Origin of the sequence: Streptomyces sp. NPDC007905, assembly GCF_042959345.1 — a bacterium.
In the GTDB taxonomy this organism is placed as follows: domain Bacteria; phylum Actinomycetota; class Actinomycetes; order Streptomycetales; family Streptomycetaceae; genus Streptomyces.
On sequence record NZ_JBIBKS010000005.1, the window covers coordinates 154,006 to 210,084 of the forward strand.

Consider the following 56,079-nt stretch of genomic DNA (forward strand, 5'->3'; position numbering starts at 1 on the left):
CGGCAGCAAGGGCGACACTGGCACCGGCAGCGGCACGGGCAATGGCGGCAGCAAGGGCGACACTGGCACCGGCCGCGGCACGGGCAATGGCGGCAGCAAGGGCGACACTGGCACCGGCAGCGGCACGGGCAATGGCGGCAGCAAGGGCGACACTGGCACCGGCCGCGGCACGGGCAATGGCGGCAAGGCGGGAAACAAGGCCGCCGGCTCCGAGAAGGCCGGCGCGAAGAAGTGACCCTCGAGCACCCTTGGTCGGGTGTCAGGGCAACGGCCGGGGCCGCCACCCCCCACAGGAGAGGCCCCGGCCGTCGCGCTCACGGACCGCGCGGCGGCCCGTACTCTCTTCAGCGCCATGAGTGCCTTTTCTGTCACACCCCGTCGTCTTCCTGCATGTCACGAGTTAGTTGCATCTTCCACAGACATGGACGAGGAGCGGTTTCACGCCGTAACGTGCCTTTCGCGCCGGACCGAAGACAGGCGAAAAGGGAGTGCGGTGCTGGGGGACGACGCGGAACTGACCGCCGCGGTGCGTGCGGCACAGGACGGGGACGAGACCGCGTTCCGTACGGTGTACCGCGCGGTGCACCCGAGGCTGCTCGGATACGTACGCACGCTGGTCGGCGACCCGGATGCCGAGGACGTGGCGTCCGAGGCCTGGCTGCAGATAGCCCGGGACCTCGACCGGTTCAGCGGCGACGCGGACAGGTTCCGCGGCTGGGCCGCCCGGATCGCCCGCAACCGCGCCGTGGACCACATACGGATGCGCGGCCGCCGCCCCGCGATCGGCGGCGACGAGACGGAACTGACCGGCCGGGCCGCCGAGTCCGACACGGCCGGCGAGGCCATCGAGGCCCTGGCCACCGACAGCACCCTGTCGCTCATCGCGCGACTGCCGCAGGACCAGGCCGAGGCGATCGTGTTGCGCGTGGTGGTGGGCCTGGACGCCAAGTCCGCGGCCGAGACGCTCGGCAAGCGTGCGGGCGCCGTACGCACCGCGGCACACCGTGGCCTGAAGCGGCTCGCCGAGCTGCTCGGCGACGATCCGGAATCGGCCGGCGTGCTCGACGCGCTCCCGCCCCAGCGAGAACCGCGTGGTCGCGCGGTGACGTCCGCAACTGTGACGCATACGCGTGCGCGGACGCAGAAGGACATGTGATGGCCGACGAGCAGTACACGTGGCTTACCGGTGACACGGCGGAACGTCTGCTGCGCGGTGAGTCGCTGGAAGCCGTCGACGCCTCCGCCCGTGACCAGGCCGAACGGCTCGCCAAGGCACTGGGCGCACTCTCCGCCGAGGCGGCCCCCGCGAACGGTGAACTCCCCGGCGAACAGGCCGCGCTAGCCGCGTTCCGCAAGGCCCGCGAGGCGGACGCGGCCGAGCGGACCGCCGCCACGCTCGGCGACGGCAGCCCCGGCAGGCGCTCCGGCCTGCCCGCGCGCGACGCCGACGCGGGCCTGGTCCGGATCGGCGCCCCGGCCCGTACCGGAATCCACTCGCGCCGCCCGCGCTGGGCCCGCCCGGTGCGCCTCGCGCTCGCCGCGGCCGTGGCCGCGGGCACGCTCGGCGGGGTCGCCGTGGCCGCCGGCAGCGGAGTGCTGCCCATTCCGTTCCACGACGATCACCCGGGTCCCGCCGCCTCCGTCTCCGCCCCGCAGACCCCGGGCCGGCCGTCCGCCCCGTCCTCACCGCAGTCCCCCCAGGGCATCGCCCCCGGCACGCCCGAGGGCAGTCCGAGCGGGTCCCCCGGCGGTGACCCCTCCGGCACGGCCACCGGAGGGGACAAGGGCACCGGCAAGAACGCCACGCCCGGGTCCGGCGACCCCTCCGGAACCCCCGGCACCTGGTGGCGGGACGCCGCCGCGGCCTGCCGCGACCTGAGGGACGGCAAGGAGCTGGGCGCCGACCGCAGGCGTGCCCTCGAGGGTCTGGCGGGCGGCTCCACGCGGGTGACCAAGTACTGCAAGTCCGTCCTGGCGGGCCGGACCGTCTCCGGCGAGGGCAAGGGCGACGGCGGTGACACCGACGGCGGCAAGGGCCAGGGCAACGACAAAGGGGACGGCAACGGCCAGGGCAACGACAAAGGGGACGGCAACGGCCAGGGCGGTGACGACGACGGTCACCCGGGCCGGGGTCACGGTCACGGCGGCCGCCACCGGGGCAGCGTCGCCTCTCCCGCGCCCTCGGCCTTCGCACCCCTGATCCCGGGTCGGCGGCCGACCGTGCCGGCGGCCTCGCCGAGTCCGTCGTACAGCGCACTCTGAGCCTCGTTCGCGCCCCTGACCTGCGGTTTTGCAAGCTGCGAAATTTTCTCCGCGAGGGGTGTGACGTTTCTGGCCCCCGCGACGCAGTAATGAGTGAGCCGACTGGTCATCGGCCGTCGCACTGAGCCGGGGTTCCCCCCGTACCCACGGCTCGTGCACCTGGCGCGGGCGGGACACGTTCCCCCGGTCCCGCCCGCGCCCCGCATCCTCACCAGTGGACGACCACCTTGTCGCCCACCCTCACCTGAGCGAACAGCTCCGCGATCGCCGCCTCGTCCCGCACGTTGACGCATCCGTGCGACCCGCCCGCGTACCCGCGCGCCGCGAAGTCGTAGGAGTAGTGCACCGCCTGGCCGCCGCTGAAGAACATCGCGTACGGCATCGGGGAATGGTAGAGCGTCGACACATGGTGCCGTGACTTCCAGTAGACGCGGAACACACCCTCACGGGTCGGTGTGTACTGCGCGCCGAAGCGGACGGACATCGTCTCGACCGTCCGCCCGTCGATCATCCAGCGCAGCGTCCGGCTGGTCTTGTCGATGCACAGCACCCGGCCGGTCAGACAGCGCGGGTCGGGAGCGCCGACCGGCTGACCGCCCATCAGGTACAGCTCCCACGTGCCCGGCCGGTGCGTCATGGCGAGCAGCCGCTGCCAGGTGACCGTGTCCAGCTCGCCGGTCCGCGGCAGCCCGCGCTTGCTCTGGAAGCCCTTGACGGCCTGCTCGGTCAGATCGTCGTACGTCCCCGTCGGCCCGTCGAACAGCCAGTCGACCTGGCGGAGCCGGGCCTGCAGTTCCCGCACGCCCGAGCCGCTGTCCCCGCGCGACCACAGCACCCGGGGCGCGGGCCCGGCGGGCTTGGCGGCGGGCGGGTGCGCGGCCGTCCGGGTGGGTTCGGGAGCGTGACCGGAGGGCAACTGGACGTGCACCGGCGAGCGGTGTTTGCCGTCCGCGCCCGGGGGCTGCACGGTGCAGCCGCAGAGCGCGGCGAACACGGCGGCCGAGGCGAGTACGGCGGCAGGTCTCCCCGGGATCCTCATGCCGGGGATGTTTCCCCGCGTGACCGCCGCCGAACTACAGGGCATGGTGAAAGGGTGACGAAACGTACTTCGGAGGCATCCATGGCGCGTGAGTCGGAGTCGGGGCTGCCGATCGAGCCGGTCTACGGGCCGGCGGACCTGACCGGCTGGAACCCGGCCGAGAAACTGGGCGAACCGGGGGCCTACCCGTACACCCGCGGGGTGTACCCGACGATGTACACCGGCCGCCCCTGGACCATGCGGCAGTACGCCGGCTTCGGCACGGCCGCCGAGTCCAACGCCCGCTACCGGCAGCTGATCGCGCACGGCACCACCGGCCTGTCCGTCGCCTTCGACCTGCCCACCCAGATGGGCCACGACTCCGACGCGCCCCTCGCCCAGGGCGAGGTCGGCAAGGTGGGCGTGGCGATCGACTCGATCGAGGACATGCGGGTGCTGTTCGACGGCATCCCGCTGGACCAGGTCTCCACGTCGATGACGATCAACGCCCCGGCGGCCCTCCTGCTGCTCCTCTACCAGTTGGTGGCGGAGGAACAGGGCGTGCCGGCGGACCGCCTGACCGGCACCATCCAGAACGACGTCCTGAAGGAGTACATCGCGCGGGGGACGTACATCTTCCCGCCCAAGCCCTCCCTGCGCCTGACCGCCGACATCTTCAAGTACTGCACCGCCGAGATCCCGAAGTGGAACACGATCTCGATCTCCGGTTACCACATGGCGGAGGCCGGCGCGTCCCCCGCGCAGGAGATCGCCTTCACGCTCGCCGACGGCATCGAGTACGTCCGTACGGCGATGGCGGCCGGCATGGACGTGGACGATTTCGCCCCCCGCCTGTCCTTCTTCTTCGTGGCGCGTACGACGCTCCTGGAGGAGGTCGCGAAGTTCCGTGCGGCGCGCAGGATCTGGGCGCGGGTGATGAGGGAGGAGTTCGGCGCGAGGAACCCGAAGTCGCTGATGCTGCGCTTCCACACGCAGACGGCGGGGGTTCAGCTGACGGCGCAGCAGCCGGAGGTGAACCTGGTCCGGGTGGCCGTGCAGGCGCTGGGGGCGGTGTTCGGCGGCACCCAGTCCCTGCACACCAACTCCTTCGACGAGGCGATCGCGCTGCCGACGGACAAGAGCGCACGGCTGGCGTTGCGGACGCAGCAGGTGCTGGCGCACGAGACGGACGTGACGGCGACCGTCGATCCCTTCGCGGGCTCGTACGCCGTCGAGCGGATGACGGACGACGTGGAGGCGGCGGCCCTCGACCTGATGCGGAAGGTCGAGGATCTCGGCGGTGCGGAGGCGGCGATCGAGCGCGGCTTCCAGAAGGCCGAGATCGAACGGAACGCGTACCGCATCGCGCTGGAGACGGACTCCGGAGAGCGGGTGGTGGTGGGCGTCAACCGCTTCCGGCTGGACGAGGAGGAGCCGTACGAGCCGCTGCGGGTGGACCCGGCGATCGAGGCCCGGCAGGCCGAGCGGCTGGCCAAGCTGCGGGCCGAGCGGGACCAGGGAGCGGTGGACTCGGCCCTGGACACGCTGAAGAAGGCGGCCGAGGGCGAGGACAACGTGCTGTATCCGATGAAGGAGGCGTTGCGGGCGCGCGCGACCGTGGGGGAGGTGTGCGGGGCGTTGCGGGAGGTGTGGGGCTCATATGTGCCCTCCGACGCCTTCTGAGCACTTGCGGCGCGAGCGGTGCCGGACCCCGTGCGACACTCCTTGCCATGTTCGGCGTCATCGATCTCCCCACCTATCTGGCCGGTCTCGTCCTGATCGTCCTGCTGCCCGGTCCCAACTCCCTCTACGTGCTGTCCGTGGCCGCCCGGCGCGGGGTCCGGGCCGGCTACACGGCCGCCGCCGGGGTCTGGTGCGGCGACACCGTGCTGATGACGTTGTCCGCCGCCGGGGTCGCCTCCCTGCTGCAGGCCAACGCGCTGCTGTTCGGCATCGTGAAGTACGCCGGTGCCGGCTATCTGACCTGGCTGGCGATCGGGATGCTGCGGGCCGCCCGGGAGATGTGGCGGACGCGGCGTCAGAAAGCGCTGGAGAACGCGGGGAGCGCGCAGGACGTGGCGCCCGCCACTGAGCGGCCCCTGCGCCGGGCCTTCGTCGTCAGCCTCTTCAACCCCAAGGCGATCCTGTTCTTCGTCGCCTTCTTCGTTCAGTTCGTGGCCCCGGGATACGCCCACCCGGCCCTGTCCTTCGTCGTGCTCGGCGCCTTCGCCCAGCTCGCCAGCTTCCTCTACCTGAGCGCCTTGATCTTCGGCGGCACCCGCCTCGCCGCCGCCTTCCGCCGCCGCAAGCGGCTGTCGGCGACGGCCACCTCGGCGGCGGGCGCGCTGTTCCTCGGCTTCGCGGTGAAGCTCTCGCTGGCCAGTACGTGACGCCCGGGGCCGGCCGGTCGGCGGCTCATCGCGCGAGCCTTCAGCGGCGGCCGACCCGGGCGAGACAGGCGTCCAGGCCGGTCGTCGTGTCGCCCGCCCAGGCGACGTAGCCGTCCGGGCGGACCAGGAAGATCCCGGGGCCGTACGACGCGGGGGCGGCCGGGAGCGACCGCACGCCCGCGGCGGTCGTCGTCGAGCCCAGCAACGTCCAGTGCGGGCCCCGGAAGGCGTCGAACAGCCGCACGCCGTCCACCACTCCGTCGGGCGCGCGGTCGCCGGCCCGGACACCGGCCGGGGCGGCGCGCCTCTCCTCGCTCAGGGACGACGCGGGGTACCCCAGCCCGAGCTGTACCGTCGCCTTCCCCCGCCGTACCTCGCCGCGGTGCACGCCCGTCGACAGGCCCAGCATGGCCGCGGCGTTCGGGCGGCGCTCCTCCTCGTAGGTGTCGAGGAGGGCCTCGGGGGCCCCGCCCCGCAACACCGCGCCCAGCTTCCAGCCCAGGTTGTACGCGTCCTGAACGCCGGTGTTCAGGCCCTGGCCGCCCGCCGGTGAGTGGACGTGCGCGGCGTCGCCCGCGAGGAACACCCGGCCCACCCGGAACCGGTCCGCCAGCGCGGCCCGCGGGCGGAAGTCCGAGGCCCAGCGCAGCTCGGTGACGTCCTCGGCGTCGAGGTGGGTGTACGCGGCGACCAGTTCGCGGACGCCGTCGAGGGACGGCTCCGGCTCGGTGCCCTCCGGGAGCTTCCCGGAGAACTGGAAGTCGTCCGTGCCGGCGAGCGGGCACAGCATGACACCGGTGCCGTCGGCCCCCGGGAAGGCATGCCAGTACTCCCGGTCGAGGCCCCTCACCCGCACGTCCGCCACCAGGAACGGGCTCGGGTCGACCGTCTCCCCGGTCATGCCGACGCCCACCGCGCGCCGCACCGCCGAGCGCCCGCCGTCGGCCGCCACCACGTACCGTGCGCGGACGGCCGTACCGTCGGCGAACCGGACGCCCACGCCCTCGGAGTCCTGCTCCAGTCCCGTCACCTCGCCCCCGAAGGCGACCCGGCCGCCCAGTTCCAGCAGCCGCGCGTGCAGAATCTCCTGCGTCCGCCACTGCGCGACCATCCACGGCTCGGTGTACGGCGTACCCTCGTCGGCCGCCACGGGCTCGAACATCGGCCGCTCGCCGAGCCGCTCGCCGTCCTTCCAGAGCATCCGCACCGGGTAGGGGCCGCCCGCCGCGCGGATCGCGTCCAGCACGCCGAGGTCCTCGAAGACCTCCTGGGTGCGCGGCTGGATGCCCTTGCCGCGCGATCCGGGGAACAGCTCCTGCGCCCGCTCGACGACCAGCGCGTCCACGCCGCGCCGGGCGAGGTCGATGCCGAGGGTGAGGCCGGTGGGACCGGCCCCCACGATCAGGACATCCATCATGATTCTCCTTAACAATGTTAAGCGCCGTCAGTCATGAGCGTGCCCTTAACGCTGTTAAGCTGTCAAGCGTGAGTACGGAACGACGCGCGCCCCTGGACCGCAACCGGGTCGCGGACACGGCGCTGCGGCTGCTGAACGAGGTCGGCCTGGACGGCCTGACCCTGCGCGCCATCGCCAAGCAGCTGGACGTCAAGGCCCCCGCGCTGTACTGGCACTTCAAGGACAAACAGGCACTGCTGGACGAGATGGCGACGGAGATGTACCGGCGGATGGTCGCCGGTACCGCGCCGGATCCCGCGGACACCTGGCAGGAGCGACTGCTCAGGGTCAACCGCGGCCTGCGCACCGCCCTGCTCGGTTACCGCGACGGCGCCAAGGTCTTCAGCGGCTCACGCTTCACGGGCACGGACCATGCCCGCGAGATGGAGGAACACCTGCGCGTCTTCACGAACGCGGGGTTCAGCCCGGTCCAAGCGGTCAACGCCGCGCGGACCGCGCACATGTTCACCATCGGGTTCGTCACCGAGGAGCAGGGCGTGCAGCCCCTCCCGGGCGAGCGCCGGGAGGGGTACGACATCGAGGAACGCGCCCGGCGCATGGCCGACTTCCCGCTGGCGGCCGAGGCGGGAAAGATGCTCTTCGACGACTACGACCAGCAGTTCGAGGAAGGGCTGGCGCTGATCGTCGCCGGTATCGAGGCGCGGTACGGAACCGGCTGACCGAGCGCTCGGCGCCTGGCCGCGCGCGTTGCATCCCGATGCCCGATGCCCGATGCCCGATGCCCGATGGCCTCCTGCTGGGCCAGGGCACCACGGTGCCTGCCCGGCTTCCGGCCCCTCCGAGGGGTCAGCCGATCCGCTTTCCGTCGTTCGCCAAGGGGAACGGCGCGGAGATTGCCGGTGTGCGGGACCTCTTCAACGCCCTTTTCAGCCGGGGGCCGAAGGGATTCTCCACGCACCGGTGCATCAGCCAGGCGAGCAGCAGCATGGCCGGCACCGTCGCCGCGAGCGTCGGCCACGCGGGCAGGCCGAGGCCCCGGTGCAGCACCCTGATGACGAACCAGCCCAGGTGCTCGTGGACCAGGTAGAACGGGTACGTCAGCGCGCCGGCCGTGGCCAGCCAGGGCCAGTCGGCCCGGCGGGTCCAGCCCAGGGCCACGGCCGCCACGGCGGCGAAGGCCAGGGTGACGATCAGCAGGATGACGTCCGGGTCGCGGACGAAGTCGCCGTGCGCGCCCGCGTGCCACAGCCCGCGCGTGGCGTTGCTCTGCCCGAGCAGCCAGGAGACGGCCACGATGCCCCACAGCGACAGGTCGCTGCCGAAGCGGTGGATCAGGTAGAGGGCGAGACCGCCGACGAAGAACGGGGCGTACTCCGGCATGACCAGCTGGTCCGTCAGTGCGTTGCCGGATGTGCGGCACACCGCCGCCGCCAGCGTCCACACGCAGCAGAACAGCACCACCCGGCGGTAGGTGACCCCGCGCAGGACGACGAACAGGGCGAACAGCGCGTAGAAGCGGACCTCGACCCAGAGCGTCCAGCACACGCCCAGCACGCGCGGCGCGCCCATGGGCTGTTGCAGCATCGTCAGGTTGACCAGGAACTCGTCCGGCCGGACCGGGTGCACGACGGCCGGCAGGGCGAGGGCGGCGCCGGTGACCAGTACCAGGGCGGCCCAGTAGGCGGGGTAGAGGCGGGCGACCCGGGAGCGGAAGAAGTCGCCGAGCGTACGGCCCCAGCTGCTCATGCAGATGACGAAACCGCTGATGACGAAGAAGAACTGGACACCCAGACAGCCGTACGCGGCCACCTGGGACAGGGTCGGGAAGACGCGGGCCGGGCTCTGGTGCCAGGACGCGGAGACCGTGCCGCCGCGTCCGGCGTAGTGGTAGAGGCACACCATCAGCGCGGCCACGAGCCGCAGACCGTCCAGGGCGAGCAGGCGGCCCTGGCGTCCACCGGGGATGGACGAGGCGGGGGCCGTCCCGGGTGTGGGCGGTGCGGGGACGGCGGCGAGGGAGGGGGAGGAAGCAGCCATGGTGCCGGGCGCCTACCCGAGGATGCGCTGATCATCTCGGATTTTTTTATGAAAGTCCCCGGCATGGGGAGCCACTTCACCCGCACCTGGGTGAATCTCGGAAATGAGTGGGCTGACAGCCCAACCATTCGCCCAGCCGTCCGAGTTCGTTAACCCGCAGGTCGTTTTGCCTTCCTGTTTTCTCCAACCACCCCCACGCCATCGGAAGAGCTGATCCCGGGCCGGTGAACAGCGAAAGGGGCGGGCCCGGCACGGGCCCGCCCGCCACCGGGGTGGGGTCAGCGACGGACGACCCGGCGCAGGTTGCGCGCCTTGCGCGCCACCCGGCGCACCGTGGCGTTGCGCGGGATGAACGACAGCTGCGCGGGCACCCCACCGGGCAGCGCCAGCGAGGTCAGGCGCTTGCGCTTGAAGTAGCGCAGGGTCGGCTCGTTCAGGTTCTGGGCGAGGTATCGCTCGCTCTCCCCGCGCAGCCCGGGCAGGATCCTCGGCTGCATCGCGAAGCCCACCGCGCGCACCAGCGCACCGAGCGCCTCGACGTCCAGGCCCCGGCGCTGCCCGGTGACCGCGGCACGGTCGCCCAGCTCCGGCAGCAGCGCGTCGACCACGGTGACCGGAATGCGGTTGCTGTTCTCGTACGGCGTCAGCCGCTCCAGCAGCAGGTCGGTGCCGACCCGGGCGACCGGCAGGCCGTACAGGGCGGAGGCGGTGAGCAGGGCGGTGGAGAAGCAGCCGACGACCAGCGCGGGACGCATCCGCTGGTACAGCACCTCGGCGAGGACCGGCGTGTCGAGGACGGTGAGCTCCACCCCGAGCTTCTCCGCCTCCTGCTCCAGGCTGCGGGTGAAGCGGGCCGGGGCGGTGGGGTGCGGCTTGAACACCACCTTGGTGTGCCCGAGCTGGACGGCCCCCTTGAGCATCCGCACGTGCAGGTTCTCCTCCTCCTCGGCGGTGAGGATGTCCAGCGCGGAGAGGTACTGGCCGAGCAGCAGCGCGGCCTCCTCCACCTCGGGCAGGCCGTCGCCCAGGGGGGCGAGTTCGGCCAGTACCTTGGTGAAGGCCGGCGTCGGCACCATCTCCCCCGGGACACCGAACTCGGTGAGGAGCAGCGGCCTCAGGCCCGGCACCAGGTCGAGGTGGAGCACGCGGTCCACGCGGGTGCCGACCAGCGGGTCGATCTTGTTGCGGGTGGGTCCGTAGCTCATCAGGCCGTCGGCGTAGACGGTGACCGGGGCGCCGGTGAAGATCTGGGCGAGCGCGAGCGAGGGGTTGACCTGGATCGACTCGACGGCCAGCTCCACGTCGTCGTCGCCCAGTTGCCACTCGTGCCGCAGATACCGCTCCCAGAGCGGCATGTCCTCCACCCGGGGCGCCCAGCCGCCGGGGTGGAAGGGGAAGATCGTCTCGTTGTACGACAGCACGTCGTCGAAGCGGTCGCGCAGCCGCTCGAAGCCGGGCATCCCGTCCGGCCCGGGCGTGGTCTCGGGCGTCGCCGCGTTGTTGCAGACCAGCAGGATCCGCCGGTCGGCGGGGCGGAAGCAGCCGGAGTCCAGGGCGGCGGCGAGCGTGGCCGTGCCGTACAGCGTCGACGCCTGGAAGATCTGGGTGGTCACGCGGCGACCCCCGCGGGGGCGGGACGACGGCGCAGCCGGCGCAGCTTGGTGGCGCGCTGGAGGTCCATGGAGTCCAGCGCCTCGTCCAGTACGTCCTGCGGCATGCGCCGCAGCGCGGCGGCACTCAGGGATTTCAGTTTCTTCGCCACCGCGGGCTCGAACCTTTCGATGGATCCCAGATGATGGGAAATGATGGCGCAATACGTGCGGACGGCCTTCGGCAGGAGGGCGTCGGCCTCCCGGTCCTCGGCGGTTTCGGCGATGACCTGGTCGAACGCGCGAATGAAATCGAGTTGCCGGACATCACCGATCTGGGTGAGCGACGAGGCGACTCCGCGCCGGTAGAACACGCCGAGCAGGCTCACTGCGGCGAAGGATTCCGCCTCCCGGTGCAGTTTCCAGATCCACGGCCGGTCCTCGGCGGTGCGCAGCCCGTCCGTGAAGTGCAGCAGCCCCTTGTCCACCAGTCGGCGGTGGTAGATGCCCGCCCAGGCGTAGGCGTAGTCCACGGAGGTGGACCGGTCGGCGGGCAGGATCGCCTCGCGCGGGTTCATCACCACGCCCCGCCGGCCGTGCGGCACCCGGTGCACGGTGCGCGCCCGGGCGGTGCACTGCACATGGTCGGTGCGCAGGAAGTCGCAGCCGAGATCCTCGATGGCGGACACCAGCTCGGCGTAGTAGCCGGGGGCGAGCCAGTCGTCGCCGTCCAGGAAGGTCAGGTACTCGCCGCGCGCCCGCTCGATACCGGTGTTGCGGGCGGTCGCCAGCCCTCCGTTCCGCTCGTGCCGGACGTGGACCGCCCCGGGCAGCTCGCGCTCCGCGCGCGCGAGGATCTCTGGTGTCCCGTCGCGCGAACAGTCGTCGACGAGAATGAATTCGAAGTCCTCACGCGCGTTCGCACTGAGGCTCCTCAGGGTGTCGGGCGCGTATTGCTGCACGTTGTAGAACGGCACGATGACGGAGAGCTTGACCACGTCAGGGACGTTAGGGCGAAGCCCGTCATGTGTCTTGACGCTCTCCTTGATACAAGGTGAACGGCGCATGGCGAAGCTGTGAACCAGGCTCTTTTCCGGTGCGATCTCGGCCCGATTCGCCATTCGGCGGTGTGCTGTTAACCGTTTGTTGCATTCGGGTTGGGCGGAACCTCGGAATGCCTTCCTAGCGTCTTCGGCGTGCCAGCAAGTGCAACGAAGTCCCTGCGGGTCGCCGTCCTCGCGGATTCCGACACCCGGTGGAAGTGGGGCGCGCTCACCGCGCAGCGCGTCACCCCCACGGGCGACGGTATCCGGCTCGACGGCTACCTCCTGCGAGGGCGAGCCACCCCGACCGCCCGCCAGTTGAAGGAAGTCGGCGTCCCCGCGGACTCACTCCGCGAGGTGACCGGCGTCGAGTTCCTGCGCGCCATGGGCGAGGAGTCCTACGACGTGCTCGTCCTCGCGCTGGTCGGCGGCGGCGTGCAGGCGATGCTGCACGGGCTGCGGAACCTGTGGGGCGGCTCGGCGACGCGTCCCGTCGTCGTCACCGGCTACGTCGGTGTCGTCTACGAGAAGCTCGCCGACGGGCTGCTGCTGCGGCACGGGGCGGACCTGGTCCTCGCCAACTCCCGCCACGACGCGGACCGTTTCCGTGCCGTGTACGAAGGGGTGGGCGCCGACGCCTCCGCGGTGACCGAGGTCGCGCTGCCGTTCCTCGGCGGGGACCCGTACACCGGTGAACCCGAGCCGTCCGCGGAGCAAGGGCGCAGGCCCTACACCGTCGTGTTCGCCGCCCAGCCCTCCGTCCCGGACAACCGCAAGGACCGTACGTACCTGCTGAACCGGCTGATCGAGCACGCCCGCAGGCACCCCGAGCGCGAGGTACTGCTGAAGCTGCGCTCCAGGCCCGGCGAACACACCACCCACATCGAGGAGTTGCCGTACCAGAAGCTGGTGCAGGGCACCGACCCGCCCGCCAACTTCCGCCTGGTGTACGGACACATGGGCGAGGTGCTGGACCGCACCGACCTGCTGGTCACGGTCAGCTCCACGGCCGCCCTCGAGGCCCTGCACCGGCGTATCCCGACGGTCGTCCTGACCGACCTGGGCGTGCGCGAGGTGCTCGGCAACCACCACTTCACCGGTTCCGGGTGCCTCGCCTCCTGGGACCAGCTCGACGCCGGGCACCGCCCGGTGCCGGACGAGGAGTGGGTGGCCCGGCAGGGCGTGGCCCCGGTGGATACCTCCCCCGGGGCAGGCTCCTACGCCACCGCCTTCGACGCGGCCCGCGAGCGCATCGCCGAGCTGCTGGACCGGCCAGGGGGGCTGCCGCCCCTCGCCCCCTACTACACACCCGAGACCGCGCCGGGCTACCTGCCCGGCATCCTCGCCCGCCACCACCTCGGCCCCGACGGCGCCCCGCTGCCCGGCGCGCCCGTCGCCGACAAGGAGCCCGGACCCGTCCGCCAGATCGTGCGCCGGGCCGCGCGCGGCGCCTACCGCCACGGTGTGCAGCGCGTGGCCCCCGTGATCCGACGAATGGGAGAGCTGTGAGCGACCGGATCCCACGGCAAGGAGTGGAGTACATGACCGACGCCGACCACGACGCCCCCGCGGTGCGCCGCGTGCTCGCGGTGATCCCCGCGCGCGGCGGTTCCAAGGGCGTCCCCGCCAAGAACCTCGCCCCCGTCGGCGGTATCCCGCTGGTGGCCCGCGCGGTCCGCGAGTGCCGCGCCGCCCGGCTGGTGACCGACGTGGTCGTCTCCACCGACGACCAGGCCATAGCGGCCGCCGCCCGGCAGGCCGGCGCCGAGGTGGTCCTGCGCCCCGCCGTCATCGCCGGCGACACCGCCACCTCCGAGGCCGCCGTCCTGCACGCCATGGACGCCCACGAGGCCCTGCACGGCTCGGCCGTCGACGTGGTCCTGCTCGTGCAGTGCACCAGCCCGTTCCTGGCCCGCGAGGACGTCGACGGGGTCGCGGCGGCCGTCGTGGAGAACGGCGCCGACACCGCCGTCACCGTCGCCCCCTTCCACGGCTTCATCTGGCGGGACGCGGCGGACGACCCGGTGGCGGTCGAGCCGGCCCGTACCGAGCAGCTGGGAGGCGCCGTCCGCGTCGCCAACTCCACTGCGGTCAGCGGCGGTTATGGCGTCAACCACGACAAGTCCTTCCGCCCCCGCCGCCAGGACCGCCCCCAGGACCTGCTGGAGACCGGCGCCGCCTACGCGATGGACGCGGCCGGCTTCCGTAAGCACAACCACCGCTTCTTCGGCCACACCGAGCTGGTCCGCACCGACCCGGCCCGGGTGCTGGAGATCGACGACCCGCACGACCTGGCACGCGCCCGGGCCCTCGCCCCGCTCTTCGACGCGGACCGGCCGGGCGCCCTGCCCACTTACGACGACATCGACGCCGTCGTCCTCGACTTCGACGGCACCCAGACCGACGACCGGGTGCTGATCGACTCCGACGGACGGGAGTTCGTCTCCGTGCACCGCGGAGACGGACTCGGCATCGCCGCCCTGCGCAGAAGCGGGCTGACGATGCTGATCCTGTCCACGGAACAGAACCCGGTGGTCGCCGCCCGCGCCCGGAAGCTGAAGCTCCCGGTGCTGCACGGCATCGACCGCAAGGACCTCGCCCTGAAGCAGTGGTGCGAGGAGCAGGGCATCGCGCCGGAGCGCGTGCTCTACGTCGGCAACGACGTCAACGACCTCCCGTGCTTCGCCCTCGTCGGCTGGCCCGTGGCGGTCGCGAGCGCCCACGACGTCGTACGCGGCGCCGCACGCGCGGTCACCACCGTCCCCGGCGGTGACGGCGCGATCCGAGAGATCGCCAGCTGGATCCTCGGCCCCTCTCTCGATTCCCTCCCCAAGTAAGGACATCTCCCGATGAGCACCAACTCCCGTATCCGCACGTTCGGTTCGCGCGAGGCCGGCCCGGGCCGCCCCGTCTACATCTGCGGCGAGATCGGCATCAACCACAACGGTGAGCTGGAGAACGCGTTCAAGCTGATCGACGTGGCCGCCGAGGCCGGCTGCGACGCCGTGAAGTTCCAGAAGCGCACCCCGGAGATCTGCACCCCGCGCGACCAGTGGGACATCGAGCGCGACACGCCCTGGGGCCGGATGACCTACATCGACTACCGCCACCGGGTGGAGTTCGGCGAGGACGAGTACCGCCAGATCGACGCGTACTGCAAGGAGAAGGGCATCGCCTGGTTCGCCTCCCCGTGGGACACCGAGGCCGTCGCCTTCCTGGAGAAGTTCGACGTCCCCGCCCACAAGGTCGCCTCCGCCTCCCTCACGGACGACGAGTTGCTGCGCGCCCTGCGCGCGACGGGCCGCACGATCATCCTCTCGACGGGCATGTCCACCCCGCGCCAGATCCGCCACGCGGTCGAGGTCCTGGGCAGCGACAACATCCTGCTCTGCCACGCCACCTCCACCTACCCGGCCAAGGCCGAGGAGCTGAACCTCCGCGTGATCAACACGCTGGAGAAGGAGTACCCGAACGTCCCGATCGGTTACTCCGGCCACGAGACCGGCCTGCAGACCACGCTCGCCGCCGTCGCCCTCGGCGCCACCTTCGTCGAGCGCCACATCACCCTCGACCGCGCCATGTGGGGCTCCGACCAGGCCGCCTCCGTGGAGCCGCAGGGCCTCACGCGCCTGGTCCGCGACATCCGCACCATCGAGGCCTCCCTCGGTGACGGCGTCAAGAAGGTCTACGACTCCGAGCTCGGCCCGATGAAGAAGCTGCGCCGCGTCTCCGGCGTCGTCGCCGAGGCGGAGATCGCTGCGGCCGCGGGCGAGCCGGTCGCGGTCTGAGCGCCCTGATCGCCTTACGGATTGCCCTACGACGGGACGGTCGTACGCCGATGAGCCCCCGCGCCGGTCACACCGGCCACCCTGCCCACACGCTCGCCTTCGTGGAGAGCCCGGTACAGCTGCTGAACGTACTGGAATGGGCGCACCTCCACGGCCTGCGCGGCGAGGAGCCGGCCGTGCCGTCGGGCCTGCGCGGCGGAGGGCCGGCCGTCCCGTCCGGCCCTCCGCCGGTCACGCCCTCCGTGCCCCCGCAGACACGGCGCACGCCGGCCGGTGCCGCGCGGCCGGCCGGCACGGAGCTCACCGTCGTCGTCCTGTCCCCGACCGACCCCATGACCCGGGGCCAGCTGCGCCGAATGGCGGACCTGGCCCGGGACGAGGGGTACCGGGTGCGCTGGGAGGAGGCGCGGGGCGGCACGACCGCGCCCTTCCACACCATCGGCGGCCTGGCCGGCCCCCTGCGCCGGGCCGACCGGATCGTCATGGGAGACCCCTTCTCCCGCTACGTGCAGCTTCTGCTGACCATCACCCGCGCCCGCGACCTGGTGGTCGTGGACGACGGCACCGCGACGATGGAGTTCGTCGCCCAGCTGGCCCGGGGCGAGCGCCTGGTCCGCTGGCACCGCAAGGGCGGCCGCCCCGGCGCCCGCGACCTGCTCTTCGCCCCCGTCTCCTCCTCGGCCCGCCGCCGCCTCACCCCGAGCGCCCGCCGCCGTGTCGAGGTCTTCTCCTCCATGCCGGTGACGGAGACCCCGGAGGGCGTGACCGTCACCGCGAACGACTTCGCCTGGACCCGGGCCCGCTTCGGCCCGCCGCGCATCACCCGGAGCGCCGACATGGTCGGCACCTCCCTCGTGGAGACCGGGGTCGTGGACGGCGACCGCTACCTGGAGGCCGTCCGTAACCTGTCGAAGACCCACGGCGCCACTCGCTACTTCGCCCACCGCCGCGAGAGCGCCGACAAACTCCACCGCCTGGCGGCCCAGACCGGCCTGGAAATAGTCCGCCCGGACCTTCCCCTGGAGCTGATCGCCCGCCGAGGCCCCATCGGCCGCACGATCCTCAGCTTCCCCTCCACGGTCGTCCACACCCTCCCACTCGCCCTCGCCGGCACCGGTGTCCGCGTCGCGGTGTGCGACATCGACCCGAGCTGGCTCACGGAGAACGCCTCACCGCGAGCCCAGGGCTTCCTGTCGGGGGTCACGGGGACCGCGCGGGACGTGCACCGGCTGGCGGCGGTGGGGCTGGCCTAGCCGGATGCTTTGAGGGCCTCGGTGAAGACGAGAACAGGGCCTGGCTCTCTCTGCGACGAGAGGCAGCCAGGCCCGTGTCCCGGCGGTTCTCCAGCCCGACTGGTGCCGGTGTCGGCGGGCTGCCGGTCCCGGGTGTGAGCGGGGCTCAACCCGGCACCACCGGGAGCAAGTTGCGGGCGTGAGCTCTTGCGCGTCGCACAGCAAGTTGTCGCCTACGACGTCCTACGGCCGGATCGCAGACACAGGGCCGACCAGGGGGCTGACCCTTCACGTGCGTCGCGCAGGCTCACCGAGGGCGGTAGCCGGCACCGCCTCCAGCGGGGGAGCGATACCCCCAGCGGCCCACCCTCTCGGCGGACCCCGCCCCACCCGGCCTCCGCGCTGCCGTACTGGCGGGGGCACCGGCACCGCCCCGACGCCCGAGGACCGCCCTCCCCGGCGAACGGGCCGCCAGGGGAAGTACCAGACACGACACACGCGGGGACATCGACCAAGTTCCTGGCAATTCTCGGGCGACTGCCCGCACGCCAGCGGGGGTGAACCTCTGCCGATCCAGCTGTCCGAGGCTGCAGGACCGTCCTACACTGCTGGCGTGACCGCTGCATTCGACTACGAGGACATGCACCACCTGGCGGACCGGCTCTCCCCGACCCAGGTGCGACGCCTGCGCCTGCTCGTCTGCCAGGATGAGGAACTGTCCCAGGTTGCCCAGTCGCTGCCGGCAGTCGACGCGAACGAGGAGTCGGTCCCGGCCGGGCTGCTGGCCCTGATCGGCAGTGAATGGCCCAGAGGATCTGGCTGAACGGCACGACGACTACATCCGCGAGCGGATGCGCGAGCGCTTCGGCGACTTGGCGTGATTGTCGACCTGACCCGCATGGCTGAGCTGGTCCTCCAGTACGCCGACTTCCCGCTCGGCGGGGTCGACGCCTCGGTCATCGCGGTGGCCGAGCGCTTCGGCGTGGACCGGGTAGCCACCCTCGACCGGCGGCACTTCAGCGTCGTCAAGCCCGCCCACGTTCCCGCGCTGACACTCCTGCCGTAGCCCGACCAGAGGTCTATACCCCTGACGGCAACAAGCATGCGGAGGTCGTGGAAGCGGATTCGGCGGAGGCCGGCCTTGCGGAGGAGTGTGGCGACACCGTGCCGGCCACCACAGCCGGCCCGCGCGCTCCGGGCTCAGCCGGCTCTCCGGGCCAGCAGGAACGCGCGCGGGCGCGTCTCCTCCCCGTCCGGCTCGCGCAGCACCGTCGCCGTCGGCTCCAGGCCCGCCCCCCTGAGCATCGCCGCCACCTGCTCGGGCGTACGCCAGTAGTAGTCCAGGTCGATCTCGTGGCCGAAGCGTTCTCCCAGATGGAGGTGGCCGGGCTCCGCGCCCGACTGGAAGGAGAGCAGGACATGGCCGCCGGGCACCAGGGTGCGGTGGAAATCGGCGAAGGCGGCCGGCAGGTGGTCGTCGGGGACGTGGATGATCGAGTACAGGGCCGTGATGCCGCCCAGGGTGGCGTCCGGCAGGTCCAGCGACGTCATCGAACCCACATGGAAGCGCAGTTGTGGGTGTGCGTCGCGGGCCAGGGTCACCATGGCGGGGGAGAGGTCCACCCCGAAGGCCGGGACGCCGAGGTCGTGCAGGCGGGCGGTGACGAAGCCGGGGCCGCTGCCGAGGTCGGCCACGGGTGCCGGGCCGTTCGCCGTGACCAGCTCGGCGAAGGCGGTCACGAGCTGCCGGTCCAGGGGGTGGAACAGGCTGTCCGGGAAGCGGGACGCGTAGTCCTTGGCGATCGCGTCGTAGGACGAGCGGGTGGTCTGCAGGAAGTCCGCGGTCGAGTCGCTCACGACGGCGGAGCCTACCGGCCCGGGGCCCGCCGCGGTCCGGTCCGGTCCGTGGACAAGTCGAGCGCTACCATGGGTAGGCATGGTATGCGTGGAAGAGGAAACAAGGGTTTTACCCATCAAAGTCCGCCGCCATGCGTCCGCCGGTCAAATTTTCTTCCCCTAACGGGCTGAAGTTTTGTTGATCGAGGGTTAGTTGACCGTCCGGGCGTCCTACCCTTCAGAGGGTGAACCAAGTGATGTCCCGAGAGTCCGAGGCCGACCTCCCCGGGGACGTGCTCCCCGGCGTGCTCAGCGAGTCCCTGCACGCCGAACTGGTCGCCTTCCGCCGCGACTTGCACATGCACCCCGAACTGGGCAACCAGGAGTTCCGTACGACCGCCGCGATCAAGGAGCGGCTGGAGCGGGCCGGGCTGCGCCCCCGCGTCCTGGCCACCGGAACCGGGCTCATCTGCGACATCGGGCTCCCGGAGGGCAAGCGGCGTCCCCCCGTCCCGGTGCTCGCCCTGCGGGCCGACATCGACGCCCTGCCCATCCCGGACACCAAGACGGACTGCGCGTACCGGTCCACCGTGCCGGACCGCGCCCACGCCTGCGGCCACGACGTGCACACCACGATCGTGCTCGGCGCCGGGCTGGTCCTCGCCGACCTGCACGCCAAGGGGCTGCTGCCCCGCCCGGTGCGGCTGGTCTTCCAGCCCGCCGAGGAGGTGCTGCCCGGCGGCGCGCTCGGCGCCATCGGGGACGGCGCGCTCGACGACGTGGGCCGGATTCTCGCCGTGCACTGCGACCCCAAGGTCGACGCCGGCCGGATCGGGCTGCGGCACGGCGCCATCACCAGCGCCTGCGACCGGCTGGAGGTCGCCCTCGACGGCCCCGGCGGCCACACCGCCCGCCCCCATCTCACCACCGACCTGGTCACCGCGGCCGCCCGTGTCGCCATCGACGTGCCCGCGCTCGTCGCCCGGCGCGTCGACACCCGCGCCGGCCTCGCCCTGACCTGGGGCCGGATCGAGTCGGGCCACGCCCCGAACGTCGTCCCGCAGCACGCGGAGCTGTCCGGCACCATCCGCTGCCTGGACCTCGACGCCTGGCGCGAGGCCCCCGACATCGTGCACGCGGCCATCGACGAGGTCGCCACCCTGCACCGGGCCAAGTCGGAGATCAACTACGTACGGGGCGTGCCGCCGGTCGTGAACGACCGGGAGTCCACCGAGCTGCTGCGCAGGTCCATGGTCGCCCGGCGTGGCATGCGCTCCGTCGAGAGCACCGAGCAGAGCCTCGGTGGCGAGGACTTCTCCTGGTACCTGGAGAACGTGCCCGGCGCCATGGCCCGCCTCGGCGTCCGCACCCCCGGCGACCGCATCGTCCGTGACCTGCACCAGGGCGACTTCGACGCCGACGAGCACGCGATCACGGTCGGCGTGGAATTGTTCACCGCCGCCGCCCTGCTCGACACCCAGTAGGCGGCCCCGGAGGAGGGGCGCCCGGTTGGCGCCCCTTCGTCCCCCTGTGTCACCTCGGCGTAACCGGCGGTGCTCGTCTGTAACCCGGAGTCGGCACGAATCGATAACGGCCCGGACAAACCCCGTGCCCCTTCCCTTCTACGCGCGTTACTGTGCGCCGAAATCGCCACCACTGGCGGCACATTGGGGACAGCGGCCCGTGACGGCGCCGTGGGGATGAAGGGGTGCTTGCTGTGCGTCTGCTCTCTCGGAAGATCTCCCGGAGGACGAGGTTCTCCCAAGCTGCGGTGACCGTCGCGGTCGTCGCCCTCGCGGCCGCGGGGTGCGGCAAGTCCAGCACCGACTCCTCCGGCACGTCCTCCAAGGACGGCAAGTACTCCGCCAAGGGCATCGGCCTCGCCTACGACATCGGCGGCAAGGGCGACCAGTCGTTCAACGACGCGGCCTACTCCGGCTTCAAGAAGGCCCAGGACGAGTTCAAGATCGGCGGCCGGGACATCGAGCCGCAGGCCAACGAGTCCGACGCCGACAAGGTGCAGCGCCTGGAGACCCTGGCGAAGTCCGGCTACAACCCGGTCATCGGCGTCGGCTTCGCCTACGCGCCGGCCGTGAAGCAGGTCGCCGCGAAGTACCCGAAGGTCACCTTCGGCATCATCGACGACAACACCATCCAGGCGAAGAACGTCGCCGACATGGTCTTCCACGAGGAGCAGGCCTCGTACCTGGCGGGCGTGGCCGCGGCCAAGGCCACGAAGAAGAACCACGTCGGCTTCATCGGCGGCGTGGACATCCCGCTGATCCACAAGTTCGAGGCCGGGTTCGACCAGGGTGCCAGGTCCGTCAACCCGAAGATCAAGATCGAGTCGCAGTACCTGACCCAGACGGCCCAGGAGGGTGGCTTCTCCAGCCCGGACAAGGGCGAGAACGCGGCCAACGGCCAGATCGACGCCGGTGCCGACGTCCTCTACCACGCGGCCGGTCTCTCCGGTCAGGGCGTGATCAAGTCCGCCGCCGAGCACAAGGTGTGGGCCATCGGAGTGGACTCCGACCAGTACACGCAGAGCGCGCTCGCCAAGTACAAGGACCACATCCTCGGCTCGGCCCTGAAGAACGTCGGCGGCGCCGTCTACGACCTCGCCAAGTCCGTCTACGAGGGCAAGCCGCTCAGCGGCGAGGTCCGCGGCGACCTGAAGTCCGGCGGCGTCGGCTTCGCCGACTCCAACCCGAAGTACAAGGCGATGACCGACGTGGCCTCGGCCGTGGACAAGGCCAAGCAGGACATCATCGCCGGCAAGATCACGGTCGACACCAAGTGATCTGATCCCCGCTTCCGGGCCCGCCCGGGCGCCGTCGCCCTCGTACGCCCCTTGCCTACCGCAAGGGGCGTACTGCTGTCCGTAACCTTGACAGTGACTGTGGCCACAGCTCGATAACGGACCGGACATTGGGGGTGTTCCGTCCGGTCTACGCGCGTTACGCTGCGGCGGAACCAGCGCCTGGTTTGGGCGCTTGCACAAAGGAGTCACGTTCCATGCGCCGGGTGTCCCGTATCACGATTGCAGGCGTTGCGACCGCAGCGCTGGCCGTCACCGTCTCTGCCTGCGGCAGCTCGTCCTCGTCCTCCTCCACCGAGGGCAAGTCCAAGGGCATCGGCCTGGCGTACGACGTCGGCGGCAAGGGTGACCAGTCCTTCAACGACGCGGCCTACGCGGGCCTGCAGAAGGCCCAGAAGGACTTCGGTGTCGGCGCCCGCGACGTCGAGCCGCAGGACAACGAGACGGACGCGGACAAGGCGCAGCGCCTGGAGACCCTGGCGAAGGCGGGCTACAACCCGGTCATCGGCGTCGGCTTCGCCTACGCGGGGGCCGTGAAGGAGGCCGCCGCGAAGTTCCCGAAGGTCACCTTCGGCATCATCGACGACAACCAGACCCGGGCGAAGAACGTCGCCGACATGGTCTTCCACGAGGAGCAGTCCTCGTACCTCGCCGGTGTCGCGGCCGCCAAGGCGACCAAGAAGAACCACATCGGCTTCATCGGCGGCGTGGACGTCCCGCTGATCCACAAGTTCGAGGCCGGCTACATCCAGGGTGCCAAGTCGGTCAACCCGAAGATCAAGGTCGAGTCGCAGTACCTGACCCAGACGGCCCAGGAGGGTGGCTTCTCCAGCCCGGACAAGGGCGAGAACGCGGCCAACGGCCAGATCGACGCGGGTGCCGACGTCGTCTACGCGGCCGCCGGCCTCTCCGGCCAGGGCGTGATCAAGTCCGCCGCCGAGCACAAGGTGTGGGCCATCGGCGTCGACTCCGACCAGTACAACCAGGCCGCGCTGGCCCAGTACAAGAAGTACATCCTGACCTCGGCCCTGAAGAACGTCGAGGGCGCGGTCTACGAGCTCTCCAAGTCCGTCATCAAGGACAAGAAGCCGCTCTCGGGTGAGATCCGCGGCTCGCTGGCCAACGGTGGTGTCGGTCTGGCCGACTCCAACCCGGCTTTCAAGAGCAACGCCGACATCCAGGTCGCGGTCAAGAAGGCCGAGGCAGGCATCAAGAACGGCACCATCAAGGTGAAGACCTCCTGACGATCTGGGTCAGAAGCCTTGGCCAACAGAACGCTGTAATGACAGCGTTACGGCCACGGAACGGGGTGCGGAGAGGATGACCTGTCTGCACCCCTGCCGTGATCTCCCGCCTGCCGCGCGACGCCTGGCGCGCACGCTCGCCGCGTTGCCGGACCGTCCTCGTGGCGGAGCCACGAGGACGCTTCGGCGCCCTGCGATCGCACGCACCGGACGCCGCGCGGGCCGCCCTCCGGGCGGACGACGGGAGACAACGGCAGGGACGCCCCCGTTCGCGCGGCAGAATGCTCGGAACGGATCGGGTACTTGCACAAGACGGCTGTTCTTGAACAAGGCCGATCAGGTCCGGGCACTATTTAAAGCAGGGGCGCTACGCGCGTAGAGTGGCCCCTTTCCTGAGGAGAGTGCGCCATCGACGCGTCCAGCAGCCCTCCGCTCACCGCTCAGTCGACAGTCGCGGTCGAGCTCGCGGGCATCACCAAGCGATTTCCGGGTGTCGTCGCCAACCACGACATCCACCTGACGGTCCACAAGGGCACCGTCCACGCCCTCGTCGGCGAGAACGGAGCCGGCAAGTCGACCCTGATGAAGATCCTCTACGGCATGCAGAAGCCGGACGAGGGCACCATCGCGGTCGACGGTGAGCAGGTGAGCTTCTCCAGCCCCGCCGACGCCATCGCCCGCGGCATCGGCATGGTCCACCAGCACTTCATGCTGGCCGACAACCTGACCGTGCTGGAGAACGTGGTGCTCGGCAGCGAGAAGCTGCACGGCATCGGCGGCGGCGCCCGCAAGAAGATCAAGGAGATCTCCGACCGCTACGGCCTGGGCATCCGCCCCGACGTCCTGGTCGAGGACCTCGGCGTGGCCGACCGCCAGCGCGTGGAGATCCTCAAGGTCCTCTTCCGCGGCGCGCGCACCCTGATCCTCGACGAGCCGACCGCCGTGCTCGTCCCGCAGGAGGTCGACGCGCTCTTCGACAACCTGCGCGAGCTGAAGTCCGAGGGCCTGTCCGTCATCTTCATCTCCCACAAGCTGGGCGAGGTGCTGTCCGTCGCCGACGACATCACCGTCATCCGGCGCGGTACGACGGTCGGGACCGCGATCCCCTCCGAGACCACCCCGCGCCAGCTCGCCGAGCTGATGGTCGGCAGCGAGCTGCCCACCCCGGAGACCGCCGAGTCCACCGTCACCGACCGGGCGGTGATCGAGGTCCGGAACCTCACCGTCTACGCCCGCGGCGCCGTCTCCCTCGGCACGGAGGACGAGCCCACCGCAGAGGGCCTCACCGAGTTCGCGCCCGCCGGCGAGACCAAGCGGGTCCTGGACGACGTCTCCTTCACCATCCACGCCGGCGAGGTCATGGGCATCGCCGGTGTCGAGGGCAACGGCCAGACCGAGCTGATCGACGCCCTGATCGGCACCAAGCACGCCGACTCCGGCTCGATCACCTTCCTGGGCGAGGACATCACCCCCTGGGCCACCCGCAAGCGCCGCGAGTCCGGCGTCGGCTACATCCCCGAGGACCGCCACCGCCAGGGCCTGCTGCTGGAGGCCCCGCTCTGGGAGAACCGCATCCTCGGTCACGTCACCGAGAAGCCCAACGCCAAGGGCTTCTGGCTGAACCCCAAGGGCGCCCAGGCCGACACCCGCCGGATCGTCGAGGAGTACGACGTCCGCACCCCCGGCATCGACGTCACCGCTGCCTCCCTGTCCGGCGGCAACCAGCAGAAGCTGATCGTCGGCCGCGAGATGAGCCACGACCCGAAGTTCCTGATCGCCGCCCACCCGACCCGTGGTGTGGACGTCGGCGCCCAGGCACAGATCTGGGACCGCATCCGCGAGGCCCGCCGCGAGGGTCTGGCCGTGCTGCTGATCTCCGCCGACCTGGACGAGCTGATCGGCCTGTCGGACACCCTGCGCGTCATCTACGACGGCAGGCTGGTCGCCGACGCCGACCCGGCCACCATCACGCCGGAGGAGCTGGGCTCGGCCATGACAGGTGCCGCGTCCGGTCACCTGGAGCACGAAGAGACCGCCCCCGAGGGCGACGACAACGCCGGTCCGGAGGACGAGGCCCGATGAAGAAGTTCGACAAGGAGCGGGTGCTCGTCGCGGTGGCCGGACCGGTCATCGCGCTCGTCCTGGCGATCGTGCTGACCTCCGTGGTCCTGCTCGCCTCGGGCAAGAACCCGATCGAGCCGTACATCCTGATGCTCCAGCAGCTGCCGTACTCGGACATCCAGGTGCTGATCATCAACCAGGCGTCGCTGTACTACATCGCCGCCATCGCGGTCGCCCTCGGCTTCCGCATGAACCTGTTCAACATCGGCGTCGACGGCCAGTACCGCCTCGCCGCGGTGATGACCGCCGTCGTCGGCGCCCACGTGGCCCTGCCCGGCGTCCTGCAGGTCCCGATGCTGCTGATCGTCGCCATGGCCACCGGTGCCTTCTGGGCCGGAATCGCCGGTGTCCTGAAGGTCACCCGGGGCGTCAGCGAGGTCGTCGCGACGATCATGCTGAACTCGATCGCCACCGCCGTCATCGGCTACGTCACCCTCACCGACGTGTGGGGCGTGCAGGTCGGCGACAACGTGACGACCGGTGTCATGAAGAAGTCCGGCTGGTTCCCGGGCATCAACCTGGGCTCGGACGTCGGCGAGATCTACGGCCTCGTCTTCCTCGCCGTCCTGCTCGGCATCGGCTACTGGATCGTCCTCAACCGCACCCGCTTCGGCTTCGACCTGCGCGCCACCGGCGCCTCCGAGACCGCCGCCGCGGCCTCCGGTGTCGACGCCAAGCGCATGGTGCTGACCGCGATGCTGATCTCCGGCGCCATCTCCGGCCTGGCCGGTCTGCCGCTGCTGCTCGGCGACACCCACACCTACAGCCTGAGCTTCCCCGCGGGCCTCGGCTTCACCGCCATCGGCATCGCCCTGCTCGGCCGCAACAACCCCGGCGGCATCGCGCTCGCCGCCCTGCTGTGGGCCTTCCTCGACAAGGCCTCGCCCGCCCTCGACTACGCGACCCCCGTGGCGTACGACAAGGAGATCGCCACGATCATGCAGGGCCTGATCGTCTTCGCGGTCGTCATCTCGTACGCGGCCGTCCAGCAGTGGGCCCTGCGCCGCCAGCAGCGCCGGGTCGGCGCCGAGCTGGCCGCGGCCGCCGCCCAGAACACCAACAAGGAGGTGGCTGCCTGATGTCCACCGCGACCATCGCCAAGCCGCAGGCGAAGCAGCCCGGCAAGGGCGGCCGCCGCATGTCGCTCCCGGTACTCCTGCTGGTCATCGCGGGTGTGCTGGTGCTGACCTCGATCGTCCGCCTGATCACCGGCGCGGACGGCATCACCTCGGTCGGGCAGATGTCCACCGCGCTGCAGCTCGCGGTGCCGATCGGGCTCGCCGGCCTCGGTGGCCTGTGGTCCGAGCGCGCGGGCGTCGTCAACATCGGTCTCGAGGGCATGATGATCCTCGGCACCTGGTTCGGCGCCTGGGCCGGCTACCAGTGGGGCCCGTGGACCGGTGTCGCCTTCGGCATCATCGGCGGCGCGCTCGGCGCCGTCCTGCACGCCATCGCCACCGTCACCTTCAACGTCAACCACATCGTCTCCGGTGTGGCGCTGAACATCCTCGCCCTCGGCGTGACCCGCTACCTGTCGAAGTTCACCTTCGCCAACGCCCCGCAGGGTTCCACCAAGCAGTCCCCGCCGATCGACTCTCTCGGCGAGTTCAGCATCCCGGGCCTGTCCAACTGGCTGACCACGCTCAACGGGAAGCACTGGTTCCTGGTCTCGGACATCGCGGGCCTGCTCGGCGGTCTGGTCACCGACCTGTCGCCGCTGACCGTCGTCGCGGTCGCCCTCGTCCCGCTGACCTGGTGGGTGCTGTGGCGCACCTCCTTCGGTCTGCGCCTGCGCTCCTGCGGCGAGAACCCGGTGGCGGCGGAGTCCCTCGGCGTCAACGTGTACAAGTACAAGTACATCGCCGTGATCATCTCCGGCGGCTTCGCCGGCCTCGGCGGCGCGTTCCTGTCCATCGTCGCCTCGAACGTGTACCTCGACGGCCAGACGGCCGGCCGCGGCTACATCGGTCTCGCCGCGATGATCTTCGGCAACTGGATGCCGGGCGGCCTCGCCCTCGGCGCCGGCCTGTTCGGCTACACCGACAGCCTCAACCTGCGCGGCGGCACGGTGAACGTCCACGCGCTGATCCTGCTGCTGGCGATCCTGCTGGTGTTCGGCGCCGCCTACCTGGCATGGCGGAAGAAGTACGTCCCCGCCGTCGTCACGGTCGTCATCGCGGCCCTGATGTTCCTCTGGTACACCTCCACCAACGAGGTCCCACGCCAGCTGGTGACAGCGACGCCGTACATCGTCACGCTGCTCGTCCTCTCGCTGTCCGCGCAGAAGCTGCGCATGCCGAAGGCGGACGGCCTGCCGTACCGGAAGGGGCAGGGCAAGTGACGAGCCCCGCCGCCGACTTCGACTGGGAGGCGCTGCGGGCCGAGGCGCGGGAGGCCATGTCCCATGCCTACGCCCCCTACTCGGGCTACCCGGTCGGGGTGGCGGCCCTGGTCGACGACGGGCGCACGGTCACCGGCTGCAACGTCGAGAACGCCTCCTACGGCCTCGGCCTGTGTGCCGAGTGCGGTCTGGTCTCGCAGCTGCAGCGCACCGGGGGCGGCCGCCTCACGCACTTCACCTGCGTGGACGGCACGGGCGCCCTGCTCGTCCCGTGCGGCCGCTGCCGCCAGCTGCTGTACGAGTTCGGCGGCCCCGAGCTGCTCCTCGACACCCCGGCGGGCGTCCTGCCGCTCGCCGAGATGCTGCCCCAGGCCTTCGGCCCGGACCATCTCACCAAGTAACTCCTCTACGGCCCCCCTGACCTGCTCAGGGGGGCCGTGCACTTCGCACTTCCCGGAAGGAAGGCCATGGCCATGGACGCCATCTCCGTCATCCGCACCAAGCGGGACCGCGGTGAGCTGACCGACGAGCAGATCGACTGGGTCATCGACGCGTACACCCGTGGCGAGGTCGCCGACGAGCAGATGTCCGCGCTCGCCATGGCGATCCTGCTCAACGGCATGAACCGCCGTGAGATCGCCCGCTGGACGGCGGCCATGATCGCTTCCGGCGAGCGCATGGACTTCTCCTCGCTGTCCCGCCCGACCGCGGACAAGCACTCGACGGGTGGCGTGGGCGACAAGATCACCCTTCCCCTGGCCCCGCTCGTGGCGGCCTGTGGTGCGGCCGTGCCCCAGCTCTCGGGCCGGGGCCTCGGTCACACGGGCGGCACGCTGGACAAGCTGGAGTCGATCCCGGGCTGGCGGGCCCTCCTCTCCAACGAGGAGATGCTGAACGTCCTGGACACCACGGGCGCGGTGATCTGCGCGGCGGGCGACGGTCTGGCACCGGCCGACAAGAAGCTGTACGCCCTGCGTGACGTGACGGGCACGGTGGAGGCGATCCCCCTGATCGCGTCCTCCATCATGTCGAAGAAGATCGCGGAGGGCACGGGTTCGCTGGTCCTGGACGTGAAGGTCGGCTCCGGCGCGTTCATGAAGACCCTCGAGGACGCCCGTGAGCTGGCGTCCACGATGGTCGGCCTCGGCACGGACCACGGCGTGAAGACGGTCGCGCTCCTCACGGACATGTCCACCCCGCTGGGCCTCACGGCGGGCAACGCCCTGGAGGTCCGCGAGTCGGTCGAGGTCCTCGCGGGCGGCGGCCCCGCGGACGTCGTCGAGCTGACGATCGCCCTGGCCCGCGAGATGCTCGACGCGGCCGGCGTGAAGGACGCGGACCCGGCGAAGGCCCTGGCCGACGGCTCGGCGATGGACGTCTGGCGCCGGATGATCGCGGCCCAGGGCGGCGACCCGGACGCCGAGCTGCCCACGGCGAAGGAACAGCACGTGATCAAGGCGCCGTCCTCGGGCGTCCTGACGCGCCTCGACGCCTACGACATCGGCGTCGCCGCCTGGCGCCTGGGTGCCGGCCGCGCCCGGAAGGAGGACCCGGTGCAGGCCGGGGCGGGCGTGGAGATGCACGCCAAGCCGGGTGACACGGTGACGGCGGGCCAGCCCCTCCTCACCCTCCACACGGACACCCCCGAGCGCTTCGAGTACGCGCTGCAGGCGGTGGAGGGTTCGTACGACATCGCGGCGCCGGGGACGGACTTCACGGCGTCGCCGGTGGTGCTGGAACGTATCGCCTGACCAGGGGATTTATCTTTGGGGTGAACGGGATCGGTGGACCTCCGCCGGTCCCGTTCGGCATGCTGGGATCGGTGACGCACCGAAGGAGACCGCCGTGAGCGCACTCACCGTCAGCCAGGATCCCGACCAGAACTGGGACGATCTCGTCCGGTTCTGGGAGGAGATGGAATGGCCAGAGGGCAGCAAGGTGGAGATCATCGAGGGGATCGTCACCGTGTCGCCTCCTCCCGCCAACCAGCACAACCTGATCGCCGAGGCGGTCCAACGCCGCCTGTACGCGGTGATTCCCGATGACTGGGGGATCTTTCAGACGCTGGCCATCGCGTCCCGTCACGACTGGGTATGTTCATCCCGGATCTCGTGGGGGCGCCCAAGGACGAAGTGGACGGTCCGGGCCACTACATCCCAGCAGCTGCGGCTGAACTCGTCGTAGAGGTCACCTCGAAGTCCAACGCTCGCCACGACCGCGTCAGCAAGCCCGCGGCGTATGCGGCAGCCGGCATCCCTCTCTACCTGCTCATCGATCGCTGGGCACAGGGTGGGCCCACTGTCACGCTGTACGGCGAACCACAGGCCGATGTCTACCGTGTCCTGCGTGCGGGGAAATTCGGCGAGGAGATCTTTTTGCCGCAGCCCTTCGACCTGAAGCTGGGTACAGGCGACTTCCCTGTCGGCTGACGAGATCACCCCAGGACCGCCGCCACCCCCACCAGTACCGGCACCGAAACCACCGTCGACAGCAGTACCGACTCCCGGGCCAGGCCTTCGGCCACCCGGTAACGGTTCGCGTAGGTGAACAGGTTCTGCGCGGCCGGAAGAGCCGACGTCACCACCACGTCCAGCAGTGGCGCGCCGTGCAGCCCGAAGACCCCCCTCGCCAGCACCCACGCCACCAGCGGTTGCCCCACCGACTTCAACGCCACCGACAGCAGGACCGGTTGACGGTCCCGCCCCCGTCCGGGGGCCGCGCTGCCGTGCAGGGACATCCCGAAGACGAGCAGGGCCGCGGGGACGGACATGTTGCCGATCAGCGTGAGGGGATCCATGACCGGGCCGGGTACGTGCAGACCGACGGCCGACACCACCACGCCCGTCAGCGAGCCCACCGCGATCGGATTGCGCAGCGGGGTCAACAGGCGCCGCCACACCGTGCCCTTCTCGCCCATCCCGGACAGGTCCAGGACCGTGAGGGCGACGGGGGTGACGAGGACGACCTGGAACAGCAGGACCGGTGCTACCAGGGACGCGTCGCCCAGAACGTACGCGGCGATCGGGATGCCGAGGTTGCCGGAGTTGACGTAGCCGGAGCACAGGGCGCCGATCGTGGTGCGGCCCACGCCCCAGCGGCGCAGTGCGCCGACCGCGACGAAGACGCCCGAGGCCACTGCCGTGCTCAGGGCCGTCACGAGCAGGCGGCTGGAGAACAGCACCGCGAGGTCGGCCCTGGCCAGGGTCGTGAACAGGAGTGCCGGGCCGGCCACGCTGAACGCCAGCCTCGTCAGTACCTCACCGCCCCGCTCACCGAGCGAGCCGCGCCGCCCGAGCACATAGCCCACCCCGATGACGACCGCGATCACCGCGAACCCGCTCAGCACCCCCTGCACGGGGCCAACCCTCCGGTGGAGCAGGGGCGCGGGTCAATGTGATCTCTGCCGACGGACCGGCCGGCGATGAGTTGTCGCCCACCCGCCGGTCTACCGCACGTGGACGCCAGGACACCGCCCGTGCTCACGCTCGCGGGCCCCGTCACCCGCAACGAGGTGCCGGGGTTGTGCGACGGCGTGCGGGCGCTGCTGGAGGCGACCGGCGCGCGGGTCGTCGTATGCGATGTGGGTGGGCTCGGGCCGCCGGGGCTGGGTGTCGTCGATCTGCTGGCGCGGCTGGAGCTGGCCGCCCGCCGGGCCGGTGGGCGGATACGGCTGCGCGACCCCGACCCGGCGCTGCCCGCCCTACTGGACCTCGTCGGCCTCCGCTTCCAGGTGGAGGGGCAGATCGAAGAGGGGGAACCAGCGCCGGGTGTCGAGGAAGCAGTGGAAACCGGTGATCCGGCCGTCTGAGATCTCCAGCACCTGTACCGCCCAGGGGCTGAAGCCGCCCTTGTCCTCGTCCGGCTTGTAGTGCGCGAAACCGGGCAGGCCGTTGGCCTGGACGGGCAGCAGGCGGGAGCCGGCGCAGGAGGCGCCCAGGGTGGTCATGAAGCCGGTGATGTCGGCCGTGCCGCGCAGCCACAGGTCGAACGGCGGCATCGTCATGACGGCGTCCTCGTGGAGCAGGGCCGTGAGCGCCGTCATGTCGTACCCCTCGAAGGCCTTGACGTAGCGCTCCAGGAGTATTTGCTGCTCCTCGTCCAGCGGGTCGGAGACCGACCCCTCGACGCCGGTGTCCCGGCGCTCGGCGAGCGTGGCCCGGGCCCGCTGCAGTGCGCTGTTGACCGAGGCGACCGTGGTGCCCAGCAGCTCGGCGACCTCGCTCGCCCTCCAGGCCAGCACCTCGCGCAGGATCAGCACCGCCCGCTGCTTGGGCGGCAGCTGCTGCAGCGCCGCCATGAACGCCAGCCGGATCGACTCCTTGGCGACGACCGCCTCGGCCGGGTCCTCCACCGTCGGCAGCACGCGCGCGTCCGGCATCGGCTCCAGCCAGGTGTTGTCCGGGCGCGGGGCGAGGGCGGCCCGGGCAAGCGGTGTCGACTCCGTCAGGTCCATCGGGCGGGCCCGCTTGTTCCCGGCCGTCAGCATGTCCAGGCAGACGTTCGTCGCGATCCGGTACAGCCACGAGCGCAGGCTGGAACGGCCCTCGAACTTGTCGTAGCTCCGCCAGGCCCGCACCAGGGTGTCCTGCACCGCGTCCTCGGCCTCGAAGGAGGAGCCGAGCATGCGGTAGCAGTACCCGGTCAGCTCCGTCCGGTGCTTCTCCAGTGCGACCTCGAGGTCCGCCGTCGCCGTGCTGTCGCCCATCGTCCACCCACCCCTGTGGCCGTTGTGTTCGCGCACCTTCGCGCCCCAGCACTTCGGAAGCTACCGCAGCCCGCTGACAATGGCCCCCGGAGCAAGAAAAAGCGCAGCTCAGACCGATTGCTTCACGGACATGAGCAGGTGCTGGTGCTGGTGCGCTCCCCGGGGGGACATGGGCCGGGGGCTCAGTGCGCGGGGATCGGCTCCCGGCGGGCCGCGACCCGGGCCGCCCGTGAGCCGAGGACCGTGATGGCCACGACGCCGAGGACCGCGAGGAGGCCGACGCCGACCGTGCCGGTCCAGCCGCCCGCGTGGAAGGCCATGGCGCCCACCGTGCTGCCCGCGCTGGAGCCGATGTAGTACGCCGACTGGTAGAGGGCCGAGGCCTGGGCGCGGCCGTGCGTGGCCGTCTTGCTGACCGCCGAGGAGGCGACGGCGTGGCCCGCGAAGAAGCCCGCCGTGATGAGGACCAGGCCCAGCAGGACCAGGGGCAGGGACGCGGCCAGGGACAGCAGCAGGCCCGTCGCGGTCGTACCGCCCGCCAGGTACAGCGCGCCCCGGCGGCCGAGGCGGCCCACCAGGCGGCCCGCCGTCGACGCCGACACCGTGCCCACCAGGTACACCAGGAAGATGGAGCCGACGATGCCCTGGGGCAGGCAGAAGGGCGCCTCCGTCAGGCGATAGCCGATCACCGTGTAGACGCCGCCGAACACCGTCATGAACAGCGCGCCGATCGCGTACAGGCGCCGCAGCAGCGGGTCGGAGAGGTGGTCGCGGACCGTGCCGAGCAGGACGCGGGGCCGCAGGGAGCCGGGCCTGAAGTGCTTCGGGGCAGGCAGCAGCAGGCGGAACGCCACCGCGCAGGTCACCGCGATCACGCCGATCACGCCGACGGCCACCCGCCAGCCCCACTCCTGCGCGACCCAGCCGGTGATCACCCGGCCGCTCATCCCGCCGACGCTGTTGCCCGCCACGAACAGCCCGATCGCCGTGACCAGCGCCTTCGGCCGGACCTCCTCGGCCAGGTACGCCGTCGCCGAGGCCGGAAGACCGGCCAGGGCCGCGCCCTGCACCGCTCGCAGCACCACCAGCGTGCCGAGGGAGGGTGCGAAGGGCACCAGGATCCCGACGCCCACCGCGACCGCCAGCGAGGCCGTCATCACCGTACGGCGGCCGAAGCGCTCCGAGAGGGCGCTCATCGGCAGCACGAACAGCGCCAGCCCGCCGGTCGCGGCCGCCACCGTCCAGCTCGCCTCGCTCGCCGCGACCCCGAACTCCCCGGAGATCAGCGGCAGCAGGGCCTGGGTGGAGTAGAGGAGGGCGAAGGTCGCGACGCCGGCGAGGAAGAGGGCGAAGCTCATCCGGCGGTAGCCGGGGCCGCCCGGTGCCAGCCGGGAGTCGGAGCCGGAGGACACCGAGGAGTCGAAGGAATCGGAGGCGGAGGAGCCGGGGGAGCCGGGGGAGGCGGCGGCGGAACGGACGAGCGGTGCGGCGCCCCCGCTGGTGGGCGCCCCGGTACTGGCGGGAGACATGCCTCGAAGCTACGGACGAGCCGGCTCATCCGTCCAATGCATGGATTCGCCATAATCGTTCCCATGATGCATCAGCAAAGATCACAGGCTCGACTGTCACCGTCCAGTGACACAGAAGACATGGCTGCGATGTCGACGGTGCTCGCGCCCCGGCTCGCCTACTTCGCCGGCGTGGCCCGCACGGAGCACGTCACGCGGGCCGCCCTGGAGATGAACGTCCCCCAGTCGACCCTCTCCCGCGCGATGGCCAGACTGGAGCAGGACCTCGGTGTCGACCTGTTCGCCCGCCACGGCCGTACGGTCTCCCTCACCCCCGCCGGCCACACCTTCCTCGCCTCCGTCGAACGCGCCCTCGCCGAGGTGGAGCGAGCCGCAGAGGAGGTCAGGGCCGACGCCGACCCGGCCACCGGCAAGGTCGCCTTCGGCTTCCTGCACACCATGGGCGCCGAGACCGTACCGGGCCTGCTGCACGCGTTCCGTGCCGACCACCCGCGCATCCGCTTCAGCCTCGTCCAGAACTACGGCGAGGCGATGCTGGAGGGGCTGCGGGCCGGGGAGCTGGACCTCTGCCTGACCTCTCCGGTCCCCGACGCCCCGGACCTGGTCGCCCGCCGCCTGGACGAGCAGAAGCTGCGTCTCGTCGTCCCGGCCGACCACCGTCTGGCCACCCGCCGCCGTATCCGGCTGGCGGAGGCGTCCGACGAGACCTTCGTGACCCTGGAGCCCGGCTACGGCCTCCGGCGGATCACCGACGCCCTGTGCCGCGAGGCCGGCTTCAAGCCCCGCATCGCCTTCGAGGGGGAGGAGGCGGAGACGCTGAGGGGCCTGGTGGCGGCCGGGCTCGGGGTCGCTCTCCTCCCCCCTCCCACGGTCCCGAGGCCAGGGGTCGTGGAACTGACGGTGACGGCCCCGAGGGCGGCGAGGGAGATCGGCGTGGCCTGGCTGGCCGACCGCCCGGACACACCCCCCGTGGCGGCCTTCAAGAAGTTCCTCCTTTCCAGAAGAGGAAGCCTCCTGCCCACCTGAAGGGTGGTGCGAAAGGCCCTGGGGCCTGTCGTCCCAGGGGTGTCAGCCCTTGCGAAGCGACCGCCCGAACCCCGCGGCCAGCGGCATCCGAAGCCCGATCGGCGGCGGAGCGGCCAACGCGTCCTCCAGCGGACGCGCGAACGCACTCCCGAACAGCGCCCCCGTCACGAAGTCCAGGGTCAGGGACAGTACTTCGTCCCGGTGCTGATGCAACCCGTGACCGTCGGAGTGCACTTCGAACCGGCACACGTCCCGGTTCACCTTCTTCGCCCGCGCCGCCAGCCGGAACGACAGCTCCGGGTCGGTCCGTTCGTCGTTCGTGCCGTGCACGATCAGCACCCGCCGCCCCACCAGCTGCTTCACCGGCTCGGCGGGCGCGGCCACATCCTCCTCGGGCAGCCAGGGAGCCAGCGCCACGACCGAGTTCACCGCCTCGTGCCCGCCCGCCCGCAGCGCCGCCCTGCCGCCCATGTCGAGGCCGACCAGACACACGGGGACATCCCCGTACCGTCGTACGACCTCGTCGGCGGCCCACTGCGCATCGGCTGCCAGATGCGCCTCGCCGCCGTTCCAGCCCCGGTAGCGGTAGTGGACGGTGTGGACAGCCAAGCCCTCCGCCCGGCCCGCGCGGGCCAACCTGCGGCCGAGGGAGCGGCCGAGGGCCGTCGCCCGGACGAGGGACGGCCGGCGGGCGGAGACCTCCTCGCCGCCGGGGAGCAGCAGCACCGCCCCGCTCACCGCGGTCGGCGCCGGACCGACTGCCCTGCCCAGCCCGGCCGTTCGGACCGGCGTCGCTTGCTGTCCCATGACAGAACAGTGTCAGAAGCCACGGTGTACGAAACCCGTCCGTGCGGTCACCGTTACATATCGACGGAAAAGTAAAGGCCGTCCAGCGGGTCCTCTACGCGCGTAGGCGTTAGAGTGCGCAGATGACGAGCCAGACCGCACCGACTGGGGCCGTCCCGACGCACGTCCCGACGCCGGACCAGATCCGCCGGGCGCCCAAGGTACTGCTGCACGACCACCTCGACGGCGGGCTCCGCCCCGGGACCGTCGTCGAACTCGCCCAGGAGACCGGGTACTCCCCTCTCCCCGAGACCGACCCCGACAAGCTGGGCATCTGGTTCCGCGAGGCCGCCGACTCCGGCTCGCTGGAACGGTATCTGGAGACCTTCTCGCACACCGTCGGCGTGATGCAGACCCGGGAGGCGCTCGTCCGGGTCGCCCGGGAGTGCGCCGAGGACCTCGCCGAGGACGGGGTCGTCTACGCGGAGGTGCGGTACGCCCCCGAGCAGCACCTGGAGGGCGGGCTGCGCCTCGAAGAGGTCGTCGAGGCGGTCAACGAGGGCTTCAGGCAGGGGGAGCGGCTCGCCCGGGAGAACGGTCACCGCATCCGGGTCGGCGCCCTGCTCACCGCGATGCGGCACGCGGCCCGCGCCCTGGAGATCGCCGAACTCGCCAACCGGTACCGGGACCTGGGCGTGGTCGGCTTCGACATCGCCGGTGCCGAGGCCGGCTACCCGCCCACCCGGCACCTGGACGCGTTCGAGTACCTCAAACGGGAGAACAACCACTTCACCATCCACGCAGGCGAGGCCTTCGGGCTGCCGTCCATCTGGCAGGCGCTGCAGTGGTGCGGCGCCGACCGGCTCGGGCACGGGGTGCGGATCATCGACGACATCGAGGTCCGCGAGGACGGCTCGGTGCGGCTCGGGCGGCTGGCGTCGTACGTCCGGGACAAGCGCATCCCGTTGGAGCTGTGCCCCAGCTCCAACCTGCAGACCGGGGCCGCGCCCTCCTACGCCGAGCATCCGATCGGGCTGCTGCGGCGACTTCATTTCAGGACGACGGTCAACACGGACAACAGGTTGATGTCGAACACCAGCATGAGCCGGGAATTCGAGCATCTCGTCGACGCGTTCGGTTACACGTTCGACGACCTGCAGTGGTTCTCCGTCAATGCGATGAAATCAGCGTTCATTCCTTTCGATGAACGGCTCGCGATGATCAATGACGTGATCAAGCCCGGATATGCAGAGCTGAAATCCGAATGGCTGTTCCAGCAGACCGCGTCCACCAGCGGGTCTTCCGGTTCGGAGGGGTAGGAGCGCTCCGCGGCGGGGCACGGAATGCGGACGGGCTTTCACAAGCCGTCCGCATTTCGGTGTTTGCGGCGGGTGGCTCGGCATGTTTACGGTCGTGGACCGCTCAGATCGTTTGTGATCTCCCGTCTCCGCATTCAAGGACGCATTCACCATGAAGCAGTCTGCTGCCAAGACCCTCGGTGTCGCCGCCCTCGGTGCCGCTTTCGCCGCCGTAGGCGCGGGCGCGGCCAACGCGGCCCCGGCCGTCCCGGACGCGACGCAGGCCACCCGGGCCCTGGACACCGTGACCAGGACGCTGCCGGCCGAGAACGTCGGAAAGGCGCTGCCGGGCGCCGGTCAGGCGCTCACCCAGGGGCAGGGTGCCGTCGGTGCCGGGGTGGCCGCCGCGCAGCCGGCCGTCGAGAAGGTTCTGGCCGGGGGGCCGACCGCGCCGGTCGCCGGCCTGCTCGGCGGGCTGCCGCTGCAGGGCCTGCCCACGCACGGTGTGCCGGTGAACGGCCTCCCGCTCGGCTGACGCCCACTGCGCGCACGACGCCGCTGGGGCGCCCCGGACACGTCCGGGGCGCCCCAGCGGCGTTCGCGGGCACACGGACTACCAGGCGGCGGTCCGGGCCTTGTCCTGCGACGGCAGCAGGATCCAGAGCGCTATGTAGAGCAGGAACTGCGGGCCGGGCAGCAGGCAGGACAGTACGAAGACGATCCGCATCGTCGTCGGGGAGGTGCCGAAGCGCCGTGCCAGCGCTGCGCACACTCCGCCGATCATGCGGCCGTTGGTGGGGCGGGCAAGGCTGGACATCCGCGGCTCCTTCGCGAGCATCGTGCGAGGCTTCCCGGTCGGTTGCCTCATCTGCCTACCACGGTAAGGAGACGAACGGGACGAAGCCTCGCTCTACGGGGCGATCCCGACCCTGGGAATCGTCGGGGTCCGACCCTGAGGGAGGTCCTCCTGGACGGTGACCCTCGCGGTCTCGCGGGGTGCGCGCTCACCCCGCCGCCGCCGCAGCCAGGCCCGGCCCGCCGGCACCACGGCCAGGTGGGCCAGGACCACCCCCACCGTGTTCAGCAGCAGCGAGTCGACGTCCACGACCCTGCCGGGCACACCGGTCTGCAGCAGGGCGATGCCCAGCGACAGCAGGGCGCCCGTGGCCGCCGTACGGATCAGGGAGGCGAGCGGGGAGACGGCGAGCCTGCCCTGCGCCATCGGCAGCAGCACGCCCATCGGTGCGAGCAGGGCGAGCCCCTCGCCGAGGCGTCTGGCGGCCTCCGGCCAGCCCAGCGCCAGGTCGGCCCGGATGCCGGCCAGCGGGCGCAGGTTGGCGGGCATCACCCAGGGGACGTCCAGGGGCCGCAGCATCAGCCAGGCCACGAGCCCGAGATGTGCGACGAGGAGGACACCCCCCGTCACACGGATGCGAATCGCGGCGCTGCCGCCGATGGAGCCTTGACGCTGCACGCCCCCCTAGACGCACCCGTGTGCACGATCGGTTCCGCATCCGTCACGCGGATGCACATGAGGCGTCGGCCACACCGGCCCGCGGGCGGCTTCCGAACCCGCGCCGGAATGGCTGCCGGCGCCTTCCGCGATCCCGGGTCCTCGGTCCGCGGCCATCCGGCCGGACGCCCCGGGGTCCGGCTTCTCAGCCCGCCCCGACCTCGCTCGTCGGCGGCTCGTCGCTGCCCGGGTGGTTGCGGACATCGTCGGTGCACTCGTAGCGGCGCAAGGGGGCGCCCGGGCCGCCCAGGGTCACCGAGCCGTCGCCCTCCGTCGCCGCCGAGTCGGACAGCGTGCACACGAGCTGGGCGCGGGCGTAGGGGGGCAGCCGGTCAGGTGCGGTGCTCAGCCGCAGCGCGTCCTCCGGGTCCTTCGGGCCCGGCCCGGCGACGCTCAGACCGCCCGGCACGTACGTGGTGTAGCCCGCCGCCTTCTCCGCCGCCGCCGGGGACGCGGCGAGCTGGTCCAGCAGGCCCTGCGCCACGATCACCCGGCGCCGGGCGTCCGGCGTGCCGTCCGGGACCCGCACGGTCCGGTCGACGGCCACCAGGGACGAGCCGCACAGCAGGAAGACCTGCACCGGCACTCCGTGCGAGGACTGCGTGGAGACGCCGGGGCCGGACAGCGAGCACGGCACGCGGGAGGGCGCCGCACCGAAGTCCGTCGGCACCTCGGTGGGCCGGATCCCGCACCCCGCGAGCAGCGCGGCGAAGAGGGATGCCGCCAGCAGTCCTCGTATGGTCCCCGCGTTCATGACCCCTCCTTCCCACGGTCCCCGGACCCGTTGTCCTGATCGCCGTCGCCGCTCTCCTCCGTCAGCCGTGAGGCGTCCCGGGGTAGCCGCAGCGTGAACACCGCACCCCCGTCGGGGGAGTTGGCGGCCGTGATCTCACCGCCGTGGATGTGGGCGTTCTCCAGGGCGATGGACAGGCCCAGGCCGCTGCCCTCCGAGCGCGGCCGGGAGGCGCTGGCCTTGTAGAAGCGGTCGAAGACGTGCGGCAGGACGTCCTCGGGGATGCCGGGCCCGTGGTCGCGCACCGCGATGACGAGATCGTCGTCCTCTTCGCTGTCCATGCGCACCGACACCCTGACCGGCGATCCGCCGTGCTTGAGGGCGTTGCCGATCAGGTTGGCCAGTATGACGTCCAGGCGGCGCGGGTCGAGCTGGACGTGGATCCCGCGTTCGGCGTCCAGTTCGACGGCGTCCAGCCAGGCGCGGGCGTCGATGCATGCGGTGATCTGATCGGCGATGTCGACGTCGTCCAGGACCAGGCGTGCGGTGCCCGCGTCGAAGCGGGTGACCTCCATCAGGTTCTCGACCAGGTCGTTCAGCCGTCGTGTCTCGCTGACGACCAGCCGTACGGCGGGTTCGATCATCGGGTCGATGCCCCCGGCCTCGGACTCCAGCTCCTCCTCCAGCACCTCCGTGACGGCGGTGATGGCGGTCAGGGGCGTCCGCAGCTCGTGCGACATGTCGGCGACGAAGCGGCGGGAGGCCTCGTCGCGGGCGGCCATGTCGTCGACCCGCTTCTCCAGCGCCTCGGCGGCGTTGTTGAACGTGCGGGACAGATCGGCGAGCTCGTCCGTGCCCGACACCCTGAGCCGGGTGTCCAGCCTGCCCTCGCCGAGCCGCCGGGCGGCCACCCCGAGCCGGTGCACCGGCTTCAGCACGGTCGTGGCGGCGGCCTGCGCGAGCAGTGCCGAGCCGATCAGCGCGAGACCCGTCGCGATTCCCAGCGACCAGGCCAGCGAGTTGAGGTCCTTGGCCTCCGGCTCCAGCGACTTCGCCATGTAACCCGTCGGCCCGCCGCCGATCAGCTTCGTACCGGCCACCAGATACGGCGTGCCGTGCTCGTCGATCCGCTGCCAGTACAGGTGGTACGGCGACTTGTTGCCGTCGGTCACCTTCTGCTGCTTGTTCACCGCCTCGCGCAGCGACCCCGGCACGTCCTCGAGCGAGAACCCGTTGATGCCGCCCGAGTTGCCGTACACCGTCTTGCCGTTCGCGTCCTGGGCGACCAGCAGCACGCTGAACCGCTGGCTGCTGCCGGCCATCTGGCCCGCCGCCCGCTGCAGTTCGTCCTGCGTGGGGTGCACGGGCAGCGCACCGGTGCGGTTCTGCATCTCCTGCTGGAAGTCGCGCAGCACCGCGTCCTGGGCACGCGTGAGCACGGCCTCCCGGTTCAGCCAGTACGCGATGCCCGACGCCGACACCGCGGCGGTGAGCGCGACCAGACCGAAGACGACGACCAGCCGCAGCCTGAGGCTGGTGAACCGCAGCCGCGACAGACTTCCCTTGCGCCCCGCGGCCCAGCCGCGCAGCCCCCCTTGGGTATGGGTCACTGAGGAGCGTCCAGGCGGTAGCCGACACCACGGACGGTGCGGATCAGGGTCGGGGACGAGGGCACGTCCTCCACTTTGGCACGCAGCCGCTGTACGCACGCGTCCACCAGGCGCGAGTCGCCCAGGTAGTCGTGCTCCCACACCAGCCGCAGCAACTGCTGGCGGGACAGCGCCTGACCGGGCCGCCGGCTCAGCTCCAGCAGCAGCCTCAGCTCGGTCGGCGTCAGCTGCAGGTCCTCGCCGTTCTTGGTCACGGTCATCGCCGACCGGTCGATGACGACGTTGCCGAACGTCGCCGAGTCACTGGACTCGCGTTCCCCGCGCCGCAGCACCGCCCGGATCCGGGCGTCCAGCACCCGGCCCTGCACGGGCTTGACCACGTAGTCGTCGGCACCGGACTCCAGCCCGACCACCACGTCGATGTCATCACTTCGCGCGGTCAGCAGGATGATCGGCAGTTGGTCGGTGCGCCGGATGCGCCGGCACACCTCGAATCCGTCGATGCCGGGCAGCATCACGTCCAGCACGATCAGATCCGGCCGCTGCTCGCGCAACAGCTTCAGACCGTCCTCACCGCTGGCAGCGGTGGCCACCCGGTGTCCCTGGCGCGTCAGGGAGAGCTCCAGGGCCGTACGGATGGCGTCGTCGTCCTCGATCAGCAACAGGGAAGGCACGCACACATTCTGGCCCATGGACGGGCTCTCGTACGACCTGCCGGCACCATGCCGTCTCTACCGCCACCACCTGTGCGCTCTCCGTGACGATCCTGGGCGGGCCCCCTGTGACAGGTCTGTGACAGTCGGCTGACACGGCCATGAAGGTCACTCGGCAAGCTTCTCGGCACAGGCAAGGAAGCAACACCGAGCAGACCGAACACCGGCAGTTCACGACGGGGGAGCGCGAGATGAGCACGCTGCACAGCATCAGCACCAGCGCAGTGGTCACGCGTCTGCACGACGTGCACCGGGGTTCCGAGAAGTCCGGTGCCGTGAGCGGGCGGGGGTGCGCTCGCGGCACCGGGCGTCAGCACACCGGTTACATAACGGTGGTTGACACGTACACGGGGGAAACGCACGGGGGATCCGCGTACAGGGAGGACTCGGGGGAGCGCCGTTCGCTGACGGAGGCGGAGTTCACCGCCTACGTCCAGGAGCGCCGCGCCTCCCTGTACGCCACCGCCTACCACCTGACCGGCGACCGCTTCGAGGCCGAGGACCTGCTGCAGAGCGCGCTGTTCTCGACGTACAAGGCGTGGGAGCGGATCAGCGACAAGGCGGCGGTCGGCGGCTATCTGCGCCGCACGATGACCAATCTGCACATCAGCGCCTGGCGGCGCCGCAAGCTCAACGAGTACCCGACCGAGGAACTGCCGGAGACGCCCGGCGAGACGGACGCGATGCGCGGCACGGAGCTGCGCGCGGTCCTGTGGCAGGCGCTGGCCCGGCTGCCCGAACTCCAGCGCACCATGCTGGTTCTGCGGTACTACGAGGGCCGTACGGATCCGGAGATCGCGGAGATCCTCGGCATCAGTGTCGGCACGGTGAAGTCCAGCATCTGGCGCTCGCTGCGCCGCCTGCGCGAGGACGAGGTCCTCAGCTTCGGCCGTGACGAGGAGAACGCCTTCGGCGAGCTGGTGGCCTGAAGGTTCGGGGGGAGCAACGGGGGAGCCACGGGGGACCACTGGGGGGTGGTCCCACGGGGATACGGGGGAGCACGGGGAGCGGGACTGGAGGGACCGGAGGTCCGTCCAGTCCCGTTTTCGCGTTTCCGTACGTCCGGTTACGCCACGGTCCGCTGACGCGTCTGCCGACCCGCCGCTGCCGCCGCCAGCCGGCCCAGAGCCTCGTCGCGGTCGCAGGGGTGGGCGCCAAGGGAGACCTGGCGAGTCACGATCGACCGCTCCGCGCGCATCAGCCGCCAGCCGCGGCGCAGCAGGAACGGCACCGACTTGCGGCCCTCCTTCAGGTCCCGCAGGAAACGCCGGCGGAAGGTCGTGACCGGACCGCGGGTCAGGCACAGCGCGTCGGCCAGGAGCCCCCGTTCACGGCAGCGCTCCACGACCTCCGCGGCGAAGATGCCCTCGGCGATGAACAGCGGGGTGCGCCCGATGTGCAGCGTCTCCTCGCCGGTACGGGCGCTCAGCGCGATGTCGTAGACCGGCACCGGCGTCGAACCCGTGGCGCAGAGACGGGCGATGGCCTCGATCGCGACGTCCGCGTCCCACGACTGCGGGTGATCCCAGTCGATGTCCGAACTCCCGTCCACCAGCGGCAGTGTCGGGTCGTCGCCCTCCTTGTAGAAGTCGTCGAGGCGCAGCACGGGCAGCCCGGAACGGGCGGCGACGAGGGACTTGCCCGAACCCGAGGGGCCGCACAGCAGCACGACACGGGCGGGGGACGGCGGATGAATGCTCACGGAACACCAGTTTGACGTATGGCAGGCCCCCTGCCGACCCCGCGGGTCGGCTTTTGAGCGTGAGTCCCACCTCAACTACCCTGTGTATCGACCTCATTACCCTGCGCACCAGAAGGTGGCACCAGCGATGGCCCGACACACTTCCTTGCAGTACCCCGCCGCGCAGCGCGCCCTGATCGCCCTCGCCACCGCCGGGGCAGCCCTGGGCGCGGGCGCTGCGGCGGCACACGCGGACGCGGCCGGTCGGCCCGTGGAGGTGCCGTGGCGTCCCACCTCGCTCGGCAACATCGACCCGAAGGCGGGCCTGGCGTCCCTCACCGGCACGGTCGGCTACGTCACCGGTCCGGTCGCGGGTCTGAAGCCGAACCCGCTCGCCGGTACCGGCGTCGACCCGCTCGACAACGGCGTCGGCACCCAGGTCGCCGACTTCAAGCCGCTCACCTCGCAGGCCCTGACCCGGCCGGTCGCCGAGGCGCGGTCGCTCGGCGCGGTACCGGTGGCGGGGCAGGTGACCGGGCTGCTGGGCGGCGGTACGGGCGCACCGCTGGGCTGAACGCCGACGCTCATGAGGAGAGCCGCGCCGCCCCCGGACGGAGGGGCGGCGCGGCTCTCGTTCTGGGGAGCCCCGGCTCAGTAGGAGGAACCGGACGCGCCCAGCGACCCCGTCGGATGCCAGACCGTCTTGGTCTCCAGGAACGCCGTCAGGCGGTCGATGCCGGGCGTCTCGAAGTAATCCACAGGCTGTGGACGAAGGACGCGTTTCAGGTTGTCCGCCGCCGCGATCTCCAGCTCCTTGGCCAGCACCTCGTCGGCGCCCGCGAGGTCGATCGCGTTGACGTCCTGGTGCGCGGCCAGCGGTGCCGCGATTTCCGCCGTACGGCCGGACAGGACGTTGACGACACCGCCCGGGACGTCCGAGGTGGCCAGCACCTCGCCCAGGGACAGGGCGGGCAGCGGGGCCTTCTCGGAGGTGACGACGACCGCCGTGTTGCCGGTGGCGATCACCGGGGCGAGCACCGACACCAGGCCGAGGAAGGACGACTCCTGCGGGGCCAGCACGGCGACCACGCCGGTCGGCTCCGGGGAGGACAGGTTGAAGTACGGGCCCGCGACCGGGTTGGCGCCGCCGATCACCTGGGCGATCTTGTCGGTCCAGCCCGCGTACCAGACCCAGCGGTCGATCGTGGCGTCCACGACCGCGGCCGCCTTCGACTTCGACAGGCCCTCCGCGTCCGCGACCTCCCGGACGAACTGGTCCCTGCGGCCCTCCAGCATCTCCGCGACGCGGTACAGGACCTGGCCGCGGTTGTAGGCGGTAGCGCCGGACCAGCTGCCGAACGCCTTGCGCGCGGCCACGACCGCGTCACGGGCGTCCTTGCGGGAGGACTGGGGAGCGTTGGCCAGCCACTTGCCCTCGCCGGCCGCTGATGTCTTCGCCGTCACCTCGTACACCCGGCCGCTCTCGGAACGCGGGAACTTCCCGCCGACGTACAGCTTGTAGGTCTTGAAGACCGCCAGACGGCTCTGCTCGGACTTCACGGACTTCTCGTGCTTGTCAGACTTCTCAGACATCGAGGTACGCCTCCAGGCCGTGGCGGCCGCCCTCGCGGCCGAAGCCCGACTCCTTGTAGCCGCCGAACGGCGAGGTGGGGTCGAACTTGTTGAACGTGTTGGACCAGACGACACCGGCGCGCAGCTTGTTGGCGACGGCCAGGATCCGCGAACCCTTCTCGGTCCAGATGCCCGCCGACAGGCCGTACTGCGTGTTGTTCGCCTTGGCCACCGCCTCGTCGGGCGTACGGAAGGTGAGGACCGACAGCACCGGGCCGAAGATCTCGTCACGGGCGATGGTGTGGGCCTGCGTGACGCCCGTGAACAGCGTCGGGGCGAACCAGTAGCCGCTCTCCGGGAGTTCGCATGCGGGCGACCAGCGCTCGGCGCCCTCCGCCTCGCCCCGCTCGGCCAGCGCGGTGATCCGGGACAGCTGCTCGGCGGAGTTGATCGCGCCGATGTCGGTGTTCTTGTCCAGCGGGTCGCCGAGGCGCAGGGTGGAGAGCCTGCGCTTCAGGGCGTCCAGCAACTCGTCCTGGACGGACTCCTGGACGAGGAGGCGGGAGCCCGCACAGCAGACCTGGCCCTGGTTGAAGAAGATGCCGGTCACGATGCCCTCGACGGCCTGGTCGATCGGGGCGTCGTCGAAGACGATGTTGGCGCCCTTGCCGCCCAGTTCGAGGGTGAGCTTCTTGCGGGTGCCGGCGACGGTCCGCGCGATCTCCTTGCCGACCGCGGTCGATCCGGTGAAGGCGACCTTGTTGACGTCCGGGTGCGCGACGAGCGCGGCGCCCGTGTCGCCGTAGCCCGGAAGGATGTTGACGACACCCCGGGGCAGGCCCGCCTGGCGGCAGATGTCCGCGAAGAAGAGCGCGGAGAGGGGGGTGGTCTCGGCGGGCTTGAGGACGACCGTGTTGCCGGTCGCGAGGGCCGGGGCGATCTTCCACGCCAGCATCAGCAGCGGGAAGTTCCAGGGGATGACCTGGCCGGCCACGCCCAGCGGCCGGGGACCGGCGCCGAAGCCGGCGTGGTCGAGCTTGTCCGCCCAGCCCGCGTAGTAGAAGAAGTGCGCGGCGACCAGCGGGAGGTCCGCGTCGCGGGTCTCCTTGATCGGCTTGCCGTTGTCCAGCGTCTCCAGGACCGCCAGCTCACGGCTGCGCTCCTGGATGATGCGGGCGATGCGGAACAGGTACTTCGCGCGCTCGGAGCCGGGCAGCGCCGACCACTTCTCGAACGCCTTGCGTGCGGCCCTGACGGCACGGTCGACGTCTTCCGAACCGGCCTGGGCGACCTCCGACAGCACCTCTTCCGTGCTCGGCGAGATGGTCTTGAAGACCTTGCCGTCGGCGGCTTCGGTGAACTCGCCGTCGATGAAGAGGCCGTACGAGGGCGCGATGTCGACGACCGCGCGGGACTCGGGGGCGGGTGCGTACTCAAAAGCCATGGGGGATCAGTCCACCGTCACGTAGTCGGGGCCGGAGTAGCGGCCGGTGGCCAGCTTCTGACGCTGCATCAGCAGGTCGTTCAGGAGCGAGGAGGCGCCGAAGCGGAACCAGTGGTTGTCCAGCCAGTCCTCGCCCGCGGTCTCGTTGACCAGGACCAGGAACTTGATCGCGTCCTTGCTGGTGCGGATACCGCCGGCGGGCTTCACGCCGACCTGGACACCCGTCTGGGCGCGGAAGTCGCGCACCGCCTCCAGCATCAGCAGGGTGTTGGCGGGCGTGGCGTTGACCGCGACCTTGCCGGTGGACGTCTTGATGAAGTCCGCGCCCGCCAGCATGCCCAGCCAGCTCGCCCGGCGGATGTTGTCGTACGTCGACAGCTCGCCCGTCTCGAAGATGACCTTCAGACGGGCGCTCGCCCCGCAGGCCTCCTTCACCGCGACGATCTCGTCGTACACCTTCAGGTACTTGCCCGCGAGGAACGCGCCCCGGTCGATGACCATGTCGATCTCGTCGGCCCCCGCGGCGACGGCGTCGCGTACGTCGGCCAGCTTCACGTCGAGGGCGGCGCGGCCGGCCGGGAAGGCGGTGGCGACCGAGGCGACCTTCACGCCCGAGCCGGCGACGGCCTCCTTGGCGGTGGCCACCATGTCGGGGTAGACGCACACCGCGGCCGTGGCCGGGGTCGTACGGTCCGTCGGGTCGGGGTGGACCGCCTTGGCGCCGAGCGCCCGGACCTTGCCCGGGGTGTCCGCGCCTTCCAGCGTCGTCAGGTCGACCATCGAGATGGCGAGGTCGATGGCGTACGCCTTCGCGGTGGTCTTGATGGAACGGGTGCCGAGAGACGCGGCGCGCGCCTCCAGGCCGACCGCGTCGACGCCGGGCAGCCCGTGGAGGAAGCGGCGCAGCGTGCTGTCGGACGCGGTGACGTCGGCGAGAGCGGGTGCGATGGAGGTGGGGGCACCGCCCTGTTCGAGCGAAGCCGAGAGCTTGGGGGAGGTGGGCATGGTCACCAGACGAGCATATCTACGCGCGTAGCGGATGTATACCCCGGGGGACGGTTCCTGGGCGGCGCGGGGGGCGGACCCGCCCCACGCCCGGGTGGTCGGCCGAGCGCCGCAGGCGTGCGGCAGAATCGGGACCATGACGACCCCGGACCACCAGTCACCCCCGCCACAGTCTCCGGCGTCCACCACCAAGGACCTGATCTACCGCTCGCCCATGGCGCTGGTGGCCGGTGTGCTGCTGCTCGTGCTGGTCGGCTGGCTGGGCCTCGACGCGCTGGTCGGCGGACACGGGCGCACCCCCTGGTTGGCGCTCGCCGGGCTGATCCTGACCGTCCCGCTGGTGATCGCCTTCACCCTGCGTCCGGCGGTCTTCGCGGGCGAGGACCGGCTGCGGGTCCGCAATCCGTTCCGGGTGATCATCCTGCCCTGGGGCGAAGTCGCCTCCCTGCGCTCCGGCTACACCAACGAGGTCATCGCCAACTCCGGCACCAAGTACCAGCTGTGGGCCATCCCCGTCTCGCTGCGCGCCCGCAAGAAGGCGGCGCGTCGGCAGACCCGGACGGAGCGCGCCGCCGAGCGCGACGGCCGGTCCGGGGGTCTGGGATTCGGCGGGTTCGGCAGCCCCGGGGGCCTCGGCGGTCACGAGGGCCCGACCCGTGCGGAGACCGACCAGGTCATCGACGATCTGCGCACGACCATGGAACGGCGCGGAAAGGCCCGGTCGGCGCAGGGAGAGGTCACCGTGCGCTGGGCCTACGAGGTGATCGCGCCCGCGGTCGCCGGGGCGGTCCTGCTGGCGGTCCTGCTGGCGACGGGCTGAGGCCCGGCCCGCCGGGCAGCGGGTCCCGGCCCGCTCACCGTCGTCACGGCCACCATCGGCTGCCCGTCCCCGCAGCCGCGGGGACGGCGGGGGACGGCAATCTCCCGTGCCGTCCGACTGTCCGGAAAACCGATGAACACCGTCCCCGGGCAGTTGCTGCCGCGGCCCACCTCCGCCCTGCCTGAAAGGCTCCCGGCCGGGGTGGGGCCGGCGGCGGCCCGGTTGCTTCCGCGGGGCCTGTTCCGCGGGGACGCGCAGGGGGTGCCCCGGAGCCCGGACCACCCCCACGAGGCGGTTTCTCAGATGCCGGCGGCCGCGGACAGGTCCCGCTTGATGGCCGCGAGCAGCTCGGCCGCGCGCGTGTGGGCGGCCGGCAGATCGGCGTGGGCCGCGACCGGTACGACGACCTCCAGGTAGCACTTCAGCTTGGGCTCGGTGCCGCTGGGGCGGACGATGACACGGGCACCCTCGAGGGTGTAGCGCAGGCCGTCGGTGGGCGGGAGCCTGTCCGTGCCCCGGGTGAGGTCCTCGGCACGGGTGATGGGCAGACCCGCCAGCTCCGTCGGGGGCTGCTCGCGCAGCCTGCGCATCGCCTCCGAGATGACGGAGAGGTCCTGGACGCGGACCGACAGCTGGTCGGTGGCGTGCAGGCCGTGCTCGACGGCCAGGTCGTCGAGGAGGTCGAGGAGGGTGCGGCCCTGCTCCTTGAGCACGGAGGCCAGCTCGGTGATCAGGAGCGCGGCGGTGATGCCGTCCTTGTCCCGTACGCCCTCGGGGTCCACGCAGTAGCCCAGGGCCTCCTCGTAGCCGTAGCGCAGGCCCTCCACGCGGGCGATCCACTTGAAGCCGGTGAGGGTCTCCTCGTACGGCAGTCCCGCCCGCTCGGCGATGCGGCCGAGCAGGGAGGAGGAGACGATCGACTCCGCGAAGGTGCCGGTGGCTCCGCGGCCCACCAGATGGGCGGCGAGGAGCGCGCCGACCTCGTCGCCGCGCAGCATGCGCCAGCCGGCGCCGTCCTTGACGGCCGCGGCACAGCGGTCGGCGTCGGGGTCGTTGGCGATGACGAGGTCCGGGTCGGTGGTGCGGGCCTGCGCGAACGCCAGGTCCATCGCGCCCGGCTCCTCCGGATTCGGGAAGGCGACCGTCGGGAAGTCCGGGTCCGGGTCGGCCTGTTCGGCGACCAGCACCGGCTCGGGGAAGCCGGCCCGGGCGAAGGCGGCCATCAGGACGTCCCGGCCGACGCCGTGCATCGCCGTGTAGACCGTGCGGGCGGTGCGCGGGGAGCCGGGGGACAGGACGGCGTCCGTACGGGCCAGATAGGCGTCCAGGACCGCGTCGTCCAGGGTCTCCCAGCCGGCCTCCGGGCGGGGTACGTCGTTCAGGGAGACGATCGCGTCGATCTCGGCGGCGATCTCCGCGTCCGCCGGCGGGACGATCTGGGAGCCGTCGCCGAGGTACACCTTGTAGCCGTTGTCCCGGGGCGGGTTGTGGCTGGCGGTGACCTCCACGCCGGCCACCGCGCCCAGGTGCCTTATGGCGAAGGCCAGGACGGGGGTGGGCAGGGGGCGGGGCAGTACGGCCGCACGCAGGCCGGCGCCGGTCATGACGGCGGCGGTGTCCCGGGCGAAGTCGGCGGACTTGTGGCGGGCGTCGTAGCCGATGACGACCACCCCGTCGGTCTGGCCGCTCTTCTTCAGGTAGGCGGCGAGGCCGGCGGCGGCGCGGATGACGACGCCGCGGTTCATGCGCATGGGGCCGGCGCCGAGTTCGCCTCGCAGGCCGGCTGTGCCGAACTGGAGGGTGCCGCCGAAGCGGGCGGAGAGTTCGGCGACGTCCCCGGCCTCGATCAGCTTGGCCAGTTCGTCGCGGGTCTCCGGGTCCGGGTCCTCGGCGAGCCATGCGTCGGCCTTGGCAATGAGATCGTCGTGCACCTTGGGATCAACCTCTCCTGTGTCTGCCTGGTCCCCTGGGGGCTCCGCCCCCGGACCCCCCGTCCTTGCCCACCCACCCGACTCACTCGGCTGAGAAGTGGCCGCGCGGGGTCATGCTCGACCCCGGCGCAGTGGCCGCGGTCCGCTCGCATCGCCGCAGGGCCGTGGGCCGCTCGGCGCCGCGCGCCGCCGTGGCGCGCCGACACCACGGCAGGCCCCCGGCACCGGCTGCCGCGGTTCGCCGCAACCGTGGACCGCGTACGCCTCCGGCGCGGTACGGCCCGTTCGTGCCGCCGCAGCAACCATGCCCCGCTTGTGCCGCCGCGGCGTCCGTGGCCCACCTGCGTCGCTGTGTCGCCGCAGCAGTACCCACGGCCCACTCGCCGCCGCGGTGCCCCGCGACGCGTCGGCGCCGTCGCAGGGCTCGGGTCGGCTTACAGCCGGCCCAGTACCTGTGCCAGCAGCTGGCCCATGCGGGCTGCCGAGTCGCGGCCTGCCTGGAGGACCTCCTCGTGGTTGAGGGGCTCGCCGGTCATGCCTGCCGCGAGGTTGGTGACCAGGGAGATGCCCAGGACCTCGGCGCCGGCCTCACGGGCGGCGATCGCCTCGAGGACCGTGGACATGCCGACCAGGTCGGCGCCGATCACGCGGGCCATACGGATCTCGGCCGGTGTCTCGTAGTGCGGGCCGGGGAACTGTGCGTAGACGCCCTCCTCCAGGGAGGAGTCGATGTCCTTGCACAGGGCGCGCAGGCGGGGCGAGTACAGGTCCGTCAGGTCGACGAAGTTGGCGCCGACGATCGGCGACGTGGCCGTCAGGTTGATGTGGTCACTGATCAGCACCGGCTGGCCGGGGCGCATGCCCTCGCGCAGGCCGCCGCAGCCGTTGGTCAGCACGACGGTCTTGCAGCCCGACGCCACGGCCGTACGGACGCCGTGCGCGACCGCGGCCACCCCGCGGCCCTCGTAGTAGTGCGTGCGGCCCAGGAAGACCAGGGCACGCTTGTCACCGAAGGAGTACGAGCGGATCTTGCCGCCGTGCCCCTCGACCGCCGGCGGCGGGAAGCCGGGCAGCTCGGTGACCTGGAACTCGGCGTCGGGAGCGCCCAGGGCGTCGACGGCCGGAGCCCAGCCGGAGCCCATCACGAGGGCGACGTCGTGGGTCTCGGCGCCGGAGAGTTCGCGCAGGCGCGCGGCGGCGGCGTCGGCGGCGGCGTAGGGGTCGCCCTGGATGTCGTCCGGAAGAAGAGATGCGTTCACGCGACGAGGGTAGCCGGTCTTCGCCTACGCGCGTAGATGACGGAGCCCACGGGAATGCGATCGTTGTCTTGTCGTTTTCGACGAGGAGGGGGTCCTTCGGGGCCGGGGCCCCGGTCAGCAGGGCCGTTTCCGCAGCTCCATCACGTAGTCGTGGGGCGCACCGGCCGACTCGGCGGCATCCGCGATCTCGCCCAGGTAGCGGGCCGAGGGCAGGCCGCCCTCGTAGGCGTTGAGGACGTACGCCCACGCCGGTTCCTCGCCGTCCAGGGTGTGCACGCGTACCCGCACGCGCCGGTAGATGCCGAGACCGACGCCCTCCCACCGGTCGAGGGACTCCTCGTCCATGGGTGCGATGTCGTACAGACCGACGAAGACCTGGTCGCCGGGCTCCTCCACGATCGTGGCCAGCGCGCCCTCCCAGCCCAGCTGCTCGCCGCCGAAGGTCAGCCGCCAGCCGTTCAGCCAGCCGATGGCGCGCAGCGGGGAGTGCGGGGCGCGGCGGGACATCAGCCGCGCGTCGAGGTTGCCCGCGTACGCGGCGTAGAACGACATGGGGAGAGGGTACGGCAGGGGGGATCAGCCGTCCCTCGCGTCCCGGGGACGACCCCTCGTCGGCCCCCGGGCAGTAGCACCTTGAAGCGTGCGGGACAATGGGGTACGTGACTCGGATCGTGATCATCGGTGGCGGACCCGGCGGATACGAGGCGGCCCTGGTGGCCGCCCAGCTCGGCGCGGAGGTGACCGTCGTCGACTGCGACGGTCTGGGCGGAGCGTCGGTGCTGACCGACTGCGTGCCGTCGAAGACCCTTATCGCTACGGCCGAGGTGATGACCACCTTCGACTCCTCCTACGAGGAGCTGGGGATCATCGTCGCCGACGACACCCCGCCGCTGGAGCAGGCGGCCCGGGTGGTCGGGGTGGACCTGGGGAAGGTCAACCGCCGTGTGAAGCGGCTCGCGCTCGCGCAGTCGCACGACATCACCGCCTCCGTCACCCGCGCCGGCGCCCGGGTCATGCGCGGCCGCGGCCGGCTGGACGGCATGCAGGCCCTCGACGGTTCCCGCAAGGTCGTCGTCACCGCCGCAGACGGCACCGAGGAGACCCTCACCGCCGACGCCGTCCTCATCGCCACCGGCGGTCACCCGCGCGAGCTGCCCGACGCCCAGCCCGACGGCGAGCGCATCCTCAACTGGACCCAGGTCTACGACCTCACCGAGCTGCCGGACGAGCTGATCGTGGTCGGGTCGGGTGTCACCGGTGCCGAGTTCGCCGGTGCCTACCAGGCCCTGGGCTCGAAGGTCACGCTCGTCTCGTCCCGTGACCGCGTGCTGCCGGGCGAGGACCCGGATGCGGCCGCCGTGCTGGAGGACGTCTTCCGGCGCCGCGGCATGAACGTCATGGCCCGCTCCCGCGCGCAGTCCGCCAAGCGCGTCGGCGACCGGGTCGAGGTGACGCTGGCCGACGGGCGGGTCATCACCGGCTCGCACTGCCTCATGGCCGTCGGTGCCATTCCGAACAGCGCGGGGCTGGGCCTGGAGGGGGCCGGCGTCAAGGTGCGCGAGTCCGGGCACATCTGGACCGACAAGGTGTCCCGGACGACCGCGCCGGGTGTGTACGCGGCCGGCGACGTGACCGGCGTCTTCGCGCTCGCCTCGGTGGCGGCGATGCAGGGGCGCATCGCCATGTACCACTTCCTCGGCGACGCGGTGGCCCCGCTGAACCTCAAGACCGTCTCCTCCAACGTCTTCACCGACCCCGAGATCGCCACCGTCGGTTACAGCCAGGCGGACGTGGACGCGGGCAAGATCGACGCCCGGGTCGTGAAGCTGCCCCTGCTGCGGAACCCGCGCGCCAAGATGCAGGGCATCCGGGACGGCTTCGTGAAGATCTTCTGCCGGCCGGGTACGGGCATCGTCGTGGGCGGTGTCGTGGTGGCGCCGCGCGCCTCGGAACTGATCCATCCCATCTCGATCGCCGTCGACAACAATCTGACGGTCGAACAGATCGCGAACGCATTCACCGTGTATCCCTCCCTTTCGGGGTCGATCGCGGAGGTGGCACGGCAGTTGCACACGCGCAAGGCGGGCGCCGAGGCCTGACGCGCGGTCCCGACTTCCCGCTGGTCACGGGGAGTTGTCGCGCATGCGTACGGCATAGGCGGGGAGACTAGGCCTTATACCACTCACCGCCCTGCCGTACGAACAACTTCTGTTATTCGGCGCAAACTGCTGAAAGCAGACGGTCGTTGGGGTTACTGTCAGTTTCGTGTTCGCTGCAGAACGTCGCCAATTGATCCTCGAAATGGTGCGAGCGAACGGGGCCGTGTCGCTCCGTGAACTCGCCCGCGTCGTCCAGACCTCCGAAGTGACCGTACGGCGGGACGTGCGCGCACTGGAGGCAGAAGGACTCCTCGACCGCCGGCACGGCGGTGCGGTACTGCCGGGCGGGTTCACGCGGGAGTCCGGCTTTCCGCAGAAGTCCCATCTCGCGACCGCCGAGAAGACGGCCATCGCCGACCTCGCCGCGGGCCTCGTCGAAGAGGGCGAGGCCATCGTGGTCGGGGCGGGTACGACCACGCAGGAGCTGGCCCGCCGGCTCGCGCGGGTGCCCGGGCTGACCGTCGTCACCAACTCCCTCTTGGTGGCGCAGGCGTTGGCGCATGCCAACCGGGTGGAAGTCGTGATGACCGGCGGCACCCTGCGCGGCTCCAACTACGCCCTCGTCGGCTCCGGCGCCGAGCAGTCCCTGCAGGGGCTGAGAGTGTCGAGGGCGTTCCTCTCGGGGAGCGGCCTGACCGCGGAGCGGGGCCTGTCCACGTCCAACATGCTCTCGGCGTCCGTCGACCGGGCGCTGGTGCAGGCCGCCGCGGAGGTCGTGGTCCTCGCCGACCACACCAAGCTGGGCACGGACACCATGTTCCAGACGGTGCCGACCGACGTCATCACCCGGCTGGTCACCGACGAGCCGCCACCGCACGACGACCGCGCCGCCACGGAGCTGCAGGCTCTCGCGGATCAGGGGGTGCAGATCGCCGTGGCCGGGGCGAGTGGGAGCCCGGGGGGTGAGCAGGGGCCTGCGGCGCGTCAGCGGGCTCTGCCCGGGCCTCGGCGGGGGGTTCCCGGAGGGGGACTGCGCGGGATGCTGGGGGAGCAGCCTGCGGGGACCGAGCGGGGGCGTGTCGCGGATCTGCGGCGCCGCTAGGTACTGCGTGGCTCCGGCGGCCCTCGCCGTGTGGCTTGTGCCGGTCGGGTGTGTGGTGCCCGGTCGCCGTAGGGCTTGTCGTGGTCGGGTGTGTGGTGCCCGGTCGCCGTAGGGCTTGTGGTGATCGGGTGTGGTGCCCGGCCGCCGTAGGGCTTGTGGTGGTCGGGCGGGTGCGGGTTCGTCGTGGTGGGTCGCGCAGTTCCCCGCGTCCCTCGGGCCGGCTGCCCCCGGGGACTGGAAAAGGCGACGCCCGGCAGAGCTGGTGTCCGCCGGGCGCCACGCAGGTTCTCGCTGTCAGTCCTTGATCTCGCAGATCGCGGCGCCCGACGTGACCGAGGCGCCGACCTCGAAGTTGAGGCCCTTGATGGTGCCCGCCTTGTGGGCGTTGAGGGGCTGTTCCATCTTCATGGCCTCCAGGACGACGACCAGGTCGCCCTCCTTGACCTCCTGGCCCTCCTCCACGGCCACCTTCACGATGGTGCCCTGCATCGGGGACGCCAGGGTGTCACCGGAGGCCACCGGGCCGGACTTCTTGGCCGCCCGGCGCTTGGGCTTGGCGCCGGCGGCGAGGCCGGTACGGGCCAGGGACATGCCGAGCGAGGACGGGAGGGAGACCTCCAGGCGCTTGCCGCCGACCTCGACGACGACCGTCTCGCGGCCCGTCTCCTCGTCCGCCTCCGTGTCGGCCGGGGCCGCGAAGGGCTTGATCTCGTTCACGAACTCGGTCTCGATCCACCGCGTGTGGACCTTGAACGGCTCGGTGGAGCCGGTCAGCTCCGGGGCGAACGCCGGGTCCCTGACCACCACGCGGTGGAACGGGATCGCGGTGGCCATGCCCTCGACCTGGAACTCCTCCAGGGCGCGGGAGGCCCGCTCCAGGGCCTCCTTGCGGGTGCGGCCGGTGACGACGAGCTTGGCGAGCAGCGAGTCCCAGGCGGGGCCGATCACGCTGCCGGACTCCACGCCCGCGTCCAGGCGGACGCCCGGGCCGGAGGGCGGGGCGAAGGTGGTCACCGTGCCGGGGGCCGGCAGGAAGTTGCGGCCGGGGTCCTCGCCGTTGATCCGGAACTCGAACGAGTGTCCGCGCAGCGGCGGGTCGTCGTAGCCCAGCTCCTCGCCGTCGGCGATCCGGAACATCTCGCGGACCAGGTCGATGCCGGCGACCTCCTCGGTCACCGGGTGCTCCACCTGGAGGCGGGTGTTCACCTCGAGGAAGGAGATCGTGCCGTCCTGGCCGACCAGGAACTCACAGGTACCCGCGCCCTCGTAGTGGGCCTCCTTCAGGATCGCCTTCGAGGCCCGGTACAGCTCGGCGACCTGCTCGTCGGACAGGAACGGCGCGGGCGCCTCCTCGACCAGCTTCTGGTGGCGGCGCTGCAGCGAGCAGTCACGGGTGGACACCACGACCACGTTGCCGTGCTTGTCGGCGAGGCACTGGGTCTCCACGTGGCGCGGACGGTCCAGGTAGCGCTCGACGAAGCACTCGCCACGGCCGAAGGCGGCGACCGCCTCGCGCACCGCGGAGTCGTACAGCTCCGGGACCTCTTCGAGGGTGCGGGCGACCTTCAGGCCGCGACCGCCGCCGCCGAAGGCGGCCTTGATGGCGATCGGCAGACCGTGCTGCTCGGCGAAGGCGACGACCTCGTCCGCGCCGGAGACGGGGTCCGGAGTGCCGGCCACCAGCGGGGCACCGGCGCGCTGCGCGATGTGCCGGGCGGCGACCTTGTCACCCAGATCGCGGATCGCCTGCGGGGGCGGGCCGATCCAGATCAGACCGGCGTCCAGGACCGCCTGCGCGAACTCGGCGTTCTCCGAGAGGAAACCGTAGCCGGGGTGAACGGCATCCGCACCGGACTCGCGTGCGGCGTTCAGGACCTTCTCGATGTCCAGATAGCTGGTGGCCGGGGTGTCACCGCCCAGAGCGAACGCCTCATCCGCGGCGCGGACATGCAGAGCGTCCCGGTCCGGGTCGGCGTAGACGGCCACGCTCGCGATCCCGGCGTCCCGGCAGGCCCGGGCCACGCGGACAGCGATTTCGCCACGGTTGGCGATGAGCACCTTGCGCACGATTGAGGCTCCCTCCTTGAAACAAGCCGAGTTTAGGGACTGCCGACACG

Annotated in this window: 51 protein-coding genes and 2 pseudogenes; 30 read left to right on the forward strand and 23 right to left on the reverse strand. The window is 71.3% G+C overall.

Translation table 11 applies throughout. The features are described from left to right. From ACFZDC_RS11190 to ACFZDC_RS11200, 3 genes and pseudogenes are all read left to right on the forward strand, one after another. Positions 1 to 235 (forward strand): annotated as a pseudogene (locus ACFZDC_RS11190) (pseudouridine synthase); the annotation flags it as partial. A 258-nt stretch (positions 236 to 493) separates the two neighbouring features. After that, the gene (locus tag ACFZDC_RS11195) at positions 494 to 1,156 is read left to right on the forward strand and encodes a sigma-70 family RNA polymerase sigma factor (protein ID WP_391322458.1); all 663 of its coding nucleotides are present in this window, start codon (positions 494 to 496) and stop codon (positions 1,154 to 1,156) included. Then, complete coding sequence (locus tag ACFZDC_RS11200; RefSeq protein WP_391322460.1) at positions 1,156 to 2,262, forward strand: hypothetical protein; 1,107 nt, start codon at positions 1,156 to 1,158, stop codon at positions 2,260 to 2,262. Before ACFZDC_RS11195 ends, ACFZDC_RS11200 begins: the two co-directional genes overlap by 1 nt. A gap of 208 nt (positions 2,263 to 2,470) precedes the next feature. Here ACFZDC_RS11200 and ACFZDC_RS11205 read toward each other — a convergent pair whose 3' ends face one another. Continuing rightward, positions 2,471 to 3,301, reverse strand: coding sequence for a L,D-transpeptidase family protein (locus tag ACFZDC_RS11205; RefSeq protein WP_391322462.1), 831 nt, complete (start codon positions 3,299 to 3,301; stop codon positions 2,471 to 2,473). Between the two features lie 81 nt (positions 3,302 to 3,382). Between ACFZDC_RS11205 and ACFZDC_RS11210 the strand changes: the two genes are divergently transcribed. After that, positions 3,383 to 4,963 (forward strand): methylmalonyl-CoA mutase family protein, encoded by a 1,581-nt coding sequence (locus ACFZDC_RS11210; RefSeq protein WP_391322464.1) that lies wholly within the window; start codon positions 3,383 to 3,385, stop codon positions 4,961 to 4,963. Positions 4,964 to 5,010: 47 nt separating this feature from the next. Beyond that, positions 5,011 to 5,670, forward strand: coding sequence for a leucine efflux protein LeuE (gene leuE, locus ACFZDC_RS11215; RefSeq protein WP_391322466.1), 660 nt, complete (start codon positions 5,011 to 5,013; stop codon positions 5,668 to 5,670). 40 nt (positions 5,671 to 5,710) lie between these two features. Here the strand turns inward: leuE and ACFZDC_RS11220 are convergent, their stop codons facing one another. Next, positions 5,711 to 7,087 carry an FAD-dependent monooxygenase gene (locus ACFZDC_RS11220; RefSeq protein WP_391322468.1) on the reverse strand — a complete coding sequence of 459 codons (1,377 nt, stop codon included), beginning with the start codon at positions 7,085 to 7,087 and terminating at the stop codon, positions 5,711 to 5,713. Between the two features lie 68 nt (positions 7,088 to 7,155). Here ACFZDC_RS11220 and ACFZDC_RS11225 point away from each other — a divergent pair, with 68 nt between their 5' ends. Continuing rightward, a complete protein-coding gene (locus ACFZDC_RS11225; protein ID WP_391322470.1) occupies positions 7,156 to 7,806 on the forward strand; it encodes a TetR/AcrR family transcriptional regulator C-terminal domain-containing protein in 651 nt (216 codons plus the stop codon). 127 nt (positions 7,807 to 7,933) lie between these two features. Here ACFZDC_RS11225 and ACFZDC_RS11230 read toward each other — a convergent pair whose 3' ends face one another. The 3 genes from ACFZDC_RS11230 to ACFZDC_RS11240 all read right to left on the reverse strand — a co-directional run bounded on the left by ACFZDC_RS11230 (position 7,934) and on the right by ACFZDC_RS11240 (position 11,711). Next, positions 7,934 to 9,124 (reverse strand): acyltransferase family protein, encoded by a 1,191-nt coding sequence (locus ACFZDC_RS11230; protein WP_391322472.1) that lies wholly within the window; start codon positions 9,122 to 9,124, stop codon positions 7,934 to 7,936. 278 nt (positions 9,125 to 9,402) lie between these two features. Continuing rightward, entirely contained in the window at positions 9,403 to 10,737 is a 1,335-nt protein-coding gene (locus tag ACFZDC_RS11235) for a polysialyltransferase family glycosyltransferase (protein ID WP_391322474.1), read from the reverse strand. Beyond that, complete coding sequence (locus ACFZDC_RS11240) at positions 10,734 to 11,711, reverse strand: glycosyltransferase (protein WP_391322476.1); 978 nt, start codon at positions 11,709 to 11,711, stop codon at positions 10,734 to 10,736. Before ACFZDC_RS11240 ends, ACFZDC_RS11235 begins: the two co-directional genes overlap by 4 nt. 198 nt (positions 11,712 to 11,909) lie before the next feature. On the opposite strand from ACFZDC_RS11240, the gene ACFZDC_RS11245 reads away from it, so the two are divergent. The 6 genes from ACFZDC_RS11245 to ACFZDC_RS11270 all read left to right on the forward strand — a co-directional run bounded on the left by ACFZDC_RS11245 (position 11,910) and on the right by ACFZDC_RS11270 (position 17,842). Beyond that, positions 11,910 to 13,265: a DUF6716 putative glycosyltransferase gene (locus tag ACFZDC_RS11245; RefSeq protein ID WP_391322477.1), complete on the forward strand. Its 1,356-nt coding sequence runs from the start codon at positions 11,910 to 11,912 to the stop codon at positions 13,263 to 13,265. Between the two features lie 32 nt (positions 13,266 to 13,297). Further along, on the forward strand, positions 13,298 to 14,593 hold the full coding sequence (locus tag ACFZDC_RS11250; RefSeq protein WP_391322479.1) for a cytidylyltransferase domain-containing protein: 1,296 nt from the start codon (positions 13,298 to 13,300) through the stop codon (positions 14,591 to 14,593). 12 nt (positions 14,594 to 14,605) lie between these two features. Then, the gene (locus ACFZDC_RS11255) at positions 14,606 to 15,544 is read left to right on the forward strand and encodes an N-acetylneuraminate synthase family protein (protein WP_391322481.1); all 939 of its coding nucleotides are present in this window, start codon (positions 14,606 to 14,608) and stop codon (positions 15,542 to 15,544) included. A 50-nt stretch (positions 15,545 to 15,594) separates the two neighbouring features. After that, positions 15,595 to 16,797 (forward strand): hypothetical protein, encoded by a 1,203-nt coding sequence (locus ACFZDC_RS11260; protein WP_391322483.1) that lies wholly within the window; start codon positions 15,595 to 15,597, stop codon positions 16,795 to 16,797. 592 nt (positions 16,798 to 17,389) lie between these two features. Further along, entirely contained in the window at positions 17,390 to 17,599 is a 210-nt protein-coding gene (locus tag ACFZDC_RS11265; RefSeq protein ID WP_391322485.1) for a hypothetical protein, read from the forward strand. A 75-nt stretch (positions 17,600 to 17,674) separates the two neighbouring features. After that, positions 17,675 to 17,842, forward strand: a complete 168-nt coding sequence (locus tag ACFZDC_RS11270; protein WP_391322486.1) for a hypothetical protein — start codon at positions 17,675 to 17,677, stop codon at positions 17,840 to 17,842. Between the two features lie 134 nt (positions 17,843 to 17,976). Here ACFZDC_RS11270 and ACFZDC_RS11275 read toward each other — a convergent pair whose 3' ends face one another. Continuing rightward, positions 17,977 to 18,633, reverse strand: a complete 657-nt coding sequence (locus ACFZDC_RS11275) for a methyltransferase domain-containing protein (protein ID WP_391322488.1) — start codon at positions 18,631 to 18,633, stop codon at positions 17,977 to 17,979. A 236-nt stretch (positions 18,634 to 18,869) separates the two neighbouring features. Here ACFZDC_RS11275 and ACFZDC_RS11280 point away from each other — a divergent pair, with 236 nt between their 5' ends. From ACFZDC_RS11280 to ACFZDC_RS11320, 9 genes and pseudogenes are all read left to right on the forward strand, one after another. Further along, the gene (locus ACFZDC_RS11280; RefSeq protein WP_391322821.1) at positions 18,870 to 20,096 is read left to right on the forward strand and encodes an amidohydrolase; all 1,227 of its coding nucleotides are present in this window, start codon (positions 18,870 to 18,872) and stop codon (positions 20,094 to 20,096) included. A 287-nt stretch (positions 20,097 to 20,383) separates the two neighbouring features. Next, a complete protein-coding gene (locus tag ACFZDC_RS11285; RefSeq protein ID WP_391322490.1) occupies positions 20,384 to 21,412 on the forward strand; it encodes a BMP family ABC transporter substrate-binding protein in 1,029 nt (342 codons plus the stop codon). A gap of 215 nt (positions 21,413 to 21,627) precedes the next feature. Continuing rightward, on the forward strand, positions 21,628 to 22,674 hold the full coding sequence (locus ACFZDC_RS11290; protein WP_391322492.1) for a BMP family ABC transporter substrate-binding protein: 1,047 nt from the start codon (positions 21,628 to 21,630) through the stop codon (positions 22,672 to 22,674). 408 nt (positions 22,675 to 23,082) lie between these two features. Then, the gene (locus ACFZDC_RS11295) at positions 23,083 to 24,756 is read left to right on the forward strand and encodes an ATP-binding cassette domain-containing protein (protein ID WP_391322823.1); all 1,674 of its coding nucleotides are present in this window, start codon (positions 23,083 to 23,085) and stop codon (positions 24,754 to 24,756) included. Then, positions 24,753 to 25,874 (forward strand): ABC transporter permease, encoded by a 1,122-nt coding sequence (locus ACFZDC_RS11300; protein ID WP_391322494.1) that lies wholly within the window; start codon positions 24,753 to 24,755, stop codon positions 25,872 to 25,874. The genes ACFZDC_RS11295 and ACFZDC_RS11300 overlap by 4 nt, the downstream gene beginning before the upstream one ends. After that, a complete protein-coding gene (locus ACFZDC_RS11305; RefSeq protein WP_391322496.1) occupies positions 25,874 to 27,136 on the forward strand; it encodes an ABC transporter permease in 1,263 nt (420 codons plus the stop codon). The genes ACFZDC_RS11300 and ACFZDC_RS11305 overlap by 1 nt, the downstream gene beginning before the upstream one ends. Then, entirely contained in the window at positions 27,133 to 27,537 is a 405-nt protein-coding gene (locus ACFZDC_RS11310; protein ID WP_391322498.1) for a cytidine deaminase, read from the forward strand. The genes ACFZDC_RS11305 and ACFZDC_RS11310 overlap by 4 nt, the downstream gene beginning before the upstream one ends. 72 nt (positions 27,538 to 27,609) lie before the next feature. Beyond that, a complete protein-coding gene (locus ACFZDC_RS11315) occupies positions 27,610 to 28,887 on the forward strand; it encodes a thymidine phosphorylase (RefSeq protein WP_391322500.1) in 1,278 nt (425 codons plus the stop codon). A 94-nt stretch (positions 28,888 to 28,981) separates the two neighbouring features. After that, positions 28,982 to 29,565: pseudogene (locus ACFZDC_RS11320) on the forward strand (Uma2 family endonuclease). 5 nt (positions 29,566 to 29,570) lie between these two features. On the opposite strand, the gene ACFZDC_RS11325 reads toward ACFZDC_RS11320, so the two are convergent. Beyond that, positions 29,571 to 30,491 carry an AEC family transporter gene (locus tag ACFZDC_RS11325; protein ID WP_391322501.1) on the reverse strand — a complete coding sequence of 307 codons (921 nt, stop codon included), beginning with the start codon at positions 30,489 to 30,491 and terminating at the stop codon, positions 29,571 to 29,573. Positions 30,492 to 30,557: 66 nt separating this feature from the next. Here ACFZDC_RS11325 and ACFZDC_RS11330 point away from each other — a divergent pair, with 66 nt between their 5' ends. Continuing rightward, positions 30,558 to 30,944, forward strand: coding sequence for an STAS domain-containing protein (locus ACFZDC_RS11330; protein ID WP_391322503.1), 387 nt, complete (start codon positions 30,558 to 30,560; stop codon positions 30,942 to 30,944). Here the strand turns inward: ACFZDC_RS11330 and ACFZDC_RS11335 are convergent. Both ACFZDC_RS11335 and ACFZDC_RS11340 read right to left on the reverse strand, forming a co-directional pair. After that, positions 30,837 to 31,841, reverse strand: coding sequence for an RNA polymerase subunit sigma-70 (locus tag ACFZDC_RS11335; RefSeq protein WP_391322505.1), 1,005 nt, complete (start codon positions 31,839 to 31,841; stop codon positions 30,837 to 30,839). The genes ACFZDC_RS11330 and ACFZDC_RS11335 overlap by 108 nt on opposite strands. A 182-nt stretch (positions 31,842 to 32,023) precedes the next feature. After that, complete coding sequence (locus ACFZDC_RS11340; RefSeq protein ID WP_391322507.1) at positions 32,024 to 33,370, reverse strand: MFS transporter; 1,347 nt, start codon at positions 33,368 to 33,370, stop codon at positions 32,024 to 32,026. A gap of 63 nt (positions 33,371 to 33,433) precedes the next feature. On the opposite strand from ACFZDC_RS11340, the gene ACFZDC_RS11345 reads away from it, so the two are divergent. Further along, positions 33,434 to 34,396 carry a LysR substrate-binding domain-containing protein gene (locus tag ACFZDC_RS11345; RefSeq protein ID WP_391322509.1) on the forward strand — a complete coding sequence of 321 codons (963 nt, stop codon included), beginning with the start codon at positions 33,434 to 33,436 and terminating at the stop codon, positions 34,394 to 34,396. A 42-nt stretch (positions 34,397 to 34,438) separates the two neighbouring features. On the opposite strand, the gene ACFZDC_RS11350 is transcribed toward ACFZDC_RS11345, so the two are convergent. Continuing rightward, on the reverse strand, positions 34,439 to 35,203 hold the full coding sequence (locus ACFZDC_RS11350; RefSeq protein ID WP_391322511.1) for a prolyl oligopeptidase family serine peptidase: 765 nt from the start codon (positions 35,201 to 35,203) through the stop codon (positions 34,439 to 34,441). Between the two features lie 122 nt (positions 35,204 to 35,325). Between ACFZDC_RS11350 and ACFZDC_RS11355 the strand changes: the two genes are divergently transcribed. Continuing rightward, positions 35,326 to 36,501 (forward strand): adenosine deaminase, encoded by a 1,176-nt coding sequence (locus ACFZDC_RS11355; RefSeq protein ID WP_391322513.1) that lies wholly within the window; start codon positions 35,326 to 35,328, stop codon positions 36,499 to 36,501. A 151-nt stretch (positions 36,502 to 36,652) separates the two neighbouring features. Continuing rightward, a complete protein-coding gene (locus ACFZDC_RS11360; protein WP_391322515.1) occupies positions 36,653 to 37,015 on the forward strand; it encodes an ATP-binding protein in 363 nt (120 codons plus the stop codon). A 78-nt stretch (positions 37,016 to 37,093) separates the two neighbouring features. On the opposite strand, the gene ACFZDC_RS11365 is transcribed toward ACFZDC_RS11360, so the two are convergent. From ACFZDC_RS11365 to afsQ1, 5 genes are all read right to left on the reverse strand, one after another. Further along, on the reverse strand, positions 37,094 to 37,297 hold the full coding sequence (locus ACFZDC_RS11365; protein ID WP_391322517.1) for a PspC domain-containing protein: 204 nt from the start codon (positions 37,295 to 37,297) through the stop codon (positions 37,094 to 37,096). A 93-nt stretch (positions 37,298 to 37,390) separates the two neighbouring features. Further along, positions 37,391 to 37,954, reverse strand: coding sequence for a VanZ family protein (locus ACFZDC_RS11370; protein WP_391322518.1), 564 nt, complete (start codon positions 37,952 to 37,954; stop codon positions 37,391 to 37,393). 184 nt (positions 37,955 to 38,138) lie between these two features. Further along, on the reverse strand, positions 38,139 to 38,747 hold the full coding sequence (locus ACFZDC_RS11375) for a hypothetical protein (RefSeq protein ID WP_391322519.1): 609 nt from the start codon (positions 38,745 to 38,747) through the stop codon (positions 38,139 to 38,141). Next, a complete protein-coding gene (locus ACFZDC_RS11380; RefSeq protein ID WP_391322521.1) occupies positions 38,744 to 40,336 on the reverse strand; it encodes an ATP-binding protein in 1,593 nt (530 codons plus the stop codon). The genes ACFZDC_RS11375 and ACFZDC_RS11380 overlap by 4 nt, the downstream gene beginning before the upstream one ends. Next, entirely contained in the window at positions 40,333 to 41,010 is a 678-nt protein-coding gene (gene afsQ1, locus ACFZDC_RS11385) for a two-component system response regulator AfsQ1 (protein WP_026248263.1), read from the reverse strand. The genes ACFZDC_RS11380 and afsQ1 overlap by 4 nt, the downstream gene beginning before the upstream one ends. A 230-nt stretch (positions 41,011 to 41,240) precedes the next feature. Between afsQ1 and ACFZDC_RS11390 the strand changes: the two genes are divergently transcribed. Beyond that, the gene (locus ACFZDC_RS11390) at positions 41,241 to 41,978 is read left to right on the forward strand and encodes a SigE family RNA polymerase sigma factor (RefSeq protein WP_391322524.1); all 738 of its coding nucleotides are present in this window, start codon (positions 41,241 to 41,243) and stop codon (positions 41,976 to 41,978) included. Positions 41,979 to 42,115: 137 nt separating this feature from the next. Here the strand turns inward: ACFZDC_RS11390 and ACFZDC_RS11395 are convergent, their stop codons facing one another. After that, entirely contained in the window at positions 42,116 to 42,718 is a 603-nt protein-coding gene (locus ACFZDC_RS11395; protein ID WP_391322825.1) for a uridine kinase, read from the reverse strand. 160 nt (positions 42,719 to 42,878) lie between these two features. Between ACFZDC_RS11395 and ACFZDC_RS11400 the strand changes: the two genes are divergently transcribed. Continuing rightward, a complete protein-coding gene (locus tag ACFZDC_RS11400) occupies positions 42,879 to 43,304 on the forward strand; it encodes a hypothetical protein (RefSeq protein WP_391322526.1) in 426 nt (141 codons plus the stop codon). Positions 43,305 to 43,381: 77 nt separating this feature from the next. Here ACFZDC_RS11400 and ACFZDC_RS11405 read toward each other — a convergent pair whose 3' ends face one another. From ACFZDC_RS11405 to deoC, 3 genes are read right to left on the reverse strand one after another with little or no spacing between them, the layout of a single operon-like run. Further along, positions 43,382 to 44,323 (reverse strand): aldehyde dehydrogenase family protein, encoded by a 942-nt coding sequence (locus ACFZDC_RS11405; RefSeq protein WP_391322528.1) that lies wholly within the window; start codon positions 44,321 to 44,323, stop codon positions 43,382 to 43,384. Continuing rightward, on the reverse strand, positions 44,316 to 45,746 hold the full coding sequence (locus ACFZDC_RS11410) for an aldehyde dehydrogenase family protein (RefSeq protein ID WP_391322529.1): 1,431 nt from the start codon (positions 45,744 to 45,746) through the stop codon (positions 44,316 to 44,318). Before ACFZDC_RS11410 ends, ACFZDC_RS11405 begins: the two co-directional genes overlap by 8 nt. A 6-nt stretch (positions 45,747 to 45,752) precedes the next feature. Next, on the reverse strand, positions 45,753 to 46,751 hold the full coding sequence (deoC, locus tag ACFZDC_RS11415) for a deoxyribose-phosphate aldolase (RefSeq protein WP_391322827.1): 999 nt from the start codon (positions 46,749 to 46,751) through the stop codon (positions 45,753 to 45,755). Between the two features lie 136 nt (positions 46,752 to 46,887). Here deoC and ACFZDC_RS11420 point away from each other — a divergent pair, with 136 nt between their 5' ends. Next, entirely contained in the window at positions 46,888 to 47,571 is a 684-nt protein-coding gene (locus ACFZDC_RS11420; protein WP_391322531.1) for a PH domain-containing protein, read from the forward strand. Positions 47,572 to 47,870: 299 nt separating this feature from the next. Here ACFZDC_RS11420 and ACFZDC_RS11425 read toward each other — a convergent pair whose 3' ends face one another. The 3 genes from ACFZDC_RS11425 to ACFZDC_RS11435 all read right to left on the reverse strand — a co-directional run bounded on the left by ACFZDC_RS11425 (position 47,871) and on the right by ACFZDC_RS11435 (position 51,313). Further along, complete coding sequence (locus tag ACFZDC_RS11425; RefSeq protein ID WP_391322533.1) at positions 47,871 to 49,502, reverse strand: phospho-sugar mutase; 1,632 nt, start codon at positions 49,500 to 49,502, stop codon at positions 47,871 to 47,873. Between the two features lie 434 nt (positions 49,503 to 49,936). Further along, positions 49,937 to 50,761 carry a purine-nucleoside phosphorylase gene (locus ACFZDC_RS11430; protein WP_391322535.1) on the reverse strand — a complete coding sequence of 275 codons (825 nt, stop codon included), beginning with the start codon at positions 50,759 to 50,761 and terminating at the stop codon, positions 49,937 to 49,939. Between the two features lie 114 nt (positions 50,762 to 50,875). Next, positions 50,876 to 51,313: a gamma-glutamylcyclotransferase gene (locus ACFZDC_RS11435; protein ID WP_391322537.1), complete on the reverse strand. Its 438-nt coding sequence runs from the start codon at positions 51,311 to 51,313 to the stop codon at positions 50,876 to 50,878. Positions 51,314 to 51,411: 98 nt separating this feature from the next. On the opposite strand from ACFZDC_RS11435, the gene ACFZDC_RS11440 reads away from it, so the two are divergent. Next, positions 51,412 to 52,860 carry an NAD(P)H-quinone dehydrogenase gene (locus ACFZDC_RS11440; protein WP_391322539.1) on the forward strand — a complete coding sequence of 483 codons (1,449 nt, stop codon included), beginning with the start codon at positions 51,412 to 51,414 and terminating at the stop codon, positions 52,858 to 52,860. A gap of 166 nt (positions 52,861 to 53,026) precedes the next feature. Beyond that, positions 53,027 to 53,962, forward strand: coding sequence for a DeoR family transcriptional regulator (locus ACFZDC_RS11445; protein ID WP_391322541.1), 936 nt, complete (start codon positions 53,027 to 53,029; stop codon positions 53,960 to 53,962). Positions 53,963 to 54,256: 294 nt separating this feature from the next. Here ACFZDC_RS11445 and ACFZDC_RS11450 read toward each other — a convergent pair whose 3' ends face one another. Continuing rightward, a complete protein-coding gene (locus tag ACFZDC_RS11450) occupies positions 54,257 to 56,029 on the reverse strand; it encodes a biotin carboxylase N-terminal domain-containing protein (protein ID WP_391322542.1) in 1,773 nt (590 codons plus the stop codon). Positions 56,030 to 56,079 lie beyond the last annotated feature (50 nt).

Bases quoted from the DNA above. Each gene is read 5' to 3' on its own strand.
- ACFZDC_RS11355 (WP_391322513.1), top strand. From the start codon at position 35,326: ATGACGAGCCAGACCGCACCGACTGGGGCCGTCCCGACGCACGTCCCG.
- ACFZDC_RS11345 (WP_391322509.1), top strand. From the start codon at position 33,434: ATGATGCATCAGCAAAGATCACAGGCTCGACTGTCACCGTCCAGTGAC.
- ACFZDC_RS11280 (WP_391322821.1), top strand. From the start codon at position 18,870: ATGTCCCGAGAGTCCGAGGCCGACCTCCCCGGGGACGTGCTCCCCGGC.
- ACFZDC_RS11440 (WP_391322539.1), top strand. From the start codon at position 51,412: ATGGGGTACGTGACTCGGATCGTGATCATCGGTGGCGGACCCGGCGGA.
- ACFZDC_RS11375 (WP_391322519.1), bottom strand. From the start codon at position 38,747: ATGAACGCGGGGACCATACGAGGACTGCTGGCGGCATCCCTCTTCGCC.
- ACFZDC_RS11205 (WP_391322462.1), bottom strand. From the start codon at position 3,301: ATGAGGATCCCGGGGAGACCTGCCGCCGTACTCGCCTCGGCCGCCGTG.
- ACFZDC_RS11435 (WP_391322537.1), bottom strand. From the start codon at position 51,313: ATGTCGTTCTACGCCGCGTACGCGGGCAACCTCGACGCGCGGCTGATG.
- ACFZDC_RS11255 (WP_391322481.1), top strand. From the start codon at position 14,606: ATGAGCACCAACTCCCGTATCCGCACGTTCGGTTCGCGCGAGGCCGGC.
- ACFZDC_RS11350 (WP_391322511.1), bottom strand. From the start codon at position 35,203: ATGGGACAGCAAGCGACGCCGGTCCGAACGGCCGGGCTGGGCAGGGCA.
- ACFZDC_RS11250 (WP_391322479.1), top strand. From the start codon at position 13,298: ATGACCGACGCCGACCACGACGCCCCCGCGGTGCGCCGCGTGCTCGCG.
- ACFZDC_RS11210 (WP_391322464.1), top strand. From the start codon at position 3,383: ATGGCGCGTGAGTCGGAGTCGGGGCTGCCGATCGAGCCGGTCTACGGG.
- ACFZDC_RS11230 (WP_391322472.1), bottom strand. From the start codon at position 9,124: ATGGCTGCTTCCTCCCCCTCCCTCGCCGCCGTCCCCGCACCGCCCACA.
- ACFZDC_RS11365 (WP_391322517.1), bottom strand. From the start codon at position 37,297: ATGTCCAGCCTTGCCCGCCCCACCAACGGCCGCATGATCGGCGGAGTG.
- ACFZDC_RS11405 (WP_391322528.1), bottom strand. From the start codon at position 44,323: ATGTCTGAGAAGTCTGACAAGCACGAGAAGTCCGTGAAGTCCGAGCAG.
- ACFZDC_RS11200 (WP_391322460.1), top strand. From the start codon at position 1,156: ATGGCCGACGAGCAGTACACGTGGCTTACCGGTGACACGGCGGAACGT.
- ACFZDC_RS11315 (WP_391322500.1), top strand. From the start codon at position 27,610: ATGGACGCCATCTCCGTCATCCGCACCAAGCGGGACCGCGGTGAGCTG.
- ACFZDC_RS11300 (WP_391322494.1), top strand. From the start codon at position 24,753: ATGAAGAAGTTCGACAAGGAGCGGGTGCTCGTCGCGGTGGCCGGACCG.
- ACFZDC_RS11340 (WP_391322507.1), bottom strand. From the start codon at position 33,370: ATGTCTCCCGCCAGTACCGGGGCGCCCACCAGCGGGGGCGCCGCACCG.
- ACFZDC_RS11335 (WP_391322505.1), bottom strand. From the start codon at position 31,841: ATGGGCGACAGCACGGCGACGGCGGACCTCGAGGTCGCACTGGAGAAG.
- leuE (WP_391322466.1), top strand. From the start codon at position 5,011: ATGTTCGGCGTCATCGATCTCCCCACCTATCTGGCCGGTCTCGTCCTG.
- ACFZDC_RS11330 (WP_391322503.1), top strand. From the start codon at position 30,558: ATGAGTTGTCGCCCACCCGCCGGTCTACCGCACGTGGACGCCAGGACA.
- deoC (WP_391322827.1), bottom strand. From the start codon at position 46,751: ATGCCCACCTCCCCCAAGCTCTCGGCTTCGCTCGAACAGGGCGGTGCC.
- ACFZDC_RS11360 (WP_391322515.1), top strand. From the start codon at position 36,653: ATGAAGCAGTCTGCTGCCAAGACCCTCGGTGTCGCCGCCCTCGGTGCC.
- ACFZDC_RS11260 (WP_391322483.1), top strand. From the start codon at position 15,595: ATGAGCCCCCGCGCCGGTCACACCGGCCACCCTGCCCACACGCTCGCC.
- ACFZDC_RS11290 (WP_391322492.1), top strand. From the start codon at position 21,628: ATGCGCCGGGTGTCCCGTATCACGATTGCAGGCGTTGCGACCGCAGCG.
- ACFZDC_RS11400 (WP_391322526.1), top strand. From the start codon at position 42,879: ATGGCCCGACACACTTCCTTGCAGTACCCCGCCGCGCAGCGCGCCCTG.
- ACFZDC_RS11420 (WP_391322531.1), top strand. From the start codon at position 46,888: ATGACGACCCCGGACCACCAGTCACCCCCGCCACAGTCTCCGGCGTCC.
- ACFZDC_RS11305 (WP_391322496.1), top strand. From the start codon at position 25,874: ATGTCCACCGCGACCATCGCCAAGCCGCAGGCGAAGCAGCCCGGCAAG.
- ACFZDC_RS11270 (WP_391322486.1), top strand. From the start codon at position 17,675: ATGGCTGAGCTGGTCCTCCAGTACGCCGACTTCCCGCTCGGCGGGGTC.
- ACFZDC_RS11410 (WP_391322529.1), bottom strand. From the start codon at position 45,746: ATGGCTTTTGAGTACGCACCCGCCCCCGAGTCCCGCGCGGTCGTCGAC.
- ACFZDC_RS11220 (WP_391322468.1), bottom strand. From the start codon at position 7,087: ATGATGGATGTCCTGATCGTGGGGGCCGGTCCCACCGGCCTCACCCTC.
- ACFZDC_RS11390 (WP_391322524.1), top strand. From the start codon at position 41,241: ATGAGCACGCTGCACAGCATCAGCACCAGCGCAGTGGTCACGCGTCTG.